The organism is Actinoplanes sp. NPDC020271 (assembly GCF_044388125.1).
In the GTDB taxonomy this organism is placed as follows: domain Bacteria; phylum Actinomycetota; class Actinomycetes; order Mycobacteriales; family Micromonosporaceae; genus Actinoplanes.
The window spans coordinates 111,984-169,654 of sequence record NZ_JBIRWQ010000015.1 but is presented as its reverse complement, the minus strand read 5'-3'; the positions used below and the strand labels follow the sequence as shown (position 1 = coordinate 169,654).

Below are 57,671 nucleotides of genomic sequence, written 5' to 3'. Positions count from 1 at the left end.
TGTCCGGCACCGGCGCCCGCGGCCGCACCTGGCACCTGCACCAGGTCCCGGTGCTGGTCGAGGCCGGATACCGGGTGGTCACGTTCGACACCCGGGGCATCGCGCCGTCGGACACACCGCCGGTGGTCACCATGCCCGACCTGGTCGCCGACGCGGCCGGGCTGATCGAGCGGCTGGGGCTCGGGCCGTGCCGGGTGGCCGGCTCGTCGATGGGCGCGCGGGTCGCCGCCGAACTGTGCCTGCGGCGCCCCGAACTGGTCGACCGGGCGGTGCTGATGGCGACGTTCGGGCGGCCCAGTGCGTTCCTGAGCGCGATGACCACGGGCGAGGACGCGTTGCGGGACGCCGGGACGAAGCTGCCGGCCGAGTACCTGGGCGCGGTGCGAGCGGCGCTGAACCTGTCGCCGCGGACGCTCGCCGACGACCGGGCGGCGCAGGACTGGCTGGACATCTTCCGGCTTCCGATGCCGGAGGAGGCGGACGGCGCGGCCAGCCGGCTCGACGCCGACGCGGACGTCGACCGCTTCACGGCGTACGCGCAAATCGCTGTGCCCTGTCTTGTTCTTGGTTTTGCGGATGACCTGATCGCGCCGGCTCGCGGCAATCGCGACGTCGCGGCGGTCATCCCGGGCGCGCGCTACGCGGAGATCCCGGACGCCGGTCACTACGGCTACCTGGAACAACCGTCGCTGGTCAACGCCGAGCTCATCGCATTTCTGTCGGAGGGACAATCATGATCACCACCCGTGAGGTCGAGCTGGTCTGGCACGACCTGACCCCCAGGCTGCTCGAGGTGATCCGCACCGAGGCGGTCAGCCCGCGCATGCTCCGCGTGACGTTCGGTGGTGAGCAGCTCGACGGATTCCGCTACGGCGCGCCGGACGACCACGTGAAGGTCTTCTTCCCCGAGCCGGGCGCCGGCCTTCCGGTGATGCCGACGCTCGGTGAGGAGGGTCTGGAACCGCCGCCGCCCGGCTCGCCGCTGCCGACCTTCCGCGACTACACCATCCGCTATCTGCGGCCGGAGCAGCGGGAACTCGACATCGACTTCGCGCTGCACGGGCACGGCCCGGGTGCGTCCTGGGCGGCGAAGGCGCAGCCCGGCGACAAGGTCGGCATCCTCGGGCCGCGCGGCTCCACCGTGGTGCCGCTGACCTTCGACTGGTACCTGCTCGGGGCCGACGAGACCGCGCTGCCGGCGCTCGGCGCGTGGCTGGAACAGCTCCCGGCCGACGCGACGGTGCTCGCCTTCGCCGAGGTGGCCGACGCCGCCGAGGAACAACCCCTGGCCCGGCCGGTGACCTGGCTGCACCGCGACCGCGGGCTGTCCCTGCCGGCGGCGGTGCTCTCCGCCGAGCTGCCGGAAGGTGACGGCTACGTGTGGATCGCGGGCGAGGCCACCGGGCTCAAGCCGATCCGCCGCCACCTGCGGGCCCGAGGCCTGAACCGGGACTGGACGGAGATCGACGGCTACTGGAGGCGCGGCGTCGTGAACCTGGACCACCACGAGGACGACCATGAGTGAACTTGCGAACGAATCATCGCCTTCAGCCGACAACTCATGGCGACGCCGCAGCGAAGCGGAGATGGCGCCATGAGCACGGCCCTGCCCGGCCTCGACCCGCACGTGGTGCTGGTCTTTCTCCTGCAGGCGTCCCTGCTCCTGGGCGTCGCGTTCGCGCTCGGGCGGCTCGCCGAACGACTCGGCCTGCCCGCGCTCGTCGGTGAGTTGCTGACCGGTGTGATCCTGGGCCCGTCGCTGCTGGGCACGCTCACCCCCGGACTGCTCTCCTTCGTACTGCCGGCCGACGCGGAACCGATCCACCTGATCGACGCGGTCGGGCAGTTCGGCGTGCTGCTGCTGGTCGGCGTGACCGGCATCCAGCTCGACGGGCGGCTGCTGCGCCGACGCGGCGCAACCGGACTCCGGGTCAGCCTGTCCGGCCCGCTGCTGCCGCTCGCGCTCGGCATCGGCGCCGGATTCCTGGTACCCGCCGTGCTGACCATCGCGACGTACCCGGTGGTCGTGCTGATCGCGGTGGTGACCGCGGTGACGGGGCCGCCGATCCTGCGACTGGCCATGTCCCGGCTGGAACAGACGCCGGACGAGGCGCAGCGGGAACTCGTACTCGCCGGAGGTGCCCGATGACCGTCGTCTCCACCGCCACCACCGGCGCCGCACTCCTCGCCGGATACCGGCCAGGGGTATCCTCGCTGTTCGCCTCGCCCCGGGGCACGCTGCTCGCCGAGGGCGTCTACTTCGCGGTGCCGCCGTCCGGGCGGGCCGACGGGCACGCCGACCTGCCCCGCCGGGTCGACGCCGTCCTCGGGGTGGCCGAAGCGGCCGGGCACGAGGTCCAGGCCGTGGTCGGGGCCGTCCCGTTCGCGCCGGGAGCCGACGCCCGCCTCATCGTTCCGCAACGCCTGCGCCGGGGCAGCGCGCCGGTAGCGACTCCGGGCCGGCCGTCGCCGTTCGGCCTGGGCGCGCTGCACCCGGTGCCGTCGCCGGACGGGTACCGCGACGCGGTGGCGCGGGCGGTCACCGAGATCCGCGACGGGCGGTACACGAAGGTGGTGCTCGCACGTTCGCTGCACGCCGAGGTGTCCGGTTTTGATCCGGCGCCCGTGGTGCGGGCGCTGGCCGGGCGGGACCCGGGTGGTTACACGTTCGCCGTCGACCTCGGGGCCGGGCGGACGCTGTTCGGGGCGAGCCCGGAACTGCTCGTCGCGCGGCACGGGCGCACCGTCACCGCCAACCCCCTGGCCGGGTCCGCGGCGCGCAGCGCCGATCCGGTGGAGGACCGCCGCCGGGCCGCGACGCTGCTGGCGTCGGCCAAGGACCGGCACGAGCACGCGTTCGTCAGCGAGCAGGTGGCGGGGGTGCTGCGGCGTTACTGCAGCTCGCTGGGCGTGCCGGCGGAGCCGTCGCTGGTCGCGACCGCCACCATGTGGCATCTGTCGACGGTCATCAGCGGGGAGATCGCCGACCCGGCGGTGTCGGCGCTGGAACTGGCGACCGCACTGCATCCGACGCCGGCCGTGTGCGGGACACCGACTCCGGCCGCGCGGGAGGCGATCGGGCGGCTGGAGGCGTTCGACCGGGGGTTCTACACCGGGATGGTCGGGTGGGTGGACGCGGCCGGGGACGGGGAGTGGGCGGTCACCATTCGCTGCGCCACCGCGGGGCCGACCGGGATCGACATCTATGCGGGGGCGGGGGTCGTGGCCGACTCCGATCCGGGGGCGGAACTTGCCGAGACGACGGCCAAGCTGGGCACGCTGCTCGGTGCGCTGGGAGTGGAGAACGCCGATGTGGCCTGACGACTTCGCCGAGCGGTACCGGAAGCTGGGCTACTGGACCGGCCAGACCCTCTTCGAGCTGCTGTCCGACTCGGATCGGATCGCCGTGGGCGGGCTCAGCTATCGGCAGCTCCGGGACCGGTCGCTGCGGCTCGCCGCCGGTCTGCACCGTCGCGGGGTACGGCGCGGGGACCGTGTCGTCGTCCAACTGCCGAACGTCACCGAGTACTTCGAGGTGATCTTCGCGCTGTTCCGGCTCGGGGCGCTGCCGGTGTTCGCCCTCCCGGCGCACCGCAGCTCGGAGATCGGTTACTTCTGCGCGCACACGTCGGCGGTGGCCTTCGTCACCGAGCACGCTGATCTTGCCTCGGCGGCGGGCGACGCCCGCGTGATCCTGATCGGTGAGCTGGCCGCGGTGGACGGCGACCCGTCCGGCCTGCCGCCCGGCCCGGAGTCGTCCGACGTTGCTTTTCTGCAACTGTCCGGGGGCAGCACCGGACTGCCGAAACTGATCCCGCGCACCCACGACGACTACCTCTACAGCGTCCGGGAGAGCGCCGGCATCTGCGGTCTCACCCCGGACAGCGTCTACCTGGCCGTGCTGCCGGTCGCGCACAACTTCACCATGTCGTCGCCCGGGGTCCTCGGCGTCTTCCACGCCGGTGGCCGGGTGGTGCTCGCCCCGCGGCCCGACCCGGCGACCGTGTTCCCGCTGATCGAGCGAGAACGGGTCACGATCACCGCGGTCGTCCCGCCGCTGGCCCACCTGTGGCTCGACGGTGCAAGCCTGGCCGGTGACCTGTCCAGCCTGGAGGTGCTGCAGGTCGGCGGGGCCAAACTCGCCGACGCCGTCGCCGGACGGGTGCGGCCGGTGCTGGGCTGTCAGTTGCAGCAGGTCTTCGGGATGGCGGAGGGCCTGGTCAACTACACGCGACTGGACGACCCGGACGACGTGGTGCTGCACACGCAGGGCCGGCCGATCTCTCCCGACGACGAGGTGCTGATCGTCGACGACGACGACCAGCCCGTGCCGGACGGGACGGTCGGGCATCTGCTGACCCGGGGGCCGTACACCATCCGCGGTTATTGGAACGCGGAGGAACACAACCGGGCCGCGTTCACCGGTGAAGGTTTTTACCGCACCGGTGACCTGGTGCGACGCCGGCCCGACGGCTACCTGGTCGTCGAGGGCCGGGCCAAGGACCAGATCAACCGCGGTGGCGAGAAGATCGCCGCCGAGGAGGTCGAGAACCACCTGCTCACCCACCCGGCCGTGCACGACGTCGCGGTCGTCGCGGTGCCCGACCCCTACCTCGGCGAACGCACCTGCGCGTTCGTCGTCGCCCGCGACGGGACGCCCGCCCCGAAGCTGTCCGAGGTACGCACCTACCTGCGCGAGCGCGGCCTGGCCGCCTACAAGATCCCGGACCGGATCCGGGTGCTCGACGCGTTCCCCGTCACCGGCGTCGGCAAGGTCAGCCGGCGTGCACTGCGCGCGGCGTTGCGTGCCACCGCGAGCTGAACCCATGGAGGCCACCAACATGCAGGACAACGACGTGTACGACCTGGTCGGCATCGGTTTCGGGCCCTCCAACCTGGCCCTGGCCATCGCGGTCGGCGAGCACAACAGCCGCTGCGCGCCCGGCGAGCGGCTGCGCGCGGTCTTCCTCGAGAAGCAGGACGAGTTCGGCTGGCACCGGGGCATGCTGTTCGAGGACGCCACCATGCAGGTGTCGTTCCTCAAGGACCTCGTCACCATGCGGAACCCGGCAAGCGACTTCAGCTTCGTGTCGTACCTGCACGCGCACGGGCGGCTCGCCGACTTCATCAACTACAAGAGCATGTATCCGCTGCGTGTGGAGTTCCACGACTACCTGCGGTGGGCTGCCGGGCGGATGAAGGACCACGTGCACTACGGCCATGCGGTGACCGACGTGGTGCCGGTCGAGGACGGGACTCTTCTCGACGTGACGGCGGGCGCGCGGACGTTCCGTACGCGCAATGTCTCGGTTGCCGTCGGCCTCGAGTCGAGCCTTCCACCCGGCGTCGAGCCCGCCGAACGGGTCTGGCACAACCTGGACATCCTGCACCGGGCGGCCTCGTTCGACGTCGCCGAGCCACGGCGTTTCATCGTCGTCGGGGCCGGGCAGAGCGCCGCCGAGTCGGTGTCGTTCCTGCACGAGCGGTACCCGAGCGCCGAGGTGTGCTCGGTCTTCTTCCGTTATGGCTACAGCCCCGCCGACGACAGCAACTTCGTCAACGGGATCTTCGACCCGGGCGCCGTGGACCTGTACTTCGACGCGCCCGACGACGTGAAGCGGATGCTGTTCGACTACCACCGCAGCACCAACTACTCCGTCGTCGACCGGGACCTCATCGAAGATCTGTACCGCCGGGCGTACCGGGAGAAGGTGCTCGGCCGCGAACGGCTCCGCATGCTCAACGCCTCACAGGTCACCGGCGTGCAGGCGCGACCCGACGGGGTCACCGCGATCGTCGAGCACCTGCCGACCGGCGAGCGGACGCCGCTCGAGGCCGACGCGATCGTCTACGCCACCGGGTACCGGCCGGTCGACGTCACGCGGCTGCTCGGCACCGCCGGCGCGCACTGCGAACGCGACGACCAGAACCTGCTGCGGGTCGAGCGGGACTACCGCGTGGTGACCGACCCTGATCTGCGGGCGGGCATCTATCTGCAGGGCGGGACCGAACACGCCCACGGGATCACGTCGACGCTGCTGTCGGCGGTGGCGGTCCGCTCCGGTGAGATCGTCGCCTCCCTCGCCGCGGTCCCGGCGCTGCGTCCACTGGCCATGATCGGCGACCGCTGACCCGGACGTAGGCTCGGCCGATGGCATCCGCGCGCACGCTCGCCGAGCGTCAGAAATGCAGGATTTGGACGTACGACGTGAGCACCGATGTCTCGACGCCGGTGCACACCAGCTCGTCCGTGCTGTTCGAGGCGCCGAACTGGTCCGCGGACGGTGACCTGATCGTCAACGGGGACGGGCTGCTGTGGCGGCTGCCCGTCCAGCCGGGCGCGGTGCCGGTCCGGATCCCGATCGACGGGGTGCCCGGGCTCAACAACGACCACGTGCTCGGCCCCGGTGACACGATCTTCGTGTCCGCGGACGACGGGCACCTCTACGAGGCGTCGCTGCACGGTGGAGTGGCACGGCGGGTGACGCACGAGGACCGGATGCACTTCCTGCACGGGGTGAGCCCGGACGGAGCGACGCTCGCCTACGTCGGGATCGAAGAACAGCGGTGGGACACCGGGAACCTGTGGACGATCGGGGCCGGGGGCGGGACGTCGACCCGGCTGACGTTCCCCGGCGGCCCCGACGACGGGCCGGAGTACACGCCGGACGGCTCGTGGATCTACTTCAACACGGAGCGCTTCACCTCCTCGGCGCAGATTGCCCGGATCCGTCCGGACGGCTCGAGCCTGGAGCAGCTGACCTTCGACGAGCGGGTCAACTGGTTCCCGCACTTCTCGCCGGACGGGCAGCTCGCCGTCTACCTCAGCTATCCGCCCGGCACCCAGGGACATCCGGCCGATCTGCCCGTCGAGCTGCGGCTCGTCACCGGTGGTGACTGGCAGGCGGCGCGGACCGTGGTGGCGCCGGCCGGCGGCCAGGGGACGATCAACGTCAACAGCTGGGCTCCCGATTCGCGCCGTTTCGCCTATGTCGACTATCCGTTCGAAACGGTGGCGTAGATCGGAGCGCGGCCGGAGAGAATCGGCTCGACATCGGTCTTTCACCGGGGAGTCGCAACGTGGAAATCACCGGCATCTTCACCGCGATCGTCATCGGCCTGATCATCGGCGCGCTCGGCCGGCTGGTCGTCCCCGGCAAACAGCGCATCCCGATCTGGCTGACCATCCTCATCGGCGTGGTCGCGGCCCTGATCGGCACGTTCATCGCCGCGGCCATCGGCGTCGACGACACCGACGGCATCGACTGGATCGAGCTGATCCTCCAGATCGGCCTCGCCGCCCTCGGCGTGGCCCTCGCCGCCGGCGCCCGAGCCCGTCGCTGATCCGGCGCCGAGCCCGACGCTGATCCGGCGCCCGGGCCCGTCGCTGACCCGGCGCCGAGCCCGACGCTGATCCGGCGCCGAGCCCGACGCTGATCCGGCGCCGCCCGGCGGCCCGGGCCGGAGCGGGCCTCGCGTCGAGTTTCGACGCGCTTCGAGAAGTGCCCTTCGAGGAAAAGCGCTCCGAGTAGAAGCGCGCCGGGTCGAGGCGCCGCCGAGCCGGAGGGCCGGAGCGCCGCTGGACCGTAGGGCCGCCGGACCGGAGCGCCGCCGGGTCGGGGCGGTCCGGTCCGGGGGCGCTGCCGGGGCGGCGCTGCTGATGGTCGGGTGCTGTCGGGGTCAGGCTCGGGCGGGCTGGCGCAGGGCTTCGGCGGGGGACTCCGAGGCCGGTGACGGCGTGGTGGACCGGGTGCGGTCGATGAAGAGGAGGACCAGCGCGCCGCCGACCGCGAAGATGACCGCGCCCAGGACGTAGCTGATCTTGTAGGCGTTCTCGGTCGGCAGCTCGATCGTTCCCACCCGGTGGGTCTGACCGGCGAGAATCGTGATGACCAGGGCGCTGCCGATGGTCCCGCCGATCGTGCGCATGATTGAGTTGATCGAGTTGGCGATGCCGGTGTCGTGCGGGTCGACGTGCTGGACCAGCAGGGCCGGCATCGACGCGTAGGCCATGGCGATCGCGCAGCTCGCGACCACGAACCCGGCGATCACCGCGCCCTTGCTGTCGTGCAGGAACGCCAGCGACGCGGTGGCGAGCGCGGCGATGCCGCAGGCCAGGGCGAGCACCGGGCGCGGGCCGATGCGGCCGACGAGCCGGCCGGCGATCGGGCCGACGACGATGCTGGCCGCCGCGCCCGGCAGCAGGTAGATCACGCTGGTCTGCAGGACCGTGGCGGTGAAGCCGAAGCCGGTGAACGCCCGCGGGCTCTGCACGAAGTAGCTGGTGGCGAGCTGCAGCGCGAACATCGCGAAGCCGACCGCCATCGCCGCCAGGTTGGTGACCAGGATCGGCCGGTGGCTGAGCAGCTGGACCGAGACGAGCGGCGCGGCCATCCGGCGTTCCAGCAGCAGGAAGCCGACCAGGATGAGCACGGCGGCGGCGAAGAGCGCGATCACGCGGGTCGAGGTCCAGCCCCAGGTGTGTCCCTGCGAGATGGGCAGCAGCAGGCTGACCAGGCCGACGGAGAGCACCACCGCGCCGATCAGGTCGACCTTGCCGCCGGCGCCGGCGCGCCGGGGCAGGGTCAGCGACAGCGCCAGAGCGATCGCGCTGACGGCCACGCACAGCCAGAACACCCGGCGGTAGTCGGCGTCGTGCTGGGTGAGCAGTCCGGCCGCGACCAGCGCGACACCGCCGCCGACGCCGAGCGTGGAGGCGACCACCGCCATGCTGTTGGTGAGCTTGGCGGCCGGCAGCTCATGGCGCAGCAGGCTGATGCCGAGCGGGAACAGGCCGAAGCTGGTGCCCTGCAGGATCCGGGCGGCGATGAGCCAGCCGATGTCGTGCACGGTCGCGGCCAGGATGCTGCCGAGCAGGGTGACGGCGAGGGTGGCGACGAAGACGGGCTTGATGCCGAGCACGTGCCCGAGCCGGCCGAGCAGCGGGGTGCAGGCCGAGGCGGCGAGCAGGGTCGCGGTGGTCACCCACCCGACGGTGGTGGCGTCGACGCCGAGCTGCTGCGCGATCTGCGGCAGGACCGGCACCGGCACGGACTGGATCAGGGAGAGCAGGAAGCTGCCGGCGGCGGCTGCGAGGAGCAGCAGAGCCGGACGTACGGGGCGTGTCACCTGCGACATGCTAGACACGAAAGTTGACGTACCGTCGATTTTTTCCGTCAAGCGTCGAGTATCACACCGGTAAGGTTGGGGATCATGGGGCAGACCAGGCGCAACGGGCCTTCGAAGGGTGATCTGCGCGAGGCCGCGATCTTGGAGGCGGCGCGGGGGTTGTTCGCCGAGAAGCCGTACGACGCGGTCACCATCGACGACCTGGCCCGGGTGGCCGGGCTGTCCCGGACCGGCTTCTACTTCTACTTCCGCACGAAGGATGCCGTGCTGACCGCGCTGATGAGCCGGTTCTGGGACGAGCTCGGCGACTCGCACGTCTGGTTCGACAGCACCGGCCCGTCCCCGGAGCTGCTGCGCGAGCAACTCCGGGCGTCGGCGCGGCTGTGGCGCGAGCACGCCGGCATCCTGGCCTGCGCGCCGACCACGGGGGAGCTGCGCGAGTTCACCGGCCGGGTGAAGGCGCGCTACGACCAGCGGGCCGCCGACAAGATCCACCGCGACCAGGAGCAGGGTTCGGCGACCACCACGCTGCCGGCCCACCGGCTGGCCGAGATGATCTCCGCCATCCGGGATGCCCGTTACGAGCAGCTGGCCGCTGCGACCGACGCGGACCTGGAGGAGGCCGTCGCCGACCTCGCCCAGGCCATCGAGCGTCTCGTCTACGCCTGACCGACGGTGAACGTGAACGTGTAGGGCTTCTGGATCGGCACCCCGTCGGAGACCGCGCTGGTCACCTGCGACACCGTCGCCGTGTAGGTGCCGGCGGCCAGCGGACTGGCCGGTGTCCAGACGAGCGTGCCCGGCGTCGTCTCGGCGACCGTGCCGGAGACGCCGTTCACCACGACCGATCCGCTGTAGTCGGCGCCGGTCGGCTGGATGTCGCGCTCGAACGTCACCGTGACCGCGTTCGCCGTCGCCGCCGTGGTCACCACCAGCGGATCGCGCCAGAACTCGATCGCCCGATGGATGTCCGGCCCGGTGGTGGCCGTGTCGTCGACCAGCATCGTGTGCGTGATGCCGCCGTCGACGGTGACGCCGCGGTTGTTGGTGCCGGTGATCGAGCCCCACTCCTCGACCGTGTCCCACGTGCCCCGGGTGTATTTGTACTGCAGATCCGTCCCGTCCAGGATCGACACCGTCGCTTCCCAGAGACCATTTCCGCGGTACGTCATGGGCTGCTTGCCCGGGTCCCACGGCCCGAGCTGCGCGATGCTCCCGGGCACGTAGAGTGTCGCGTCCGGTGGCGTGCCCGGCGGGGCGAGGACCCGGAACGTCACGTCGACCGGTTTCAGTGGCACGGTCAGTCCGGCCGGGGCCGACGCCGTGGTGCCGTCCGGATTGCGGTACCCGAACCGCACCGTCACCGGCTGCGTCCGGGGCGAGGCGCCGGCGGGCGTCGCGTCGTACGTGATCGTGAAGGTCTTCCCGGGAGCAAGAGCGGCTCTCGTCGTCGGCGTGCGCGCCGTGACCACCCACCCGGCGGGGGCGTCGACCGCGGCCGTGACCTGGGTGATCGTTCCCGGCCCGCGGTTGGTCACGGTGGACACGAGCGTGCTGGTCGCCCCGGACTGCAGCCCGTCGGGCGCGACGAAGCTCGCGTCCACGGCGGGCCGCTGCCCGATGGTCAGCGCCGTCCCGTCGTGCCCGACCGTGACCGGACGTCCCGACGGCGTGGCCGGCACCACCACGGTGAGCAGGTGTTTCGCGGCGTCGTAGGTGAACGGTGCCGCCTGCCCGCCGACCGTGACGTGGTGCGGACGGGACACCCCGGCGAACGCCACGGTGTATCGGCGCGTCGCCGGCGCTCCCGGATAGGAGCCCTCGACCGGTCCGACGGTCAGCCGGTTGCCGGTGAACTGGACCGGAATGCGCGCGGACTGCCCGCTGCGATACCCGAGCCCGTCCCCCGAGTCCTCGTAGACGGTGGTCGCGCCCGAAGCGTGCGGGTAGGCGGTCAGCGTCAGCTGATCCTTGGCCTGACCGGAAACGTTCACGTCACCGGCCCGCTGCGCGAGGACCCCACCGGCCCGCACGTAGACCGGCATGTGATCCGGCGTCGCCCCGACCGTCCGGGTCGCCGGTCCGCGGAACGTCTCGCCGGTGAAGAAATCCGTCCAGGTGCCGGGCGGGAACCAGACCGCCGCCGTGGTGCTCAGCCCCGGCGTCGTCACCGGGGCGACCAGCAACGAGTCGCCCAGCATGTACTCGGTGTCGTGCTGGTAGGCCTCGCCCTGCTCCGGCCAGCTCAGGTACAGCGCCCGCGCCATCGGCAGGCCGGTGTCGTAGTTCTGCCGGGCCGCCGTGTACAGGTAGGGCACCAGCGACTCACGGAGGCGAAGAAAATCCGCGGCGGGCTTGCCGACCACGTCGTCGTACTCCCACGGCAGCCGATCGCCGTGGTCGGAGTGCAGCCGCAGGACCGGTTGGAAAGCACCGAGCTGCACCCAGCGAAGGTAAAGATCGTCGCTGAGGTGCTTCCCGGCGAAACTGCCGATGTCGTGACTGACATAGGACTGCCCGATGCTCGCGCCCTCGGCCGGCGTCATCGCCGCGGCGAACGCCAGCGTCGCGAACGTCGCCTCGGTGTCACCGGTGAAATGCACGGTGCTCCGGTGCTCGCCCCAAGGACCGGAAGAGCCGATCTGCCCGTACGCCGGGAAAGCCGCCCCGATGCGCGCGAGCGAGAACCCCCGCAGCCCGCGCGCCTCCCCGTCCCGCCGGTACAGCTCGTTCACCCAGCTGTCGGGCGTGACCCCGGCCGTGGTCACGGTGCTGTCGTCGCAGCAGTAGTCGAGCCACCACTGCCGTACGCCCTGGTCCTCGAACTGCTGGTGCAACTGCGTGAACGCGGCGGCCTGGTCGGCGTCACCCCAGTCGAACCGGTAGGGGTTCGGCGCGAAACTGCTGGCGGCCGGCTGCAGCTTGCCCTTGGCGGTGGCCTGCGCCTGCGCGAACCGGGGGTCGTCGCCGCTGATCGCCGCGTGCACGTTCAGCGTCGTGTTGACGCCCTCCGACCTGAGGTGCGCGAGGAACGTGGCCGGGTCGGGGAAGAGACTGCTGTTCCAGTTCCACCCGGCCCACTGGTTCGGCGCCTTCCAGTCGGTGTCCACGACCAGCGAGTCGAGCGGCACCCGGTTGCTCTTGAACGCCGGCAGCAGCGAGTTCTCGTAGTCGGCGGTGCTGTACGCCTGGTACTTGGAGAACCACGTGCCGAACGTCCACTCCGGCGGCAGCACCGACGGCCCGGTCAGCGTACGCAGGTCGGCCAGCGCGCGCGGGTAGTCGTGGCCGTACCCGAAGAGGTATCCGTCCTGGTAGGCGCCGGTGTGCGCGGGCCGTGCGGCGATCCAGCCGTCCGCGGTGCGCACCGCCGTCGCGGTGTCGTCGAGCAGGTACCAGCCGCGCTTGTCGAGCAGCCCGGGGTGCAGGGCCAGCTGGTCGACCGGCCCGGCCTGCCCGGCGTAGTAGTCCAGGCCGCGGTACCACCCACCGAGCGGTTCCGTGGCCGGGCCGCCGAACTCCGGATGCACGCTGACGCGACGGCCGGCCACCGTGAGGTCGAGCGTCGTGGTGGCGGCGGTGACCGGGCCGCTGTCCAGCCGATAGTGCAGGGTCACCGCGCTCGTGCGCACCCGCAGCTCACCGCGCGTGGCGGTCGCCCGGAACCAGGTGCGGGCGGGGGAGCGGTCGACGGCGTTGAACGTCGCCCGGTCCTCGAACTTCCGGTCGGCCGCGTACTCCAGGCGCAACAGCGTCGGGCTCAGGACCTGGACCCGCAGGCCACCGGCGAGCACGGTCTCACCTCGTACGTCCAGAGGGGTCTGCGCGGCCAGCGCTGTCCCCGGAAGCGTGATCAGCGTCAGCAGCAACGCGAGGAACGCGGCCACCCTCGCGGTACGAAATTCGCGGCTCGGCATGACGCCCAGCGTTTGCCGCGTCACGCTGCGGTGTCAATAGCGCTGCGTCGATATCGTCTGTTCGGCCGGGCGGTTCCGGTCCGTCAGCGGGCGGGGTCGATCATGGTCATCCCGGCGACCGTCGCCCGGTCGAACGCGGGGAGCAGCGTCGCTGCCTCGGCCAGTCCGACGGTACGTTCGATCAGGCGCTGCGGCTCCAGCAACCCGTCCGCGATCAGGGCCATCATGGCCGGGTAGTCCGCCGCCGCCATCCCGTGGCTGCCCAGCACGTCCAGCTCCCAGCCGATCACCCGGGCCATCGGCACGCGCGGGTGCCCGTCGACTGGCGGCAACAGCCCGACCTGGACGTGGCGGCCCCGCCGGCGCAGGCTCAGGATCGCGTCGGCGCAGGTCTGCTCGCTGCCGACCGCGTCGACGGCGACGTGGCTGCCGCCGCCGGTCAGCTCGGTCACCGCGGCCGGGACGTCACCGTTGCCGGCCGGCACCACGTGCTCGGCGCCGACCGCGGACGCGACCGCCAGGGCCTGCGGATTCCGGTCGACGGCGATCACCCGGGCACCGAGCGCGCGGGCGATCATGACGGCGCTCAGGCCCACGCCGCCGGCGCCGACGACCGTCACCCACTCGCCCTCGGTGACGCGGGCCCGGCCGGCCAGGGCTCGGAACGCGGTGGCGAACCGGCACCCGAGACTCGCCGCGGTCGCGAAGTCCACCGGCTCGGGCAGCGCGACCAGGTTGGTGTCGGCGGCGTGCAGAGCGACCAGTCCGGCGAACGAACCCCAGTGGGTGAAGCCGGGCTGCTGCTGGTCGGGGCAGACCTGCCCGTTGCCGGCCCGGCACCACTCGCACCGGCCGCACGCGCACACGAACGGCACGGTCACCCGGTCGCCGATCCTCCAGTCCTGCACCCCGGCGCCGACCTCGGCCACCACCCCAGCCAGCTCGTGCCCGGGCACGTGCGGGAACACGATGTCGTCGTCGTGGCCGGCCCAGCCGTGCCAGTCGCTACGGCACAACCCGGTCGCCATCACCCGCACCACCACGCCGCCGGGCGGCGCGACCGGCTCCGGCACCTCCCGGACCTCGGGCTGGGCACGGACGGCATCGATCACCACGGCTCGCACGGCACCATCCTGCCAAACGCGGCATGATCGACTGGTGACGACGGTGACCGGCGGCGTGGAAGCGCTGCTCGAACAGGCCCGGGCCGGGATGCGGCGACTCGACCCGCACGAGACGTGGGCGGCGGTGACCGGCGGCGCGCTGCTGATCGACACCCGCACGGACCGGCAGCGGGCTCGGCAGGGCGACCTCCCGGGCGCGATCGTGATCGACCGGACCGTGCTGGAGTGGCGGCTCGACCCCGCCTCGGCGAGCCGGATCCCCGAGGCGAGCGGCTACGACGTGCAGGTCGTCGTCGTGTGCCGGCAGGGTTACTCGTCCAGCCTGGCCGCCGCGAGCCTGCGGGCGCTCGGACTGGACCGGGCGACGGACCTGGTCGGCGGCGTGGAGGCCTGGGTGGCGGCGGGGTTGCCGGTCACGGGCGGGCCGGCCGACGTACGCGAATGAGAATGCGACGTGGAGCGGCGCCCCGGGAGTGGTTCGACACTCGCGGGGCGCCGCTGTGGCCGTACCCGATGAGGCTTTTGATCCTTGGCCGTCAGTCGAAACTGATGTCGTCGAAGACTGCCTGGTCACCGACGCCGGCGGTGCTGCCGCTGGAGAAGGTGTAGCCGGTGATCGAGGTGACGCCGACGCCGTCGGTCTCCGGGATCGAGCCGATCAGCGTGCGCTGCCCGGACGCGTCCACGGTGTAGAGCGTGGCCCCGGTCGTCGACGCCACCACCTGGAACGTCGTCCACGCCGAGAGCGGGACGACGGCGCCGCCCAGGCCGGACCAGCCGCCGGCCGTGGTGTAGGCGGCCCAGCGCTGACCGTTGACGATGGCCAGGTGGTAGACCGGGCCGGTGGTGCCGTCACTGCGCACGCCGTTGACGTCGAACAACAGGCCGTTGGTGATCGACACCGGGTAGACGCCGGCCTGCAGCGTGCGCGCCGACGCGGCCGGCTGGCTGACCCCCGGGCCGGGATAGGTGAACCGGCCGATCGTGGTCTCGCCGTCGCAGTAGGTGGCGTTGCCGCCGTCGATCAGCCGGACCGCGTTGCCGCTGTCGTGCCCCGGGTCCCCGTTGGCCCAGACCGACGTCATCCGGGTGCAGGCCAGGTTGGACAGGCCACGCGGGATCGCGAACTCGTTCTCGAACGAGTTGACCGTCGAGTACAGCTCCAGCTCGTTGATCATGCTGCACTGCGCCGGGCCGCCGACCGCGGCGCAGCTGGCCGCCTCGGTGCGGATGCGCAGGTAGCCGGCGGTCGCGTCGAGCGGGTAGTAGCGCAGGGCGCGGTCACCGGTCGTGGAGATCGTGCCGGGACCGGCCGGGGTCCAGGTGACGCCGTCGGCCGACACCTCCAGCTGCGCCTTCGCCGCCGCTCCGGGGAGCAGCGCCAGACCGATTCTGGTCAGGTGATAGGACCGGTCGAGCTTCAGCTGGTACGTGCCGGTGCCGTCACCGCGGCTCGACAGCGCACCCGACCAGAACGCGGTACTCCCGTCGATCGCACCCTGCGCGCTCGACCAGTACGGCGTGCTGGTGGCGTCGGCCGCAGACGGGGCGCTGCCGTACGGCGTCGGCGGCGTGACCGCCCCGGCCGGCGGCACCCCGGTCAGGTCGGTGCTCACCGTGACCGTACCGTGCTTGATCTTCCCGAGCAGGTCGATCTTGCCGGTCCCCGGGGGCAGGACCGCCACCTGCCGGTCCACGATCTTGTAGGCCCGGCCTTTCTCGAAGTTCAGATTCGACGCGCAGCCGTTGACACCGCTGCCGTTCGGCGCCTGACAGTTGTCGGCGAACTGCAGCAGCCGGCTCCCACCGGTCGGCACCAGCGCGGTGTAACCGGACGAGCCGTACCACCACTGGCCGCCGTTCGTCGGGGCGTTCCAGTACGTCTGCTGCTCCTGCGTCCAGCTCGTACCCGACGCGTCGGTGGAGATCGCCAGCCAGTTGTCCGGGCGGCCGCTGCCCAGCACCAGCTGACCGGTCGGCAGCATCGCCAGCTGCGGATACACCCCGGTGACCGCACAACCGGCCTGATCGGCGAAGGCGACGCTGGTGCTCGCGCTCCAGGTGGCACCGATGTCGGTGGAAACCCGGTACGACAAGGTCGCCGGGCTGGTCTCCCGGCGGGTCACCGCGAGCAGAGCACCGTCCTGCCGCTCGATCACCGCGGTCTCGTTGAAACTCGTCGTCGGGTTCGACGTCACCGGACGCATCGTGAACTGCCACGGCGTCGCCGTGTTCACCGCGCCGTCAGCGGTGAAACCGGGCTTGGCCGTCAGCACCGCGGCGAACGTGATGTTCGTGGTCGCGGTCAGCGCCATCGCGAAATAGACCGGCAGCACGATCGCGCCGTTGGTCATCTGGATCGGGCGGCCGGCCATGCGCACGCCACGGATCGAGTTCACGTTCGGATTCGGCTGGTTCGACGGGATCTGCGCGTCGGTGAACACCGTCTGAGCGCTCACCGACGACCAGTTCCTGCCCTTGTCGGCCGAGATCGACAGCACCAGTGGCATGGTGACCTGGCCCGGCACCGTCGTCCGGTCCAGCGCGCCGTTGATGATGAACTGCCCGCCGAGCAGCCGGCCGTCGAGCAACTGGCCGACCTCGCCCAGCTTCCACGCCGGCACCGACGACGGCGCCGCGCTGAACGTAGCCCCCGAATCCGACGACACGCGGGCCCCGCCGTCGGTGGGATCAGGCGCGTTCGACACGTCCGTGGTCCGCGTGTAAGCGACCGTGATCTGCTTCGACAGACTGCCGTCGGCGCTCACGACGTCGGCGCCGAACGCGCGCGGCGACCAGGCGATGCCGGTGTCCGCCGGATCCGACACGGTGCCGGTGTTGCCGGTCACCACCGTCGTCTGGTCGGCGCGCGGCGCGACCCCGCTGGTCGGGATCGTGATCGGTGCCGTGCAGGCGGCCTGCGCGGCGCCGGGTGTCGTCACCACGGCCAGGGCTGGAACGACGCAGACGGCGGCGCTTGCGGCCGTCCACAGTCGAATGCGAGATGTCAAAGGTCCCCCTCCCTTTCGCGGCCCCGACCGTAACAGCAAAGATCGTCGATGGAGCGCGCTGGGGTGACCCGGGATCGGGGTCAGCGCCGGGGGCCGGCCGTGGTGTTCTCGGGTCGACGGCGGCAGTGCTTTTCTTCGACTGGCCGGGGCAGGTTCGGCTTTTCTTCGACTGGCCGGGGCAGGTTCGGTTGGGGCGGCGTGGTCGGGGTACCTCCCAGGCCGTGGAAACCGTGGTGATCACCGGGGCATCCAGCGGGGTCGGGCGAGCGGCGGCGCTCGCTTTCGCGCGGGCGGGGGCACGATTGGTGCTTTCCTCCCGCTCGGCGCCGGCGTTGGAGCAAGTTGCCGCCGAGTGCCGGGCACTCAGGGCAGAAGCTCACGCGAGGGCAGAAGCAGCGACGGGGAACGCGGCGCAAGCCGCGGCACAGGGACGGGCCGAGGCAGGGGCAGGCGTCAAGGCCGGGGGACCGGCTGGATCGCGGGTCGAGGGCGGGGCCCGGGCTCAGGGTGAAAATGCGGGCGGGGTGACCGTGGTGGTTGCGGACGTGACCGCGCCGGAGACCGTGGAGGCGGTGGCTGCTGCGGCCGGGGACCGCATCGACGTGTGGGTGCATACCGCGGCGGTGATGGCGTACGGGCGGTTCGAGGACGTACCCGCTGAGGTGTTCGACCAGGTCGTGGCCACTGACCTGCTCGGTGCGGCCACCGTGGCTCGGGTGGCGTTGAAGCGCTTCCGGCGTCAGGGACCGAAACGGGGACGTGGGGTGCTGATCTTCGGTGGGTCGCTGCTGGGGACGGTGGTGACGCCCTACACGAGTTCGTATGTCACCAGCAAATGGGGGCTGCGGGCGCTCGTCCGGGCGTTGCGGCTGGAGACCCGTGACGCTCCGGCGATTCACGTGTGCCTGGTCTCGCCGGGGGCCGTGGATACGCCGATCTATCGCAACGCGGCGAACTTCGCGGGGCGGATCGGGCGGCCGCCACCACCGATCGACCGCGCGGAGAAGGTGGCCGCCGCGATCGTCCGGTGTGCTCGCCGGCCGCGGGGAACGGTGACGGTCGGCGCCGCCAACAAGCTCATCCTGTTCGGTTTTCTGGCCACTCCGCCGCTGTACGACTTCCTGGTCGGCCCGTTGATGAGGCTTGCCGGTCTGTCCCGGGAGAAAGTCGCCCCGCATCCGGGAAACGTCTTCGCTCCGCCCCCGCCGAGCGCCGAGTCCGTCCGAGGAGGCCGTCGCCGTCGCTGACCCCGCCGTCGCCGTCGCTGACCCTGCCGTCGCCGTCGCTGACCCTGCCGTCGCCGTCGCTGACCCTGCCGTCGCCGTCGCCTGACCCTGCCGTCGCCGTCACCGAGGAGCAGGGCCCCGGCACATACCCGCGCGCCGGGCAATCATGACGGCGGCGCCAGAACCGCGGTGACCGCGGCGCGCACCTGGTCGCGCAACCAGGCGTGCGCCGGGTCGGTCTCGTAGCGCTGATGCCACCCGCAGACGATCGGCGTGCCCTCCATCGCGAGCGGCAATGCCACGCTGACCAGGCCGAACGCGGTCTTCAACGGCCGGCTGGTCAGGTCCGGCGCGACCAGCACGGAGTCGCTGCCGGCGAGGACGGCCACCGCGACGGCCGCGGTCCCGACGGAGGCGAGCACCCGCCGCCGCAACCCGTGAGCCTCCAGAATCGCATCGACGGGATCGGTCAGCCGCCCGCGCCGCGAGATCCGCACCTGGGGCTGCGCCGCGAACTCCGCAAGATCAAGCCCCTGCGCGTACGGGTGATCCCGGCGCATCACCACGACGAACTGATCGTGCCCGACGGTCTCGTGCCGGATCTCCGGCAGCGCGGGAACGGCGGCCCCGATCTCCAGGTCGACCCGGCCGTGCCGCAGCTCGTCGGTGTCCACGGCCGCCTCCGGCAGGAACCGCAGCCGGACGCCCGGTGCCTGCGCGGCCACGGCGGCCAGCAGCGGCGGGGCGAGCGCGGTGGCCAGCATGTCGTGGCACTGCAGGGTGAACACGCGATCGAGCCCGGCGAGGTCCAGCTCCCGGCTCGGGGCGAGCACGTCCTGCGCCTGACGCAGCAGGTCACCCACCCTCTCGCGGACTGCTACGGCGTACGGCGTCGGGGTCATGCCCCGCCCGGTCCGCACCAGGATGTCGTCGCCGGTAAGCCGGCGCAGGCGGCCGAGGCTGCGACTGATCGCGGGCGAGGAGAGCCGCAACCGCTGTGCCGCCCCGGCCACGCTGCCCTCCTCGAGGAGCGCGTCGAGCACCGTCAGCAGGTTCAAATCCAATTGCATGACGGTAAATCCTAGGGTAACGACATTGCACTGGACTTAACAGTGCCCCGGATCGATGCTTGATCCATGAACTTGCTGAGTGTGGTGACAGAAGCGGTACGCGAGGCTGCGACCCTGGTCAGGCGGCCCGCGAGCACGCCGGTGACGCGGGCCGAGCTCCTCGCGGCGCTCGCCGCGAACGACGACGCCGTCTCCGCCTCGCTGCGACCGGCGCTGACCGGGGCGCTGCCGGGTTCGCGGTGGACGTCCGACGAGCACGGGTCCGGGCCGATGCCGGCCGGGGAGTGGTGGGTCGTCGACCCGGTCGGCGGCAACCTGAACGCGGTGCAGGGCATGCCGGACTGGAACATCGGCGTCAGCCTGGTGCGCGACGGCTCGCCGGTGCTGGCCGTGCTGTACGCGCCGGTGGCGGACGAGATGTTCACCGCGGTCGGCGGCGAGGGCGCCGCGCTCGGCGGCGCACCGATCCGGGTGTCGTCGAAGACCGAACTGGGGCTGGCGCTGACCGGAACTGGTCAGGCCCAGCCACGCCACGATCAGGAGCATGCCGGACGGGTGGGCGCCGCTGTCACCGCGATGATGCAAAAAGCCTTGTACGTACGGGCGTCGGTGCCCGTCGGGCAGCAGCTCGCGCAGGTGGCAGCCGGGCGGATGGACCTGCACTGGCAGTTCGAGAACCTGCGGTCGCACATCGCGCCGGTGCTGCTCGTGCGGGAAGCGGGCGGGATCGTGACCGATCTCGACGGCAAGCCGTGGGATGTCACCAGCGACGGGTACCTGGCGGCGGCGCCGGGGGTGCACGGGGCTGGGCTCGACGTGCTGCGGGCGGTGCGGTGACCGTGGAGATCACCGTGCTGGGCGCGTCCGGCGCCACGGGCCGCGAACTGATCCGGCAGGCCCTCGGGCGGGGGCACGCGGTGGTGGCGATTGCTCGTACGCCGGAAAGGTTGTCCGAATTCGACTCTCCGTTGCTCACCCGGGTGGCCGCTGACGTGCGCGACCCGGACGGCATTGCCGCGGCTCTGACCGGGCGTGACGTGGTGGTCTCGGGGCTCGGCATCGCCCGCGGGGACAAGCCGGGGGCGCTGGTCGCCGGGGCCCGGGCGCTGGCCGGGGTGCCGCGAGTGGTGTGGCTCGGCGCGTTCGGGACCGGGCCCTCCGCCCGGGTCGCCGGGCCGGTGACCCGCACGCTGCTGAGGATGCTCGGTGATCAGCTCGCCGACAAGGTGGCCGCGGACGCGATGGTGATGGAGGCGGACGGGACCGTGTTCCACGCCGGGCCGCTGTCGAACGGGCCGCTGAGTGCCACCCGCCGGACCGCTGGACTGGCCGATGCGCCGAAACGCCTGTTCCCGGCCATGGTCAGCCGTGCGACGGTGGCGGCCGCGATGCTCGACGAGGCGGAGGATCCGGCGTACGCGGGTAGGGTTGCTCTTCCGCTGGAGCGGTGAGGCGGGGTGCGCCGCGTGGTCTCCGCGAGCGCCCCGACCGGCATTTCTTCGGCGAGCTCTGCGGCCGGAGTCTTTCGGCCCGGGCCAGCGCTTTTGGGCTCGGGTCGGCGCTTTTGGGCTCGTGCCGGCCGCCTTCGGGCTCGTGCCGGCCGCCGTCGGGCTCGCGCCGGCCGCCGTCGGGCTCGGGCCAGCGCTTTTGAGCTCGCGCCGGCGCCTTTGGGCTCGCGCCGCGCCCGGTGCGGCGCCCCGTTGTCTGAGCGCCGCACCGGGTTCACGTCAGCCGCCGATCTTGGAGAGGATGAAGTCCTGGGCGACGCTGTTGTACTTCCGCGTGTAGCTCAGGTGCACCGCGACGCTCGCCCCGCTGGCGCAGAACGTGTCACCGGTGTCGCAGAAGGACTGGGTGCGGGCCGCGAAGGCGTCCAGCGAGGCGTCGTTCCCGCGGGGGAACAGGCCGCGCGTGCGGGAGGTGCCGGCGTTGAACGACTTGCCCGGGACGAACCGCGGGTCGCCCATCAGCACCACCGCGACCACCTTGTCGGACACGTCGGCAGAGATCGCCGCGCTCTGCGTGAACCCGGCGACGCGCCCGGTGCCCGCGAGGACGTCACCGATCACGTGCGCGCCCTGCGAGTAGCCCATCACCACGATCTTGGTGTCCGGGCAGTTCGTGACCTCGTCGGTGAGTTGCTTGGTCAGGGCCTTGGTGCCGGCCGCGACGCTCGGCGGGTACGGGTTGAGCAGCGCCGGGTAGTCCGTCGCCTCGACCGTGATCTTCTGCTTGCTGGCCCGGGTGACGCCGGTCGCCAGCGAGCCGATGATGCCGGTGCCGGGGGCCTCGGTCGAGGCCCGGGTGACGACGATGTGCGCGTCCGGGCAATTCCCGGCCTGGTCGCCGGTGGTGGCGGCGCGGGTGCTGCCGCCGAGCCCGGAGAACCGGAGCCCGCTGCCGGCCGCGCCGAACCCGTTGCGTGCCGCGGTGCCGGACCCGGCTGCGGTGCCGGACCTGGCTGCAGTACCGGACCCGGACCCGGATCCGGTGCTGGCGCCGGAGCCGGTGGTCGCGCCCGTCCCGGTCTGGGCGCTCTGGCGGGATGCGCCCAGCCCGGGGATGGTCGCGGCGAAGCTGTTCTGGACCACGAGCAGCGCGCCGACGGTCACGGCCGCCACGGCGCCGCCCAGCGCGACGCGCTTGCGCATCGATCGCGGGCCACTACGGTTGCTGGACCTCCTGGGAGACATCGATACCCCTCTCGGTCTGTTTGCACTTGCTGTGCAAATACCTGCCCGGAGATACGGTCCCTCGGCCGAAAAGGTTGAACCCTTTCTCGATCGAGTGACCGTGACCTGCGGATACATCGACGCCTATGAGATCTGGCGGACCGGAGTCCGGCCGAGGAGGCTGATGAGCATCGACGACGCGGTGGACACGTTCGCAGGATTGCCGGTGGTGGATTCCGACGTCGGCACCGACAGCGACCCGCGGACCGTCGCCTGGCGAATCACCAACTACTACGCGACCGAGCACTTTCCGGACCTCGTCGAAGAGCTGATGGATCGGACCGGCCCGGGCGGCCCGGTCGCGCTGATCGTCCGGGACTGGGGCGCCGCTCATCACGACCCGTTCCCGGTGGACGTGCTGGCCGCCAACGCCTACCGGCTCGTCGACCTCCGCGCGTTGTTCATCGGTGAGATGTCCAGCGAGGAGTGCGAGATCTCCTGGATCCGGCACGGCGACATCACCCCGCTCCTGGCCGCCTTCCCCGGCCTGGAGCGTCTCTGGGTGCGCGGCTCCGAGGGGCTGCGGCTGATCCCGGTCCGGCACGAGAAGCTCCGTGAGCTGGTGTTCCAGTCCGGCAGGCTCCCGGCCTCGGTGGTCCGGGCGATCGGCGCATGTGACCTGCCCGCGCTGGAGGAACTGGAACTGTGGCTGGGCGTCGCGCGTTACGGCGGGGACACCACCGTCGCCGACCTGGCGCTGATCCTTGCCGGCCGGTCGCTGCCCGCGCTCACGTGGCTCGGCCTGCGCAACGCCGAGATCGCCGACGACCTCGCCGCGGCGCTGGCCGCGTCGCCCGTCGTCGCCCGGCTCCGGGTCCTCGACCTGTCGATGGGCACGCTCGGTGATCGTGGTGCCGAGTCGCTGCTGGCCGGTCAGCCGCTGACGCACCTGGAAACTCTCGACCTCAGTCATCACTTCATGTCGCCGGAACTCGTGCAGCGCCTGACCGACGAGCTGCCGGGGGTGACCCTCCATCTCGGGGACGAGCAGGCCGAGGAGGAGTGGGGTCGCTACACGGCGGTGTCGGAGTGACACCGCCGGGCACCGGATCCCGTGGCCTGGAGGCGCTGCCCGCTGTGTTCGCGATGAGCAGTGTCCCGGCCGGTCGCCACTTCGCGACGAGCTCGGTCCGGGCGTTCGGTCGAGGAGCACTCGGCGATTCATGGGCCCGAAGCTACGCCGAGGCCGGTGTCAGCCCGGTGTCAGCCGACGACACCGGGCTGACACCGGCGGTCCGGAAGGATGAGCTTCGATCGCCGTGGGCGGCTCCGACCTCACGTTAGCGTTCACAAAGCTGCCTATTGACAATGCCGGAACAGCCACGAAAATCGATGTTAACTTTCACATCTGTGGATCCCCAGGCGTTCGCCGTCCACCGCGGCCACCGCCCCACACGCACGCGAAAGGTTCCCCCATGTCGCTCTCCCTGCGTGCCCGATGGCGCGCCCTTCTCGCGGCCGGCGCGTCCGCGGTCGTCGTCGCGGCGGCCCTGGTCGCCGGCGCCGGCGCCGCGAACGCCGCGGCCACCCTGCCCTGTGACATCTATGCCGGCGGCGGCACGCCCTGCGTCGCCGCGCACAGCACCACCCGGGCCCTGTTCGGCGCCTACAGTGGCTCGCTCTACCAGGTCAAGCGCTGGTCCGACGGGGCCACCAGCAACATCGGCACGCTCGCCGCCGGTGGGTATGCGAACGCCGCCGCGCAGGACTCGTTCTGCTCCGGCACCTACTGCACGATCGTGAAGATCTACGACCAGACGTCGAAGCACAACGACCTGACGATCGCTCCCGGCGGCGGCGCCAACCCCACCGCCGACCAGGGCGCCAACGCGGCGGCGCTGCCGGTCACGGCCGGCGGCCACAAGGTCTACGGCGTCTACATCTCGGCCGGCAACGGATACCGGAACAACGCGACCAGCGGGATCGCCACCGGCAGCCGGCCCGAGGGCATGTACATGGTCACCGAGGGCACGCACGTCAACGACCGCTGCTGCTTCGACTACGGCAACGCCGAGACGAACAACAACGACACCGGCAACGGTGACATGGACGCCATCTACTTCGGCAACCTGTGCTGGTTCTCGCCCTGCGCCACCGGTCCGCGGGTCGCCGCCGACCTGGAGAACGGCCTGTTCGCCGGCGGCAACGGCTCGAACACCGCCAACACCGGCCGCAACAGCGCCTTCGTCACCGCCGTGCTGAAGAACAACGGCACGACGACGTACGCGATCAAGGACGGGAATGCGCAGTCCGGCGGCCTGGCCACACGGTACAACGGGTCGCTGCCGACGCAGTCGGGCTACATGCCGATGACCAAGCAGGGCGCGATCATCCTGGGCATCGGCGGCGACAACAGCAACGGCTCGGTCGGCTCGTTCTTCGAGGGCGTCATGACCAGCGGCTACCCGTCCGACGCGACGGAGAACTCGGTCCAGGCGAACATCGTCTCGGTCGGCTACAGCAAGAGCGTCACGTTCCCGGTCAGCGGCACCACCTACCGGCTGACCAACGTGCAGAGCGGCAAGGTGCTCGACGCGGTCAACTGCGGAACCGCCAACGGCACCGCGATCGACCAGTGGCAGGCGCTCGGCAACACCTGCCAGCAGTGGAAGTTCACCAGCGTCGGCGCGAACAAGTGGACGCTGACCAACGTCAACGCCGGGAAGGTCCTCGACGCGGTGAACTGCGGGCTGGCGCTGGGCACGGCGGTCAACCTGTGGCAGTCGCTGGGCAACACGTGCCAGCAGTGGGCGGTCATCCCGGCCGGCAACGGGAAGTACGAACTCGTCGTCGAGAACAGTGGCATGGTCCTCGACGACCAGGACTGCGGCACCGCCAACGGCACACCGGCCCGCCTCTGGATGTGGCTGAACAACCCGTGCCAGCTCTGGACCATCGCGCCGTAACACCGGCGCACGACGGACCGAGCTGCCGGACCCGGCGACGAAGCAGGGTCGCCGGGTTCGGTGGCGACGTGCGGGGCTGCCGGGTTCGGTGGCGACGAGCGGGGCTGCCGGGTTCGGTGGCGACGAGCGGGGCTGCCGGGTTCGGTGGCGACGAAGCAGGGTCGCCGGGTTCGGTGGCGACGTGCGGGGCTGCCGGGTTCGGCGGCCCCGCACGCGTGCTCGCAACGCGATCCGGAACAGCCGCGCTCGCCGGGGCCGAGGTCGCAGCGGGCGCGGCTCGCGCGTGTCTCCGAGGCAGTGAGGCTCCGCTGGGCCCGGCCGTCCACGCTCGGCGGGGCGCTGACCAGGGCGGGCTCGGCGGGGCAGGCGGGAGTGGGCCGGCGGCGCTGCCACCGGCTCGGCGGTGGCGGGTAGAGACGAAAAAGACCGGCCACCGCCGTACGGCGGCCGGTCTTTTTTGGTTTTGAATCAGCGGACCTGGATGCGGACCGTGTCGAACGCCGGGGTCTGGTTGGCCCGCTCCATCATCGGGATGCGGTGTGAACCGTCGCCCGCCCACGAAGCGCACTGCGCGGTTCCGGCCTGCGGCAGTCCCGGCACCTGGATGGTCACCGAGTCGGGCGTCCTGCCACCCTTGCTGTCCTCGGTCGCCACGAAGAACGCGGGGACCGGGTCCGGCGCGGGCGCCGTGTTCGTGTTGGCCAGCATGCGGCACGCGGTGTGGAAGTGGCCGCGGACGATGCCGTTCTTCAGGACGCTGGACTCCACGTAGTACCCGCCCTGCCCGGCCGCCAGGAAGCGGTCGCGGATCAGGTTCCGGGTGCTGACCGTCAGCGTGAACGCCTGGTTGCGGTTCACCTGCCGCGGTGCCTGCGTGATCAGCAGCGAGGCATCGTTGGCCGCGGAGGCGACCTCACCGAACTCGGTGCTCACACAGCGGTCGCCTTTCTGGAAACCGTCGTGCGCGGCCAGCTTGCTGGTTTTGCAGCTGTTGGTCAGGATCCCGAGGTTCGCGCCGGGCACGGCACCGCCCGCGGCTGTGGTCGGCGCCGCGGTGGCGCCGCCGCCGTTGCCGTTCTGGTTGAGCGTGCAGGCCGACAGGCCTGCGGCGTTCAGGTTCGGCTTCGGCGCGTTGCGGCCGATCGCGGTCTCGATCCGGTTGATCGTCGAGAACCGCTTGTCCTTCAGCGGCCCGAGGATCGCGTTCTGGATGAAGTTCGCGCCGCCCTGACCCTGGGTCGAGACGATCCGCTTGTTGGCTTCGTCGATCTGCGTCTTGAGCAGGGCGAGGTTCTGGTTGACCTCGTTCTGCGCCTGTGCCGGGACCGACACGTTGATCTTGACGTCGGGACAGTTGACGGTCGGAATCGCCTTCTGTTCCGCCGCCGACGCCACCCCGAGTCCGATTCCGGCCAGGGTCACGGCGACCCCGACCACCGCGACGATCTGCCAGCGTCGCGACTTGTTGATCTTTGACCGATACATTGGCCTGTGCCTTTCCCCATGGCATAGACATGCCTTCGGCCATCGATACGGGATCGCTCCCACAGCGGATCAACGATGTCGTGGCTGTTTTCAAACTTAAGATCAACTTCATTTTGCGCGTACGTCGTGAGTCCGTCCGTCTCGGGGAAAATGCCCTGGATGCGTCGGTTGTGGCATCCGGTGACCGGGGCACCGTCCGCGATGGCGTGAAGAGGCGTCATGACCGAGGAGAATGTGCACAGTCTGTTCGCGACGAGTGCGCGCCTGCGCGCCGACGCCGCCGAACTCTGCGAGCGGGCGGCCGCAGCCGTCTCCGCCGAGTTCCGTCAGCGCAGGTCACGTCGCCGCTCCCACCCCGGCCCACCGCTCGCCGGCGTGCCCGCCCGGGTCGACTGACCGGGCCCGTCCGGCCGGGCCCGGGGACTGGGCTGGGGGACTGGGCTGGGGGACTGGGTCGGGCGGACCGGGCAGGCAGACCGGGCACGGCGGACGGCGGACGGCGGACGGCGGACTGAATGCGGCGGACCGTGCACGGCGGATCGGGTGCGGCGGACCGGGCACGGCAGCTCCGAGCGGTGCGGGGGCTGGCACCGGTGCGCCCCGCTCGGCGGCCGGGGCGACTACAGTGGCGGGAGTCGTTTTTCCGACCACTGCGAGGTGCCGCGATGCCCCCGGAGCCCGACATCAGCGGCCTCAACACGTCGCGCCGCTACAACCAGTGGCTGGGTGGGAAGGACAACTACTCCGCCGAGCGCGAGTCGACCGCCACGATCGTCAGCGTGCTGCCGAACATGATGGCCGCCGCCCGCGAGGGCCGGGCCGTCGTCATCCGCGTGGTGCGCCACCTGGTCGCCGATCGGGGGATCAGTCAGATTCTCGACATCGGCGCCGGTCGTCCCCTGTCGCCCAATGTGCACGAGGTCGCGCAGGAGGCGAACCCGGAAAGCCGGATCGTGTATGTCGACAACGATCCCCTGGTCGGCGTCCAGCACCGGGGCGTGACCTTGAGCGGGCCGCGGGGCGTCACCGAGTTCGTCGACGGCGATCTGCTGGACGTGGAGCGGCTTCTCGCCGACGACCAGTTGCGCCAGGTGATCGACTTCGGGCAGCCCGTTGCCGTACTGCTGGCAAGTGTTCTGCATCTGATCGACGACGACGGGCGCGCGCACGAGGCGGTGCGCACGCTGATCGCGGCCCTCGCCCCGGGCAGCTATGTGGTGATCGTGCACGGCACGTTCGACACGCTGCCGGCCGAGGTGCAGGCCAGGGTGCAGGGCTTGATCGACAGCGGCGAGCACGGCGTCTACCGGGCGCGCGGGCGGGACGAGGTCGCCGCGTTCCTCGACGGCCTCGAGGTGATCGAGCCCGGCATCGTCTCCAGCGTCGAGTGGCACCCGGCCGAGGGGACGACCACGACCGTGGCCGACGCGATGTGCTGGGTCGCGGTCGCCCGCGTCCCGTGACCGCGGTGCGGCCGGAGCGGCAGCTGGGAGTGTCGATCGCCCGGAGCCCGGGCGCAACGGCTCACTTCGCATTCCTCGTCGACGGCGAAGCCGCCTGTCACGGCACCCCGACGAGCCTGCTGCCCCGGAGATCGGTGCGTTGCCGGGCGGCCTCGATGTCGCGGCCCGCGGGTCTCGGTGCGGAAAGCCGTCAGGACGACGACTCGCGGATGACCAGGCGGCAGCCGACCGTCTCCACCCCGCCGGCGAGTGTGCCGTCGATCGCCGCGAACAGGCGTTGCGCGGCCAGCCGGCCCAGCTGCTCCAGGTTCATGTCGACGGTCGACAACGGTGGCCGCGCGTTCGCCGCGAGAATGTTCCAGTTGTCGAAACCGATCACCGCGACCTGGCCCGGCACGTCCAGATTCTCCTGGTGGAGCACGTCGAGCACGCCCCGGGCGATCTCGTCCGAGCCGGCGAAGATCGCGTCGACGCCGGGCGTGCGCTGCAGGACCATCCGCGTCGCGCCCCGCCCCCACGCCTCCGACCAGGAGCCGAACCACACCTGATCGCCGGCGAGTTCCAGTCCTTCCTCGCCGAGCCGTTCCAGGGCTCCGCGGGCCCGGTCCTGGGCGGCGCCGTACGTCTCGTCGCCGGTGATGTGAGCAATTTTCCGCCGCCCGTGCCGGATCAGGTGGTCGACGGCGAGCCGTCCGCCGCCGACGTTGTCGGTGACCAGCGACAGGTCGCCCGGGTCGTCCGAGGGTGAGTAGGCGTAGATCACCGGCACCGGCAGGTCACGCCCGAGCGACGCGCGCGCGTCCGGGCGCGCTCCCACCACGATCAGCCCGTCCACCTTCCGCGACAGCAGCGCGCGCAGGTGGTGCTTCTCCCGGACCGTGTCGCCGCGCGCGTCGCAGAGGAAGACCGACGTCTGGTCCGAGCCGAACGCGTCCTCGGCGCCCATCAGGATCGGGATGGAGAAACGACCCTCCAGGTCGGAGGTCAGCAACCCCACCGTGCCGCTGCGTTGCGTGATCAGACCCTGGGCGAGCGTGTTCGGCGAGAACGACAGCTGCTCGGCCGCCCGGATCACCCGCGCCCGCGTTTCTGCCCGGACCTGCGGCTGGTTGTTGAGGGCCTTCGACGCCGTCGCGATCGAGACGCCGGCCAGCTTCGCCACGTCACGGAGGGTGACGGCACGGTTGGCGCTCTGCGCCGGTTCGGGCTCCATCGAAGCTCTTGACAACGGTTTTTCCTCCGTATTACGTTCACGAAAACGTTTTCGGCTGGTCGGTTCACTCTCCGGCCCGCGCAATTCTCGCTGTTCACCGCCTCCTGCTTCAAGAGGGAGGCTAATCGAAACATACCATCACCGAAAACCCCGAAAACTCCTGACTGGGAGGCTGTTTTGCGTACCCGGAGAATCCGGCGCGTTGTCGCCGGTGTCGCCGCGATCGGGCTGGCGGTGGCGATGGCCGCGTGCGGAGGCACCGACACCAAGGCCGAGGCGCCGACCGCCGCGGGCGTCGACGGTGTCGACGACGGCGCCGCGTTGACGCTGTGGACCAGGGCGCCGCTCGAACTGCAGGCGAAAGCGCTGGTCGAGGCGTACAACAAGGCGCACAAGAACCAGGTGAAACTAACCATCGTCCCGAACGACGACTACGTCGCCAAGGTCGGCGCCGCGGCCGGCAGCAGCCAGCTGCCCGACCTGTTCGCGGAGGACATCGTCTACGTGCCGAACTGGACGAAGGCGGGGCTTTTCGCCGACCTGACCGACAGCATCGGCAAACTTCCCTACGCCGACAAGATCAACCAGGGACATCTGCGGGCCGGCACGTACCAGGGCAAGAAGTACGTGATGCCGTTCGTGCTCGACCTGTCGGTCATCTTCTGGAACAAGAAGCTCTACAAGGAGGCCGGCCTCGACCCCGAGAAGGGCCCCACCACCCTCGACGAGTTCAAGTCGCAGGCCCTGGCCGTGCAGAAACTGAACAAGAAGGACGTCTACGGCACCTACTTCGGCGGCAACTGCGGCGGCTGCAACGTCTTCACCTGGTTCCCGATGATCTGGGCCTCCGGCGAGGAGGTGATGAACCCGGAGGGCACCCGGTCGCTGCTCGACGGGACCGCCGCGCAGAAGGTCTACAGCACCTGGCGTGACCTGCAGGCGGCCGGCGCCGTCGCCCCCGGCTCCAAGGACGAGACCGGCGCCACCTGGGTCGCCGCGTTCCAGGAGGGCAAGGTCGGCGTGATGCCGTACCCGGCGACGTTGCTCTCCACCGCGGCGAAGACCGTCGACGTCGGTGTCACCGCGATCCCCGGCGTCAGCGGCGGCGGTGCCACCTTCGTCGGCGGTGACGGCGTCGGCATCTCCAAGGACTCCAAGAAAACCCAGCAGGCCTGGAACTTTCTTTCGTGGCTGATGTCCGACAAGGCTCAGGTGGACGTGCTCGCCGCGAACAACAGCAGCGTCTCGCGCACCGACCTCGCTGACAACCAGTACGCGGCCAAGGACCCGCGCCTGGTGACGATCAACAAGGTCGCCGCCGACCCGCACAGCAACACGCCCGTGTCGGTCAACTTCCAGCAGGCCTACAACGCTCCCGGCAGTCCCTGGGTCACGCTGCTGCGCAATCAGGTGTACGGCGACGCCGGCGCCCTGGGCAAGGACAACCAGGCGCTGACGCAGGTGCTCGGACAGTGACGACGCTGCCGAGCCGGGCCGAGCCGGCGACGCTTTCCCGGGTACGACGCCGGCGCCCCTCCCGCCAGGGCTGGGCCTACGCCGCTCCGACCGCGGTGTTCGTGGTGATCTTCTTCGTCATCCCGATCGGGATCGTGGCCCGGATGTCGGTCTCCGACTGGGGACTGTTCGCGGGTTACCAGGGCATCAACGCGCCGGAGAACTTCTCCGACGTGCTCGGCGACCGGCTGTTCTGGCCCGCGGTCGGGTTCACGGTCAAGTACACCGTGGTGACGACCGTGATCCTGCTCGCGCTCGCCCTCGGCCTGGCTCTGCTGGTCCAGGAATCACACCGATGGACCGGATTTCTCCGTACGTCGTTCCTGGTCCCGTCCGCACTCGGCCTGGCCTCGGCGTCGTTGCTGTTCTACGCGCTCTACTCCCCGCAGAGCAGCCCGTTCGGTGCCGTGTCGTTCCTGGGCACGCCGACCTCGGCGCTCTGGTCCACGGTGGCGTTGATCGTCTGGCGCTACGCCGGCTTCTACATGCTGCTGCTGCTGGTCGGGCTGCAGGGCATCCCCGGTGACGTCTACGAGGCGGCCCGCCTCGACGGCGCCGGCCGGTTCCCGACGTTCTGGCACGTCACCGTGCCGCTGATCCGCTCGTCGCTGGCGCTGTGCACGATCCTCTGCGTCACCGGCTCGCTGCTGGCGTTCGACCAGTTCTTCATCCTCACCAAGGGCGGCCCGGACAACAGCACCATCACCATCGTCCAGCTCATCTACAACATGGCCTTCCAGGGGCAGAACAACCTGGGGCGGGCCGCGGCGCTGTCGATCCTGGTGCTCCTCGGACTGCTGGTCCTCAACATCGCCCAGTTCCGTGGCCTGCGGGGCAAGGAGGAGAGCTGATGGCGCGTACGCCGAAATTCGTCCTGACCGGCGGGCTCGCCCTGCTCTTCCTGTTCCCGTTGGCCTGGGCGTCGGTCGCCTCGGTCAGCCCTCAGGCCGGCACCAACCAGGTCCACGGCTGGGGCTTCGGGAACTACACGACGCTGGCGCACTACCAGGCCGGCGTCGGGCAGTACCTGCTGAACTCGGCGGCGGTGTCGCTGATGACGGTGCTTTTCACCCTGGTCGTGTCGCTGCTCGGCGGGTACGCCTTCGCCACCTTCGCGTTCCCCGGCAAGAACATTCTCTTCCTGGTCACCCTGGCGATCCTGATGGTGCCCTACGCGACGCTGCTGATCCCGCTCTACGTGCTGCTCAACCAGCTCGGCCTGCAGAACTCGCTGGTCGGCCTGTCGCTGGTGCTCACCATGTTCCAGCTGCCGTTCGCGACGTTCCTCATGCGCATCTCGTTCGAGGCGGTGCCGCCGGACCTCGCCGAGTCCGCGCAGGTCGACGGCTGCGGAAGTTTCCGCACCCTGCGGCACATCCTGGTGCCGGCGGTGAAACCCGGCCTGATCACGGTGGGCCTGTTCGCGTTCCTGGCCGCCTGGAACGACTTCATCACGCCGCTGGTGCTGATCAGCGACTCCACCAAACTGCCCCTCCCGCTGGCCGTCGCGAACATGCGCCAGCAGGTGATGGGGATCGTCGACTACGGCGCCACCGAAGCCGGCGTGGTCGTGCTCGCGCTTCCCTGCATCGTCCTGTTCCTCGCACTGCAGCGGCACTACGTCCGCGGCTTCATGTCCGGCGCACTCAAGGGCTGACACACGTGACCATTGAAGAAGCACTGACCTCCGCGGCCTCCCGGACCTGGATCGAACGTGGCGGCACCCCGGCCGCACCCGGCACCGGGCGGCTCCGGCCGCTCGGCCTGCGCGAGGTGACCCTGCGCGACGGTTTCTGGCGGCAACGCCAGCAGACCAACCGGCACCGGTCCTTCGCGCACATCGAACACTGGCTGGAGAAAGCCGGCTGGCTGAAGAACTTCTCCGCCCCTCCGGAGGAACGCCGCGGGCGGGAGTTCTCCGACACCGAGGTCTACAAGTTCCTCGAGGCGATGGCGTGGGAGTACGGCCGCACCGGCGACCCCGGGGTGAAGCAGCGCCACCAGGCGATCGTCGCCCGGGTCGTCGTCGCCCAGCAGCCCGACGGTTACCTCAACACCAACTTCGGCCGGCCCGGGCAGCAACCCCGCTACAGCGACCTGGAATGGGGCCACGAGCTCTACTCCTTCGGCCACCTCATCCAGGCCGGCGTCGCCGCGGCGCGCACCTTCGGCGAGAACGACCTGGTGGCCGCCGTGATCCGGGCCGCCGACCACGTCTGCGACGTCTTCGGGCCGGGCGGCATCGCCTCGGTCTGCGGGCACGCCGAGATCGAACCGGCCCTCGCCGAGCTGTACCGGGTCACCGGCAACCGCCGTTACCTGGAGCAGGCGAAACTCTTCATCGAGCGGCGCGGGCACCGGACGCTCGCCGACATCGAGTTCGGCCGGTCCTACTTCCAGGACGACGTGCCGCTGCGCGAGGCGGAATCGCTGCGCGGGCACGCCGTCCGCGCGGTCTACCTCGCCTCCGGGGCGGTCGACGTCGCTGTCGAGACCGGGGACGCCGACCTGCTGGCCGCGGTCGCCCGGCAGTGGCGGCACGCCGTCGCCCGGCGCACCTACCTCACCGGCGGCGTCGGGTCCCGGCACCAGGACGAGGCGTTCGGCGAGGACTTCTTCCTTCCACCGGACCGGGCCTACTCGGAGACCTGCGCCGGCGTCGGCTCGATCATGCTGGCCTGGCGGTTGCTGCTCGCCCAGGGCGACCCCCGGTACGCCGACCTCATCGAACGGGTCCTGTTCAACGTCATCGCCACCTCACCGGCCGACGACGGCACCCGCTTCTTCTACGCCAACACTCTCCACCAGCGGGTTCTCGGCACCGAACCGTCCACCGACACCCAGGTGCCACGGGCCACGTCGACGCTGCGGGCCTCCTGGTTCGAGGTTTCCTGCTGCCCGACCAACCTGGCAAGAACCTTCGCGAGCCTCGCCGCCTACGTCGCCACCACCGACGACGTCGGGGTGCAGATCCACCAGTACACCGCCTGCGGCATCGACACCACGCTGCCCGACGGCCGCACCATCGGCCTGGAGATCGACACCGACTACCCGGTCAGCGGGCGGATCAGCATCCGGATCACCCGCAGCCCGGACACGCCGTGGACGCTCTCGCTGCGCGTACCCGACTGGGCCACCGGAGCCACCCTCGACGGCCTCGCGATCACCCGCGGTCTCGTCCAGACCCGCCGCCGTTTCACGGCGGGGGAGACGCTGATGCTCGAGCTCCCGGTCCGCCCACGGTTCGTCGCGGCCGACGAAAGAATTGACGCGGTACGAGGCCAGGCCGCGCTCGTCCGTGGCCCGGTCGTGTACTGCCTGGAGTCCGTCGACATCCCCCGTGACGTGCCGCTGGAAGACCTGCGACTGGATCCGCGCACCGAGCCGGCCGACCGCGACGGGCACGTGCTCGCCGCGTTCCGGGCCACCCGGCCCGCCGCCCCGGACTGGCCCTACCAGCCACTTACCGGCCCGCCCGAGACCGGTCCGCCGATGCGGATCCCGCTGCGGCCCTACCACCGCTGGGCCCGCCGCGGCCCGTCCACCATGCGTGTCTGGATGCCCCTGACGTCCGAAAGGTGATCCCCGGACGACGACCGACAACTCGCTGGGCCGCATCAACCGTGTCCTCCCCGGCGGCCGCTCCGTCCCACCGTGCGTCAACAGCCTGCCCGGTCCCGTCCTCCGGGCGGGCCGGGCGGGGAAGTGGACGCCGGGGCCGGTCGGCCGGACACCAACGGCCTCCGGCTCAGGTCGGTGACGAATTCTCCGATAAGAGGACTGGCGTCCCGAAACCGAAAGGAGCTCAGCGATGGCACAGCCGCCTGCTGCCGAGCCGCGTCGCGCCGGCGTCCTCAGCTTCTTCAGCGACCTCCGGGTGGGCCTGAAGATAAGCTTCGCCATCGTCGTGGCGCTGCTCGCCGGGGTCGCCGTCGCGGTCGCCGGGCTGATCGGCCTGCGAGCGGCGGACCAGCACGCCACCGCGATCTACGAAGAAAACCTCCAGCCGTCGCAGACGCTCGCGGTGGCCCAGGGCGCGTTCGACGACGAGTTGCTCGACCTGGCCCGGATGAACATCGCGGTGTCGGACGCGGAGACGGAAAGTTTCCGCCAGGCGGCGCTCACCGCCCACGACCGTACCGTCCAGGGCGTGCGGTCCTACGCGGATCTCGGCGTCACCGCCGAGCAGCAGACCGCGGTCACCGCGATCACCGACGGGCTGGCGAAACTCGCCGACATCCGCGACACCCAGCTCGTCGCCGCCGCTAAGGCCAGCAACAACGCGATCTACGCGGCCGCCTACGACAAGAACGCCGACCCGGTCGCCGACGCGATCAACGCCGGGTTCGACACGCTGAGCGCGTTCGAGGCCGACAGCGCCGGTGCGGCGGCCCGCGCGAACACGGACTCCTACCACCACAGCCGTACCGTCATGTTCCTGATCCTGGCCCTGGGTTTCGTGGTCGCGGGGCTGCTCGGATGGGCGACGGTCCGCCGGATCACGCGCCCGCTCGCGGCCGTCAACGACACGCTCACCCAGGTCGCCGGCGGTGACCTGACCGGCATCGTCACCGTGCGCTCCCGCGACGAGGTCGGCGCCATGGCCGTCGCGCTGAACCGCGCCACCGCGAACATGCGCGGCACCGTCGAGGCCCTCGGCACCGCCGCCCAGTCGCTGGCCTCCGCCGCGGAGCAACTCTCCACCACCAGCGGCCAGATCGCCGAGAACGCCGCGCAGGCCAGCACCCAGGCCGGCGCGGTCGCCATGGCGGCCGAGGACGTCCGCCGCAACGTCGACACCGTCTCGGCCGGCTCGGAGGAGATGGGCGCGTCGATCCGCGAGATCGCGCAGAACGCCAACCAGGCGGCGGAAGTCGCCGGCCAGGCCGTCATGATGGCCGAGACCACCAACCAGCGGGTCACCCGGCTCGGGGTCTCCTCGGCCGAGATCGGCGACGTGATCCGGCTGATCACCTCGATCGCCGAACAGACCAACCTGCTCGCCCTGAACGCCACTATCGAGGCAGCGCGGGCCGGTGACATGGGGAAAGGTTTCGCCGTGGTGGCGAGCGAGGTGAAAGATCTCGCCCAGGAGACCGCCAAGGCGACCGAGGACATCGGCTCCCGGGTCGCCGCGATCCAGGCCGACACCGGGACGGCGATCACCGCCATCGCGGAGATCAGCGAGATCATCTCCCGGATCAGCGACTACCAGACGACGATCGCCGCGGCGGTGGAGGAGCAGACGGCGACCACCGGCGAGATGAATCGTGGTGTGAGCGAGGCGGCCGGTGGCGTCAGCGAGATCGCCGACGGCATCGAGACCCTGGCCACGGCCACCCGGCTCACCAACGAGAACGTCGCCGACGCCCAGCGCGCCGCCGCCGAGCTGGCACAGATGTCCGGTGACCTGCGCGCCATGGTCGGAACTTTTCGCGTCTGACGACCCGGTAAGGTCTCCGCCGGGCGCCGCCTGCCCCGCCCCTACCTCGTTTCGAGCGGTCATCATGCGCTGGGTGGCGAGCGCGTCCAGGTGACTGCGCCGGAACCCGGCGACGTCCACGCCCGGACGGCCGATGGCGATCGACACCTCCGGATCGATCGTCGCGGAGCCCGGTTGCCCGGGCACCCGGTCCTGATCGTCGCCGACGGGGATGCCGGGGTCTTGGCTTGCGGGCCGCTGCTTCCGGTGCTCGCCGCTGAGCGATCCCTCGTGCAGGCCTTCGAGCCAGTCGTCGGGTGGGTCGAGCGCGGCCTGGGCGCCCCGGCGGAACAGCTCGGCGATGCGCGAGGGGACCGCCGGCCACTCCAGCGATGCCGACGCCGCCGAGGAGAGCGGGCCCGCGGCATTATGCACCATGAATCTCATCATGATGGTGCGTTTCGCGCTGGCGCAACGACGGCACGGCAACCGATCCTGGACTGCGTGGAGCACATGGACGTCCTGATCGTCGGCGCCGGGATCTCCGGCATCGGTGCCGCGCGTTACCTGAAGACCGAGTTGCCGGCGAAGACCTTCGCCGTCCTCGAGGCGCGCGGGGCCTCCGGGGGAACCTGGGACCTGTTCCGCTATCCCGGCATCCGCTCCGACTCCGACCTGCACACCTTCGGGTACGAGTTCAAACCCTGGCGCGACGAGGATGCGATCGCGGACGCGCCGCGGATCCTGGACTACCTGCGGGAGACCGTGACCGAGAACGATCTCGACCGGCACATCCGGTACCACCACCGGGTGGTCGCCGCGTCCTGGTCGAGCGCCGACGCCCGCTGGAACGTCGACGTCGAACGCGCCGACACCGGTGAACGCCTCACCCTGACCTGCGGCTGGATCTTCTCCGCGAGCGGCTACTACCGCTACGACGAGGGCTTCACCCCGTCCTTCGCCGGGCGCGAGGACTTCACCGGAAGAGTTGTTCATCCGCAGCACTGGCCGGAGGGCCTGGACTACGCCGGCAAACGCGTCGTCGTGATCGGCAGCGGCGCCACCGCGGTCACCATCGTCCCCGCGATGGCCGGCGAGGCGGCGCACGTGACGATGCTGCAGCGCACCCCGACGTACATCATGCCAGTCTCGAAGAAGGACCCGATCGCGAACGCCCTGAAGAAACACCTCGGGCCGGACCGCGGTTACGCCTGGACCCGCCGCAAGAACATCGCCCAGCAGAAGGCCGTCTGGTCCTTCTGCCGGCGCTTCCCGAAGGCGGCCCGCAAGATCATCCGATGGGTCAATGCCCGCCGGCTACCCGCCGGCTTCCCGGTCGACGAGCATTTCCATCCGCCGTACGACCCGTGGGACCAGCGGTTGTGTGCCGTCCCCGACGGCGACCTCTTCCGGGCCATCCGCCACGGTCAGGCCTCCGTGGTGACCGACCGGATCGCCGCCTTCACCGCGACCGGCATCCGGCTGGCGTCGGGCCGGCACCTCGACGCGGACATCGTCGTGACCGCCACCGGCCTGAACGTGCAGGCGTTCGGCGGTGTCCCGGTCACCGTCGACGGCGAACCGGTCCGGCTCTCCGGCACGGTCGCCTACAAGGGGATGATGCTCTCCGGGGTGCCCAATTTCGCGTATGCCATCGGTTACACCAACTCCTCGTGGACGTTGAAGATCGGCCTGCTCTGCGAACACTTCTGCCGGCTGTTGAAACACATGGACCTCCGGGGGTACGCCGTGTGCCGCCCCCAGGTCGCCGACCCGGCGATGCCGACCCGCCCGTTCCTCGACTTCGGCGCCGGTTACATCCAGCGGGCCGTCGGCCAACTGCCCCGCCAGGGCGACCGCATGCCGTGGCTGACCTCGATGGACTACCAGTCCGACGTGAAGCTGCTGCGCGCCGACGACGTGACCGACCCGGAGCTGCACTTCTCCTGAACGAAACATCTTCCGACCGGTGGCCGGGACGGTCACCGAACGCAGCGGCCGTGGAGTGCGGCGCCGCCGCCGCGTCCGAGAAGGCCCGCGCCCGGCCGCTGCTGCTCGCGTCGAGGGCGGCGCCACCCTCGGTGCCGTGGTCAACCCTGCGGCTGCCGGGCGGCCTTGCGGGCGCGGTACTCCCTGGCCTTGACGCGGTTGCCGCACTCGGCCATGCCGCACCAGTTGCGCGTGCCGGCGCGCGACCGGTCGATGAAGACGCGGGTGCACTCGGGGCGTTCACATTCCCGTACCCGCGGAGGGGTTGATTGTTGCCACTCGTCGAGGAGCGCGATGGCGGCGCGGGCAACCTCGGCGGTGACGGCGCCGAGCGGGCCGGTGCGGTGGGCGCCGCCCGCGGCCAGGGCCAGCATGGGTAGCGGCCGATTCGCCGCGGCGTTGAGTTCGCGCAGGTCAGGACCGGGCCATGCGGTTCGGTTCCGGGCCGCTTCGACCAGACGATAGATCGATTCGCGTACGGCGATGAGCTGCTCGAACTCGGACCCGTCCGGTGACGGTGGCTGGGTGAGCACGCCGGCCGCGAGCGCCCAGCGTGCCGCGTCGCCGGGAGTCGTCAGGCCCTCCTCGGGGTGGGTGCGACGCCACTTGAGGGTTCCGAGCAGGTCCAGCGCGAGGTTGCCGCTGACGAAGACGAAGTCCACGTCACCACCTTGACAGGTGACGGTGCGATTCGGCAAGGTCGCTGCGTCACCTGCTGAGGGGGTGACGGAATGGAGGACGCACCCGTGATCGGCAAGGACGACTACCTGTACTTCGCCGGGCGAGCGCTCGACGGCATGGCCGGGATCGTGGCCGGGCTCGGTGACGAGCTGGCCAACGAGCGGCCCGCGCTGCCCGGCGCGAATTCGCCGTATGCGCTGCTCACCCACTGCGTGGGCGTGATCGATTACTGGTCGGGGACGCTCGTCGCGGGTCGCCCGGTGCAGCGCGACCGGGAGGCGGAGTTCACCGCGGCCGGCCCGGTGGCGCCGCTGCTCGCCGAGGTGGCGGCCGCGCGGCAACGGCTCGCATCGGACGTGGGCGCGGCGCAGTGCGACGCGCCGCTGCAGGCCGAGCCGGATCGGTCGTTCCAGGGCCCGGTCCGGAATCTGGACCAGGGCGGTGCGCTGCTGCACGTCTACGAGGAACTGGCCCAGCACCATGGTCAGATGCAGATCCTCGGCGACCTCATCCGTGCCGGGGCGGCGTCGTGACCGCCGCCTTCGACGCGCGGGTCGACCTCGGGCGGCTGCGGTCCGGTCACGGCGTGAAATGGGGTGCTCTGCCGCCGGGAACGCTCGGCGCCTGGGTCGCCGACATGGATTTCCCGGTCGCCCCGGTGATCCTGGAACGCCTGCGCGAGGTGACCGATTTCGGCTATCCGCACTGGCCCGGCGGCGACCCGGTGGCCGCCGCCTTCGAGGAGCGCATGGCGCGGCGTTTCGGCTGGCTCCCGGCCGCCGGGCGGACGAGGGTCTTCACCGACCTCATCCAGGTGCTTCAGGTGATGATCGAGGCGGCCACGGCGCCCGGCGACGCGATCGCGGTGCACGTGCCGAACTATCCGCCGTTCCTGGCGAGCATTCGCCGGGCCGGCCGGCGAACGGTCCCGCTGGATCCCGACGCCTTCGACCCGGACGCCCTCCGCGGCTGCGCCCTGTTGGTGCTGGTCAACCCGCACAACCCGACCGGCCGAGTTTTCCGCCGGGAGGAGCTTTCCGCCATGGCCGAGGCGGCGCGAGACCATGACGTGACGGTGCTCTCCGACGAGATCCACGCCGATCTCGTCTACCCCGGGCACCGGCACCTTCCGTTCGCGGCGATCAGTTCCGACGCCGCGGCCCGCACCGTCACCACCACGTCGGCGACGAAAAGCTTCAACATCGCCGGGCTGCGTTGCGCGGTCGCCCACGTCGGTCCGGACCGGATCCGCACCGCCCTGGACCGGATGCCGCTGGACTACTTCGGTCAGCCCAGCACCCTGGGCCGGATCGCCACAGTTGCCGCTTGGCGTGAGGCGGACGACTGGCTGGACGGGTTGCTGACCGTCCTTTCCGCCAACCGTGCGCAGATCTCCCGCTGGGCCGCCACGCTGCCGTGGGACACCGGGTACCGCGCGCCGGAGGGCACGTACCTGGCTTGGCTGAACTGCGCCGGCGGGCCGTTCGGCTCCGATCCCGCCACCTACCTGGAGGAAGTCGCCGGAGTCCGGCTCGGCCGCGGTGCCGAGTTCGCCGCCGAGCCGGAAGGTGGTGCCGGGACCGCCGCCTCGCACGTCCGGATCAACTTCGCCACCAGCCCGGAGGTGCTCACCGAGATCCTGGACCGGATCACTGCCGCATTGACATGATTCTCTGCCTGGCCGGATAGTGGGAGCGCTCCCACCCCTCACCCCGTGGAGATCCCCATGCATGTCCCGCTCCATCGGCGGACCTACCCGAGCATCGTCCTGCTCGCGCTGGTCACCGCCGTCGCCGGCGCCCCACCGGCGGCCGGCGCCACCACCACCGGCACCCGCTCCGACGTTCTCGCCCGAGCCGCCGTCGCGGCCGACGTCCGAGCCGCCGTCGCGGCCGACGTCCGAGTCGACGTCGACGCGCGCGCCGGGCTGGCCACCGCGGGGTCCACCGCCCTCGGTGTCAACCACGCCATCTGGGACTCGCAGCTCGGCACGCCCGCCGTCACCGACCTGCTCAAGGACGCCGGCGTGCAGATGGTCCGCTACCCCGGCGGGTCCTACGCCGACATCTACCACTGGAAGGACCACACCGCACCGGGCGGCTACGTCGCCCCGGACACCGACTTCGACACGTTCATGGCCGGCGCCCAGCGGACCGGGGCGTCACCGATGATCATCGCGAACTACGGCACCGGAACCGCGCAGGAGGCGGCCGACTGGGTGCGCTATGCCAACGTGACGAAGAACTATCACGCCACCTACTGGACCGTCGGTAACGAGAACTACGGCAACGGGCACTACGGCGCCGCGTGGGAGGCCGACGACCACGCCGACAAGAGCCCGAAGGAATATGCCGACACCGTCGTGGCGTACGCGAAAGCGATGAAGGCCGTCGACCCGGGCGTCAAGGTCGGCGCGGTGCTGACCATGCCGGGGAACTGGCCGGACGGCATCGTCGCGGCCGGCGACGCCGGCACCTGGAACCAGGAGGTGCTCACCCGCGCCGGGGCGGCGATCGACTTCGTCGACGTGCACTGGTACCCCGGCGGCGGCAGCGCGGCCGAGACCCTCGCCCGGACCGGCCAGATCCAGGACGCGGTCTACCTGCTGCGACGGCAGATCACGCAGTACGGCGGGGACAACGCCGCCCGGATCGGCATCAGCCTCACCGAGACCAACGTCGACATCGGCCGCAACACCCAGCCCGGCGCGCTGTTCCTCGCCGACGCCTACAGTCAACTGCTCGCCCAGGGCGTCTTCACCGTCCAATGGTGGAACGTGCACAACGGCCCGGACAAGGCCACCACCGTCGCCGGCCAGACCGACTACAACGACTACGGGCTGCTCTCCAGCGGCACCTGCACCGCCGGCAACGCGGCGTGCGAACCGCCGCTGAACACGCCGTTCGCGCCGTACCACGCGCTGTCGCTGATGGGTGACTTCGCGCGCACCGGCGACCGGTTCGTCGGCACGGGCAGTGACAATGCGCTGGTCAGTGCCCACGCCGTACACCGGGACAACGGCGACCTCGCGGTGCTGCTGATCAACAAGGACCCGGACGCGGCGCACACCGTGGGGCTGCACTACAACGGGTTCACGCCGGGCACCGCCGCACCGGTGGTGGAAACCTTCACCAACGGCGCCGGGGGAGTGACCACCGCACCGGCCGGGTCGGCGGCGGCGCAGACGCTCGCGCCGTACTCGATCGCACTGGTCACCCTGCACCCCGATCAGGTCGTCACGGGCGCTCCGGCGGCACCGGGGCAACCCACGGCGACGGTCACCGACCGTACGGCGAAAATCTCCTTCCCCTCGGCCGGAAGCGGGCTGAAGTACGAGGTGTACCGGCAGAACGGCGGGATCGGCGAGCAACTCGGCGAGACCACCGGGTCGTCGCTGACGGTGAACAACCTGACGCCGGGACAGCGGTACACGATCAACGTGCTGGCCCGCGACGGCGCCGGACGGGTGTCACCGCCGTCGCCCCCGCTGACCTTCACCACCGGGACACCGGCCGGCGCCGGCTGCACCGTCAAGTTCCGCGACACCAACGACTGGGGCAGCGGATACGTCGGCTCCGTCGACGTCACCAACAACGGTTCCGCCCCGGTGAACGGCTGGACCCTCACGTTCACCTGGCCGACCGGGTGGCAGAGCGTGAGCAGCGGCTGGAACGCGACCTGGGAGCAGAGCGGCCGCACGGTGCGCGTCACCAGCGACACCGGCCTGGCCGCCGGCGCGTCGACGAACGTCGGCTTCGTCGGCGCCTACAGCGGTCCCAACGTCCCGCCGGAGGCGTTCACCCTCAACGGCACGGTCTGCGGCACCGCCTGACCCCGGCCGCGGATCACCCGGGGCTCGCCCGCAGGACACCCGATCCGGCGTGCGCAGCCCCGGGCCGCGGCCCCGGCCGGCCTGCCGGCACGCGTCGCGCGCAACGTGACCCCAGGACGGCTGTGCGACCGGTCACCCGCCTCGCCCGAGGCGGGTGAAGGACACCGCGAAGACGGTCGAGGCGACCCAGCCGAGGATCGTGCAGAAGTTGAGCACCCACGCCAGCAGCACGCCGTCGCCTTCGGCCACCGGGTACCAGGTGGACCGCTGATGCAGGTCGATCAGCGGCACGACGGTGTCGACGGCGTAGAAGAACGGGCTCAAGCACCGCACCCGGCCGTCCCCGCACGCACCCGGCGGGTTCTGCTCACCCGGCAGCGGCCGAGCCCCGGCCGGGCTGAAGACCAGGGCGTTCTGGTCGGTGGCCCGCATCTGCCCCTGCACGGCGGGCAGGCTCAGCCCGGCGGTCACCGCGGCGATCAGGGCCAGCAGCAGATACAGGGCGCGTTGTGGCCGGAACCCGTACCGGACCGTGACGTCCTGCAGGAGATCAAAGACCTTTCGCGGTACGGTCCTGAGCCGCCGAGCCCGTCGCCGCTGCGCGATCAGCACCTCCTCGGCGCCGTCCTGGTCGCCGGAGGCGCGCAGCACCGCCGCCAGTTGCTCCCAGACCCCCGGCTCCTGGTCACGCATCCGGGCCAGCCAGGCGATCCGGGCGCGGGCGTCCCAGACCGGCCCCTCGAACCGGTCGTAGGTGAAACCGCCGAGGTACGAGTCGACCGGCCAGTCCCGGTCGGGACGGTCAGCGAGATACGAGGTCGTCGTCCCGGTGAGGTCGATCGCTCCGGACTCCACCCGCCAGCCCAGGTCGATCCCGCCGCGGATGGTCGCGAAGACCGCCTCCACGGCGGCGCCGCGCCGGTTCGTCTGGCCCGGCGGGTCGAGGGGTTCGACGGGCGCGGCCCAGCTCAGCGTGGCGCCGTCGGCGCGCAGCCGGCCATCGATGACGGCCCGGTTCAGCAGGACGATGCCGACGGACCGGAACCGTCCGCACAGGCGGACGTTGCCGGTCACCCGCGCCATGTAGAGGCTGATCGTGGTGTCGCCCGGGTTGGCGAGGTAGGCGTCCTCGGCGTTGAGGATCCCGGCGACGGACGCCAGGCGGAAGTCGAGTTTGCCGCCGACCGCGGCCAGCTCCCACATCCGCACGTCGCCGGCGACGGTGACGTCGACGGCGGACAGGCAGATCCGGTCGCGGGGCCTGGTGAACGTGGCGTACGCCAGGCGGACCGGGCCGTCGATGCGGGCGCTGTCGATGCGGACCGTTCCCTCGATCGAGACGCTCGGCGCGTCGAGACCGCCACCGAGCGTGGCCTGGGTCAGATCGACGGCGGTGTCGTCCGGATTCCAGACGGCGCCCTGCAGGACGGCGCCCCCGTCGAGCTGAGCGCCGGGCAGCAGGATGCCGCCGTGCACCACGGTGTCGCCTTCGACGCGCAGCAGACCGCGTACGGTCAGCCGGGGCGCCAGCAGGGCGATGCGGTCGGCGCTCGGCGTGATGTCGTAGCTGTGCGTGCCGTCCCCGGCGGGCGGGGCGATCAGGTCGGCGTTCCGGAGGAACAGTTCGCCCTGCACGGTGGTGTGGCCCAGCTCGACCCGGCCGCGCACCCGGCACCGCGCGCCGTCGTCCCGCGAGTCGAGCAGATAGACGCTGCCGCCGACGGTGCCGGCCCACAGGTCGAGAGCTCGTCCGTCGGCCGGGACGAGTTCCGCCCCGGTCAGGTCGATCGAACCGGTCAGGCGCATGCCCATGGACCGGATCTCCCCGGTGGCCCGGAACCCGTTGGTGAACCGGATGTTCCCGCCGAGCCGGATCCGGTCGGCGTTCACCGCGCGCCCCACCTCCGGCAGGATCCGAGTGCCATGGGCGATGATGCTGCCGGAGATGTCGGCCTCGGTGAGCCAGACACTTGCCGGAAGATGGCTGTCGTCGCGCGAGAACACGTCACCGGTGATCGTCATCCCGGACAGCACCAGGTCCCGCGCGATGCGCACCCCGTCGGCGACCAGCCCGGGCAGCCGGCGCTCCCGGTCGGCGGTGATCTCCAGCTGGTACAGCTCCGCGTCCGACACCCGGACCCGATCGGTGAACTCGCAGTTGTGCAGCCGCAGCGGCATGTTCACCCGGCAGGCCCGTAGATCGAGCACCCCGGTCACCCGCGCGTCACTGAGCCGCAGCCCGAACGGGTCAGCTCCATCGGCGTCCAGGCAGGCCGCCCGCAACTCGGCAGCGTCCACCCGCGCGCCCCGGCAGTCCAGGACCCGCCGGTCACGCGAGGCCGCCAGCAGCTGCGCCCCCGGACTCTCATCCGCTCGCAGTACCATCGATCCAGCCCGATCCACGGGTACACGGTAGTGGCCCGGCGGCTCTTCACCGGACCGGTGTCCGGGCCGACCTGCGCCTCCCGGCCATGCCGCCGGTGCGTGCCCGGTTGTGCGGACGCCGGCCGCGAGCGCCTACTGCGGGCGCGGGCTGAGATCGACGATGATGGTCGCCTGCACCGGACCGGTGACGAGACCCCGCTGCTGTCCTACCGCTCGGAAGGCTCGATCCTGAGTCTGTGGGCGAACGGGTCGATCCTGTCGATCGGCTCGTCCGGTTCCGTCCTCTCGATCGGATCGGCCGGGTCCTTCGGGTCGGCCGGCTCGCTGGGTTCGTCCCTGAGCGCGGGCTCGATCCTGTCCGCGGTCTCGGTCGGCTCGGTGCTGGCCTGGCGCGCCCGGGGCCGCATCCTCAACCGCCGGCGCGGGTGACCTTCCGGCGGGCCATCGCCAGCCCCTGTTCGCGGTTGGAGTGCCGGATCGACGTGACGGCGGCCCGGGCGGCCCCGGCGAGCTGGTCGACGTCGTCGGGTGTGGTGTCGAACGAGGTCATCCAGCGGGCCGGCCCGGTCGGCCAGTCGTAGAAGGCGAACCGCCCGTGCAGCTCGGCCAGGGCGGCCTCGGGCAGCCGGACGAACACCGCGTTGGCCTGCACCGGATGGCTGATCTCGACGCCCGGCAGGTCCCGCATCCGGTCGGCCAGCCGGGTGGCCATCGCGTTGGCGTGCCCGGCGTTGCGCAGCCACAGGTCGCCGTCGAGCAGCGCGAGGAACTGCGCCGACACGAACCGCATCTTCGACACCAGCTGCATCGACGACTTACGCAGGCGGTCCAGGCCCCGGTCGAGTTCCGGGTCGAGCACGACCACCGCCTCGCCGAGGAGCATCCCGTTCTTGGTCCCGCCGAACGACAGGATGTCCACTCCGGCGTCGGTGGTGAACGCGCGCAGCGGCTCACCCAGGTGCGCGGCCGCGTTGGCCAGCCGGGCCCCGTCGAGGTGCACGCGCATCCCGTGGCCGTGGGCGACGTCGGCGATCGCCCGGATCTCGGCCGCGGTGTAGACCGTGCCCAGCTCGGTGGACTGGGACAGCGACACCACCTGCGGCCGGGCCCGGTGCTCGTCGTCGAACCCCCACGCCTCCCGGGCGATGTCGTCCACGGTCAACTTGCCGTGAGTGGTCGGGACCGGCAGCAGTTTGAGCCCGGCCACCTTCTCCGGGGCTCCGCCCTCGTCCACGGTGATGTGCGCGGTGCCGGCGCAGATCACCGCGCCCCACCGGTCGGTGGCGGCCTGCAGGGCGATGACGTTCGCCCCGGTCCCGTTGATCACCGGGTAGGCGCGCGCGGTGTCACCGAAGTGCGCCCGGAAGACGCCCTGCAGCCGCTCGGTGTACTCGTCGCGGCCGTAGCTGACCTGGTGGCCGACGTTGGCCGCGGCGATGGCGGCGAGGATCTCCGGTGCCGCCCCGGAGTAGTTGTCACTGGCGAAAGAGCTCACACCGCCCAGTCTGGCCGTCGCGGCGAGCCCGCCGAAACCGGTGTCTCGGAGCGCTGAGCATAGGATTTCCCGATGCTCGGCACTCACCGTCTGCGCCTGCTCGTCGCCCTGGCCGACACCGGCTCGATCGCCGGCGCGGCCCAGGCCACCGGCGGCAGCGCGGCCGCCGCCTCCCAGCAGCTGGCCCGGCTGGAGCGGGAGAGCCGGGCCCAACTGCTGGAACGCTCGGCCCGCAGTGTCCGGCTGACCGCGGCCGGAGAGCTTCTCGTCGGTCGTGCCCGGCGGATCCTGGCCGACCTGGAGGCGGCCGAGCAGGACGTGGCCGCGGCCGGGTCGGCAGGCGGTGGCCGGTTGCGGGTCGGCTCGTTCGCCACCGCCGCGCACCGGTTCGTCGTGCCGGTGCTCGGCACGCTGCGCCGCCGCCACCCGGCCCTGCGGCTGTCCTTCGCCGAGCTGGAGCCGGAGGACGCGCTGCCCGCGGTCCGGGCCGGCGAGCTGGACGTGGCGGTGACCCACCGATACCACCCGCTGGCCGCGCCGGAGACCGGCGGGCTGCGGCGGGTGTCGCTCTACACCGATCCGATGCTGCTGGCCGTGCCGGCCGGGACCGCCGACGGGCCGGCCGACCTGGGCGGGTTCCGCGGGGTGGACTGGGTGGCGACGTACCCGGACCGCGGTTTTCAGGCGGTCACCGAGATGACCGCCCGGCTCGCCGGGTTCGAGCCGCGGATCGTCGGCCGCGCGGCCGGTTACCCGGTGCTGCTCGACCTGGTGGCGGCCGGTCTCGGCGTCGGGCTGGTGCCCCGCTCGGCGGCCACGCCGCGGGCCGGGATCACCCTGCTGGAGATCACCGCGCCGGCCGGGCTGCACCGGGTCGTCGAGCTGGCCACCCGGGCCGCCGACGGTTCTCCGGCGATCGCCGAGTTCCGGCGGGAACTGCGCAGCCGGGTCGCCCGCGCCCGGCGGTGACCAGGACCGCGACCGCCACGGCGGGCGGCTGGGTTCTGTCCCGCGAATCACGCGGGGCTGCGGCGTGATCCGCGGGACAGAACCTGAACAGGCCCTTCGCAGATCCGGCGCACGCCACGACGGAACATCTCGTCGGGGCCCTGCGGCGGCCTGGCGAACAGCATCGGGAACCGGGCCGCCAGAGCGGCGGGGTCGACGTCCGTGGGCGGGGCGGTCTCCGGTTCGGCCTGCTCCTGCAGCACGAAACCGGTGACGTAACTCAGGACCACGTCGGCCAGAACCACGCGGTCCTCCTCGGGCACACCGCCGTCGCGCAGGGTGGCCAGCAGCCGTTCCATCAGCGCGAGGGCCTGCGGACTCAGCATGGCCGGGCTGCCCGCCAGCAGCAGTGGACCACCGGCGTGCTTGCGCAGGGTGTGGCGCAGCGCGCTCGCCTGCGCCTCGACGCGGTCGATCCAGCCCGCCGCCGACGGGAGCTCGGTCAGCGCCTTCTCGCCGGCTTCGAAGGCCTGGCTGGCCAGCCGGTCGGCGAGCAGGGCAAGAAGAGCCTCTTTATTGCGTACGTGGTAGTAGAGCGACCCGGCGTGAACGTCGAGCCGTTCCGCGACCTGGCGCATCGACAGTCCGGCGTATCCGTGCTCGGCGAACGTGATCATGCCCGCCTCGACGATCCGCTCCTTGGTCAACTTCACGCATGGAGCATACCTGCTTTCAAACGGTGTTCAAAAAGTGCTAGGTTGATTCAAACAGCGTTCAAATCGATGGGGGAGACGATGAACGTGCTGGTCTACAACCTGGTCACGGCGGCTTTGTTGGTGCTGGCGGTCAAGGCCGCGGAGCGGCTCGCACCCCGGCGGCGCTTCCCGATGCTCGCCGTCGTCCTCACCACGCTGGTCATCGGCGGCCTGATCCTGCAGGCGAGCTGGCCGGGGGCGATGCCGGCACTCGACAGCGATCCGTCCCGCAGCGGCTGGTGGCGACCGCTGACCTCGGTGATCATGCAGAACGGCGGCGTCCTGGGCGATGCGTGGAACGTCGTGACGATCGCCCTCGTCGCGGCCTACGCCGAGTGGTACTGGGGGCGGCCCGCGGCCGCCGGGCTCTTCCTGGCGGCGGCCCTGGTGCCCCGCTGGCTGGATGCGCTCGTGGGGGCCGCGCAGGTAAGTAACGAGCCCCGCAACTGGGCGGGCAGCTCGGGCGTGACCTACCTGGTCGCGGCCACGCTCGCCGGGGCGCTGGTGATCCGGGCGCTGCACACCCGGCGGGTCAGGGACGGCCTGCTCGCGGTGTCCGGGCCGGTCCTCGGGCTGGCGACGTGGTTCGCGCAGGACAACGCGCACGGCCTCATGATCGTCGAGGGGTTCGTCGCCGGCGCTGTGCTCGGTGCGCTCTTCACCGAACGCTCGCGCACGGCAGGCCGCGCCGGGTCGTCGGGCCGCCGCACCGGTTCCGGGGAAAGCTCCGCGGCGGCATCCGGCGAATTCCCGCCCGGAACTCGGCTGCTTCCGCCGTCTCCGGAGGACGCCGAGCCGGAAGGTCCCGGCCCGGCGAAGCCCCGGCAGAGGGTGGGCAGCACCGACTTGCCGAACGGGACGATGCCGGTGTGACAGTCCGGGAAGAACTGACCGACCCGGTTGCGAGCAACCGGGTCGGCACCGTGCCGGAATGGGCTACCGTCAGGACCGCTCGCAGGCTGTCCCGTTGAGGGTGATCAGCTCCGGCGCCGGGTTCGGTCCACCTGGTGTAGTGGCGTTGAAGCCGAAGTACACCGTCGCCCCGGGCTGAATGCGCTGGTTCGTGCTGGTGGGCCGGGCGGTCACCGTCGCGCCGGACTGTGTCGTTTCGGCCGACCAGGCCTCGCGGAGGTGCTGACCGCCGAGGAAGGCGAAGCGTACCGTCCAGCCGTCGATGGTCGTGGTGCCGGTGTTGGTCACCGCCAGTTGCGCGGTGAACCCGGCCTTGTCCGCCCATTCGCCGTAGTCGGTGTAACCGGCGCGGCAGGAAGCCGCCGGGGCCGGCTGGCTCTTCTCCTGATCGGCCAGGAAGGACGCCACCCAGGCCAGGGCGGAGTTCCAGTTGATGGCGATCTCGTTGGTCGCGTACGACTCGATGTCGTCGACGTAGCAGAACATCGGCTTGCAACCGGTGAGCAGAGCTTTCGCGTACGGGTCGTCCAGCCCGGCGTTGGCGCCGCCGGCCAGCGATCCGGCCGGCGGGTGGGGCAGTGCGGCATCCTTCTCGTGCGCGTAGATCCGAGTGTGCTGGTTCTGTGACGCCTTCTCGCCCCAGCCGGTGACATATGACTGGTTCAGCGCGTTGCGGCCGAAGATGTAGTCGACGCCCTGCACCGCTCCGTCGCGGTACTTGGCCGCGCCGGTCAGGTCGAACGCGGTCGCCAGCACCTGGACGTTGTTCAGGATGTTGCTGTTGGCGCCCCAGAAGTAGCTGCCCGCGTTGCCGGGCATCGGCAACCCGTACGCCTGGGCCTCGAGGGTCGCGAGGTAGTTGTCGGCGGCGGTCGTCACCGACTGGCGGATCCGCTTCCGGTCGGTGGCCGGCAGTGCGCTGGGTACCGTGGCCAGGTCGAGCCGGCCCAGCGCCGCGGTGCTGCCCCAGCCGAAGCCGGTGGCGGCGAAGACGTCGCCGGTGTGGTGCTCGGAGGCGGTGACGTCGGTCAGGAACGCCGCTTCGCCGGTGGTCAGGTACAGCTCGGCCGCGGCCCAGTAGAACTCGTCGGAGACGTCGTCGTCGCCGTACCCGCCACCGCCGCCGCCCAGGTCCTGCGCGGGCTTGGCCGGGTTGGCCTTGGCCGCGGCGTACGCGGTGCGGGCGGCGGTGAGGCACTTGGCCGAGAACGCGGCGTCGTACGGCGCGAACAGTCGCGCGCACTGCGCCGCGGTGGCCGCCAGGTTCAGCGTGGCCGCTGTCGACGGCGGCTGCAGCTCACGCTGCTCGGGGTCGTTCTGGGGCTGCATCGGAAGGCCGGTCCAGTTGGCGTCGTGGATCTTGTGGTGGGCCATCCCGGCGAGCGGCCGGCCGGCCGGAACCTGCATGCGCATCAGGAACTCGAGCTCCCAGCGGGCCTCGTCGAGGATGTCGGGAACCTGGTTGCCCCGCTCGGGCACCCGCAGCGTGCTGTCGGCCAGGCCGGCGCCGTGCGCGGCGGTGACCGCGGTCTTGGTGCGTTCGAAGCTGCTCATCAGCTGCTGCACCGCGATACCGCCGTTGACCACGTACTTGCCTTGGTCGCCGGCGTCGTACCAGCCGCCGCGCACGTCCAGCCGGTAGTCGCAGGAGCCGGCCCGGCACGGCACGTCGGTGTCGCCCTTGTTCGGAGCCACGCCCAGGTGGCCGGCGGGCCGGGCGTACTGGTCGCCGACCAGGTTGCCGTCGATCGCGATACCACTGCGCTGAATGTAGAAGAACTGCAGCGCATCCGACCGTAGTTGCTGATAGAGGGTGCTGGAGATGTCGAACGGGTGGCTGGTCTGTCCGTCGGCGACGAGCGTATAGCCGGTTCCCGCTGTTCGGTAGGCGGAGAAGTCGATGGTGTGGACGTTCTGGCCGGAGGCGGCGTCCACCCCGCGCGGTTCGGTCCGGCCCGACGCGGCCACGTCGCCGGCGGCGGTCTTGAGCTGCCAGTCGAGTGCTCCGGTGGTTTCGGTGACCAAAGTAGCGTTCTTCGGTCCGCCCGGCAGGTAACCCACCTGGTTGACCCGGACCCGGGGCCCGGTCTCCGGCACGTACGGGGGTTCCGCCTCGCCGCCGATCAACGACACGTTGTCCAGGCACAGCCGGTACTCCGCGGCCGCGCCGCCGACCTGGAAGGCGACCTGGCCCGCGGTGGTGTCCTCGGGTGCGGTGAACGAGTACTCCAGGTGTTGCCGGGTGGCGGTCAGCGCGATGTCGCGGCTCAGATATGACGTGTACGGATCGGCGCCGAGCTGAACGGCGGCCCGCACGGTGGCGCCCGGGGTCGCCGTGGCATCGAAGGACAGCGTGTAGGAGGCTCCGGCCGTCAACGCGACGTTGTTCTGCCCGATGCCGGCATCCCAGGGGTTCGCCAGTCCGGCGGGCACGGTGGCGCACAGCCGTCCGTCGTCGGCGCCGGTCGCGGTGGTGCCGTAGGAGTACCAGCCCGCGGTGCCGTCGGCGAAGTCGCCGTTCTTCACCTGCTCCGGGCCGGCCGGCGGGGTGGCGGCGTCACTGGTCAGAGAGACGTCGTCCAGGCAGAAGCGGAACGCGCCGGCACTCCCGCCGAGCTGGAACGTCAGCGTGCCGTCGGCCGAGTCCAGGCTGGAGGTGAAGGTGTACTCGAAGGTCTGCGCCTGCGTGGTCAGCGCCACCGCCCGGGACAGCGCCGTGGTGTACGGCGCCTCGTTGAGCTGAACGTTGGCCCGGACGGTCACCGGCACGCTGGCGTGGGCCCGGAAGCTCAGTTCGTAGGCGGCGCCCTTCACCAGCGGGATGCCGTTGTGGCCGAGGCTGACGTCCCAGGCGTTGGTGGTGCCACCGGCGACGTCGGCGCAGAGTTCCCCACCGGTGGCGGACAGGGGCGCGTTGTCGGTGGACCACCAGCCGGTCGTTCCCGTCGTGAAGTCGCCGCCGGGGATGTGCTGGGTCGGTTCGGCCGAGGCGGGCTGGGCCGTCAAGGAGGTCAGTGCCAGCACGGCCGCCGCAGCGGCCGCGGTCAGCGCGGTGACCCGCCCACGCAGGTATGAAGTCACGCAGTTTCCTTCCAACGCCGCAGTACCGGAAGCCCTCGTTGGGAGCGCTCCCAAGAGAGTCATTGTTACCACCGCATTTCAGCGAGTCAATCGACTGGCGTGGATGACTGGCCCGATGATCCTCCGGTTCGCGGCCGGAAAACTGTTATATGAGCGGCTCGCACATGCTCGAAGACGTTCCGTATTGACTGTGCTCAATCACAGAAATAACGTATGACGTCTGATGATCTCGTAGTAGCGGGCCGTGGGCACCCCAACCCCGGCCCGAGCAGACCCCCCTCTGCACCACTGCACGAAGTGGAGATCCCCGTGGCTCGTGCCGGATTCCTTTCCCGGTGGAAAGGGACGTTCCTCGCTACCCTCCTGATCGCTGTTCTGGGGGTGACCGTGACGCCGGAGGCGTCAGCCGGCGCGCCGCCCCCGTCCACCAGGACCCTCGCGGCCACCGCCGGTTGCGGCAGGAGTCCCACCCTGACCAGCGGCTCGCGCACGATGCAGAGCGGCGGCAAGAACCGCACGTTCATCCTGCGCCTCCCGGATGGCTACGACAGCAACCGCCCGTACCGTCTGATCTTCGGCTTTCACTGGAACGGCGGCACCGCCAACGATGTGGACGGCGGTGGCACCAGCGGATACCCCTGGTCCTACTACGGGCTCCGGGCGCTGGCCGGCAACAGTGCGATCTTCGTGGCGCCGCAGGGCCTCAACAACGGGTGGGCCAACTCCGGCGGTGAGGACCTGGCCTTCGTCGACGCCATGGTCAACCTGCTCGAGAGCGGGCTGTGTGTGGACACGTCCCAGCTGTTCTCGCTCGGTTTCAGCTACGGCGGCGGCATGAGTTACGCCATCGCCTGCGCCCGGGCAACCGTCTTCCGAGCGGTCGCGGTCTACTCGGGCGGCCAGCTCAGCGGCTGCAGCGGGGGCACGCAGCCGATCGCGTACCTCGGGCTGCACGGCCTGCGCGATCCGGTGCTGAACATCTCCAACGGCCGCTCGTTGCGGGACCGGTTCGTCCGCAACAACGGGTGCACCGCGCAGAACCCGCCCGAACCGGCGCAGGGCAGCCTCACCCACACCATCACCTACTACCAGGGCTGCCGGGCCGGCTACCCGGTGGCGTGGGCGGCGTTCGACGCCGGCCACACCCCCGGCCCGGTGGACGGGTCGGCGGGTGACTACAACCCCGGGGAGCGGTCGTGGACCCGGCCGCTGGTGTGGAGCTTCTTCAGCCAGTTCGGGTCGGCCGGCCCGGTCACCTCGCGGATCGTCGGCGCGCAGTCCGGCCGGTGCGTCGACCTGGTGGGTGGCACCACCGCCAACGGCGCCGCGACCCAGTTGTGGGACTGCACCGGCGCCGGCACACAGAGCTGGACCTACACGGCGGGGCGGCAGCTGACCGGGTCCGGGGGCGCGAAGTGCCTGGATGCGAGCGGGCAGGGGGCCGCCAACGGCACCGCCGTCATCGTCTGGGACTGCAACGGCCAGGCCAACCAGCAGTGGAACGTCAACGCCGACGGGACGATCACCGGTGTCCAGTCCGGGCTGTGCCTGGACGCCACCGGTGCGGCCACCGCGAACGGGACCAGGCTCGACCTGTGGTCCTGCAACGGGGGCGCCAACCAGCAATGGTCCGTGCGATGACGATCCCCGCAGGACGGGGCCACGTGAACCGCCGACGCCTGTTCGGTCTCGCCGCTGTCCTGACGCTGCTGTTCACCGCCGGAGTCGTCGGCGCCGGCGGGGACGTCGCGGCCGCCGCCACCGTCGGGACACCCACCCGGGTCGTCGGCAGCCAGTCCGGCCGCTGCCTCGACGTCCCCGGCGCCGCGACCACGAACGGCCTGCAGGCCCAGCTGTACGACTGCTCGGGCGGCGCCGGGCAGGCCTGGACCTGGACGACCACGAGACAACTCACGGTGTACGGCACCAAGTGTCTCGACGCCACCGGGCAGGGCACCGCCAACGGCACCGCCGTCGTCATCTGGGACTGCAACGGCCAGGCGAACCAGCAGTGGAACGTCAACGCCGACGGGACGATCACCGGTGCGCAGTCCGGGTTGTGCCTGGACGCCAACGCCGCAGGCACGGTCAACGGCACCAGGATCATCCTGTGGGCCTGCAACGGTCAGGCGAACCAGCAGTGGGCCCAGGCCACGCCGGGCGGTACCGGAGGCGGCCCGTGTGATCTCTACGCCGCCGGCGGCACCCCGTGCGTGGCCGCCCACAGCACCGTACGGGCGCTCTACGGCTCCTATCGCGGCAACCTCTACCAGGTCCGGCGCAGCTCCGACAACGCCACCCGTGACATCGCCGCCCTTTCCGGCGGCACCGCTGACGCCGCCGCCCAGGACTCCTTCTGCGCCGGGGTCACCTGTGTGATCACCGTCGTCTACGACCAGTCCGGGCGCGGCAACGAACTCTGGTATCAGGGATCGCCGGCGGTGCCGGGCTCGCCGCAGAGCCGGCCCGCGGTCGCCACCACCGAGTCGCTGAGCATCGGCGGCGCGAAGGCGTACTCGCTCTACATCAATCCCGGCAACAGCTACTGGCGCGACGGGCATCTGACCGGTGTCCCGGCCGGCAGCGCACCCGAGGGCATGTACATGGTCACCAGCGGCACCCACGTCAACAGCGGCTGTTGCTTCGACTACGGCAACAGCGAGACCACCAGGAAGGCCGACGCCGCCGGCGCCATGGACGCGATCTACTTCGGCACGAGCTGCTGGTTCGGCGGTTGCTCGGGCACCGGACCGTGGGTCCAGGCCGACCTCGAATGGGGACTGTTCCCCGGTGGCAGCAGCTCGTGGAACCCCAATCAGCGCGCGTTCACCAGCAAGTTCGTGACCGCGACGCTGAAGAACAACGGGACCTCCCGGTTCGCGATCAAGGGCAGCAACGCCCAGAGCGGGAGCCTCTCCACCTTGTGGGACGGCGCGTTGCCCTCCGGCTACGGTCCGATGCGCAAGCAGGGGGCGATCGTGCTCGGCAGCGGCGGTGACTGCTGCAAACCGGACGGCGGTGCGAACCAGAGCGCGGGCACGTTCTACGAGGGCGCGATGGTTGCCGGTTATCCGTCGGACGCGACCGAGAATGCGGTGCAGGCCAACATTGCTGCGGCCGGCTATCGATAGGAATTCCGCGTACTGAAAGCCGCGCTGCGCATTCAGCAGCGATATGTATGGACAGCGTCAACGACCGCGCGGAGATTTTGCTGACACCCCGCCGGGCCGGTTGGCGCTGGTCCGTGCCCCTCGACGAGGGCTGTCCCGGCGGTGGCTCTCGTCGTCGTTCTCCATGACCGGCTGCCCGCGAATTGTTATGCGGGCGCCGTGTGGACGACATTAAACATTGGTGTGAATCGCTTGATGTGCCGGAAACAATCTGGCAACCTGAGGGCATCGCTGGGAGCGCTTCCACAAATCTTCCGCCATTCGATCCAGCTCTGCTTGGAGGGACAGCCATGCCCGAGGTGACACGGAGACGCCTGCTCGTCGGGGGCGCGGCCGGGGCGGCGCTCCTGCCATGGGGCTGGACGGCGGCCGCCCGGGCCGGCTCGGTCGCGCCCCCCGAGGTGCGTGTGGCCGGCGACCTCGCGCTGTGGTACGACGAGCCGTCCGGCACCGACTGGCTGCGAGCCCTGCCGATCGGCAACGGACGCCTCGGCGCGATGGTGTTCGGCAACGTCGACACCGAACGGCTCCAGCTGAACGAGGACACCGTCTGGGCCGGTGGACCCTACGACTCCAGCAACTCCCGCGGAGCGGCGGCCCTGCCCGAGATCCGGCGCCGGGTCTTCGCCGACCAGTGGACGTCGGCGCAGGATCTGATCAACCAGACCATGATGGGAACGCCCGGTGGGCAGTTGGCGTACCAGACCGTCGGTGACCTCCGGCTGGCCCTCGGTTCCGCCTCCGGCGCGACGCAGTACCGCCGGACGCTCGACCTGACGACCGCGGTCGCCACCACGACGTACGTGCTGAACGGGGTGCGTCATCAGCGTGAGGTGTTCGCCAGCGCGCCGGACCAGGTGATCGTCGTGCGGTTGACGGCCGACCGGGCCGGCGCGATCTCGTTCAGCGGCACCTTCGCCAGCCCGCAGCGCACCACGACGTCCAGCCCGGGTGGCGCGACGATCGCCCTCGACGGGATCTCCGGCAGCATGGAGGGCGTCACCGGAAGCGTCCGCTTCCTCGCCCTGGCCGAGGCCGTCGTCACCGGCGGGTCGGTCGCCAGTTCCGGCGGCACGCTACGGGTCTCCGGGGCCACCAGCGTGACGCTGCTGGTGTCGATCGGCTCGAGCTACGTCGACTACCGCACCGTCAACGGTGACTACCAGGGCATCGCCCGCAGTCGGCTGGCGGCCGCGCGCGCCTTCGCCTACGACCAGCTGCGTAGCCGGCACATCGCCGACTATCAGGCGTTGTTCGGCCGGGTGACGATCGACCTGGGGCGCACCGCCGCCGCCGACCAGCCGACCGACGTGCGAATCGCGCAGCACGCCGGCGTCGACGACCCGCAGTTCTCCGCGCTGCTGTTCCAGTTCGGCCGGTACCTGCTGATCTCCTCGTCGCGGCCGGGCACCCAGCCGGCCAACCTGCAGGGCATCTGGAACGACTCGATCAGTCCCCAGTGGGACTCCAAGTACACCCTCAACGCGAACCTGCCGATGAATTACTGGCCGGCCGACTCCACCAACCTGGCGGAGTGCTACCAGCCGGTCTTCGCCATGATCAAGGAGCTGGCGGTGAGCGGCGCCCGGACCGCGCAGGCGCAGTACGGCGCCGGCGGCTGGGTGACCCACCACAACACCGACGCCTGGCGGGGCACCTCGGTGGTCGACGGCGCCCTGTGGGGCATGTGGCAGACCGGCGGCGCGTGGCTCGCCACCCTGATCTGGGATCACTACCGGTTCACCGGTGACCCCGGCTTCCTGCGCGACCACTACCCGGCCATGAAGGGTGCCGCGCAGTTCTTCCTGGACACGCTGGTCACCGACCCGGTGCGCGGCTACCTGGTCACCAATCCGTCGAACTCGCCGGAGCTGCCACACCACGCGAACGCCAGCGTGTGCGCCGGTCCCACGATGGACAACCAGATCCTGCGCGACCTGTTCGACGGGGTCGACCGGGCCGCTGAAGTCCTCGGCGTCGACCAGGACTTCCGAACCCGCGTCCGAGCGACAAGGGATCGGCTTCCTCCGATGCGCGTCGGCTCCCGCGGGAACATCCAGGAGTGGCTGGCCGACTGGGTGGAGACCGAGCCGAATCACCGGCACGTCTCCCACCTGTACGGCCTGCACCCCAGCAACCAGATCACCAAGCGCGGCACTCCTCAGCTCCATCAGGCCGCGCGCCGGACCCTGGAGTTGCGCGGCGACGAC

At 71.0% G+C, this 57,671-nt stretch carries 45 protein-coding genes (2 of these 45 cut by a window edge); 32 read left to right on the top strand and 13 right to left on the bottom strand.

Going from position 1 to position 57,671, the window contains the following annotated elements:
* From ACH442_RS29675 to ACH442_RS29640, 8 genes are all read left to right on the top strand, one after another.
* A protein-coding gene (locus ACH442_RS29675; protein ID WP_396341400.1) for an alpha/beta fold hydrolase crosses the window boundary here: on the top strand, positions 1 to 737 show its 3' portion. Its footprint begins 73 nt before the window's first position; the window shows 737 of its 810 coding nt (coding positions 74-810); the start codon falls outside the window, past its left edge; the stop codon is at positions 735 to 737.
* Positions 734 to 1,525 (top strand): siderophore-interacting protein, encoded by a 792-nt coding sequence (locus ACH442_RS29670; RefSeq protein ID WP_396341399.1) that lies wholly within the window; start codon positions 734 to 736, stop codon positions 1,523 to 1,525. The genes ACH442_RS29675 and ACH442_RS29670 overlap by 4 nt, the downstream gene beginning before the upstream one ends.
* 69 nt (positions 1,526 to 1,594) lie before the next feature.
* On the top strand, positions 1,595 to 2,149 hold the full coding sequence (locus tag ACH442_RS29665) for a cation:proton antiporter (protein ID WP_396341398.1): 555 nt from the start codon (positions 1,595 to 1,597) through the stop codon (positions 2,147 to 2,149).
* A complete protein-coding gene (locus ACH442_RS29660; RefSeq protein WP_396341397.1) occupies positions 2,146 to 3,321 on the top strand; it encodes an isochorismate synthase in 1,176 nt (391 codons plus the stop codon). Before ACH442_RS29665 ends, ACH442_RS29660 begins: the two co-directional genes overlap by 4 nt.
* Positions 3,311 to 4,822 (top strand): (2,3-dihydroxybenzoyl)adenylate synthase, encoded by a 1,512-nt coding sequence (locus ACH442_RS29655; RefSeq protein ID WP_396341396.1) that lies wholly within the window; start codon positions 3,311 to 3,313, stop codon positions 4,820 to 4,822. Before ACH442_RS29660 ends, ACH442_RS29655 begins: the two co-directional genes overlap by 11 nt.
* Positions 4,823 to 4,826: 4 nt before the next feature.
* A complete protein-coding gene (locus tag ACH442_RS29650) occupies positions 4,827 to 6,131 on the top strand; it encodes a lysine N(6)-hydroxylase/L-ornithine N(5)-oxygenase family protein (protein WP_396341395.1) in 1,305 nt (434 codons plus the stop codon).
* 20 nt (positions 6,132 to 6,151) lie between these two features.
* Positions 6,152 to 7,021, top strand: coding sequence for a TolB family protein (locus tag ACH442_RS29645; protein ID WP_396341394.1), 870 nt, complete (start codon positions 6,152 to 6,154; stop codon positions 7,019 to 7,021).
* 59 nt (positions 7,022 to 7,080) lie between these two features.
* Positions 7,081 to 7,344: a GlsB/YeaQ/YmgE family stress response membrane protein gene (locus ACH442_RS29640; RefSeq protein WP_396341393.1), complete on the top strand. Its 264-nt coding sequence runs from the start codon at positions 7,081 to 7,083 to the stop codon at positions 7,342 to 7,344.
* Between the two features lie 336 nt (positions 7,345 to 7,680).
* Here ACH442_RS29640 and ACH442_RS29635 read toward each other — a convergent pair whose 3' ends face one another.
* Positions 7,681 to 9,129 carry an MFS transporter gene (locus ACH442_RS29635; protein ID WP_396341392.1) on the bottom strand — a complete coding sequence of 483 codons (1,449 nt, stop codon included), beginning with the start codon at positions 9,127 to 9,129 and terminating at the stop codon, positions 7,681 to 7,683.
* Positions 9,130 to 9,213: 84 nt separating this feature from the next.
* On the opposite strand from ACH442_RS29635, the gene ACH442_RS29630 reads away from it, so the two are divergent.
* Complete coding sequence (locus ACH442_RS29630; protein WP_396341391.1) at positions 9,214 to 9,798, top strand: TetR/AcrR family transcriptional regulator; 585 nt, start codon at positions 9,214 to 9,216, stop codon at positions 9,796 to 9,798.
* On the opposite strand, the gene ACH442_RS29625 is transcribed toward ACH442_RS29630, so the two are convergent.
* Both ACH442_RS29625 and ACH442_RS29620 read right to left on the bottom strand, forming a co-directional pair.
* Positions 9,789 to 13,046, bottom strand: a complete 3,258-nt coding sequence (locus tag ACH442_RS29625) for a TIM-barrel domain-containing protein (RefSeq protein WP_396341390.1) — start codon at positions 13,044 to 13,046, stop codon at positions 9,789 to 9,791. The two genes, ACH442_RS29630 and ACH442_RS29625, sit on opposite strands and share 10 nt — an antisense overlap.
* 83 nt (positions 13,047 to 13,129) lie before the next feature.
* Positions 13,130 to 14,170: a zinc-dependent alcohol dehydrogenase family protein gene (locus ACH442_RS29620; RefSeq protein WP_396341389.1), complete on the bottom strand. Its 1,041-nt coding sequence runs from the start codon at positions 14,168 to 14,170 to the stop codon at positions 13,130 to 13,132.
* A gap of 88 nt (positions 14,171 to 14,258) precedes the next feature.
* On the opposite strand from ACH442_RS29620, the gene ACH442_RS29615 reads away from it, so the two are divergent.
* The gene (locus ACH442_RS29615) at positions 14,259 to 14,615 is read left to right on the top strand and encodes a rhodanese-like domain-containing protein (RefSeq protein WP_396341430.1); all 357 of its coding nucleotides are present in this window, start codon (positions 14,259 to 14,261) and stop codon (positions 14,613 to 14,615) included.
* Between the two features lie 91 nt (positions 14,616 to 14,706).
* Here the strand turns inward: ACH442_RS29615 and ACH442_RS29610 are convergent, their stop codons facing one another.
* A complete protein-coding gene (locus ACH442_RS29610; RefSeq protein ID WP_396341388.1) occupies positions 14,707 to 17,181 on the bottom strand; it encodes a discoidin domain-containing protein in 2,475 nt (824 codons plus the stop codon).
* Between ACH442_RS29610 and ACH442_RS29605 the strand changes: the two genes are divergently transcribed.
* On the top strand, positions 17,175 to 18,428 hold the full coding sequence (locus ACH442_RS29605; protein WP_396341387.1) for an SDR family NAD(P)-dependent oxidoreductase: 1,254 nt from the start codon (positions 17,175 to 17,177) through the stop codon (positions 18,426 to 18,428). The genes ACH442_RS29610 and ACH442_RS29605 overlap by 7 nt on opposite strands.
* A 143-nt stretch (positions 18,429 to 18,571) precedes the next feature.
* On the opposite strand, the gene ACH442_RS29600 is transcribed toward ACH442_RS29605, so the two are convergent.
* A complete protein-coding gene (locus ACH442_RS29600; RefSeq protein WP_396341386.1) occupies positions 18,572 to 19,477 on the bottom strand; it encodes a LysR family transcriptional regulator in 906 nt (301 codons plus the stop codon).
* 66 nt (positions 19,478 to 19,543) lie between these two features.
* On the opposite strand from ACH442_RS29600, the gene ACH442_RS29595 reads away from it, so the two are divergent.
* A complete protein-coding gene (locus tag ACH442_RS29595) occupies positions 19,544 to 20,314 on the top strand; it encodes an inositol monophosphatase family protein (RefSeq protein WP_396341385.1) in 771 nt (256 codons plus the stop codon).
* Positions 20,311 to 20,928, top strand: coding sequence for an NAD(P)-dependent oxidoreductase (locus ACH442_RS29590; RefSeq protein ID WP_396341384.1), 618 nt, complete (start codon positions 20,311 to 20,313; stop codon positions 20,926 to 20,928). The genes ACH442_RS29595 and ACH442_RS29590 overlap by 4 nt, the downstream gene beginning before the upstream one ends.
* Positions 20,929 to 21,204: 276 nt before the next feature.
* On the opposite strand, the gene ACH442_RS29585 is transcribed toward ACH442_RS29590, so the two are convergent.
* The gene (locus ACH442_RS29585; protein WP_396341383.1) at positions 21,205 to 22,128 is read right to left on the bottom strand and encodes a cutinase family protein; all 924 of its coding nucleotides are present in this window, start codon (positions 22,126 to 22,128) and stop codon (positions 21,205 to 21,207) included.
* Positions 22,129 to 22,333: 205 nt separating this feature from the next.
* Here ACH442_RS29585 and ACH442_RS29580 point away from each other — a divergent pair, with 205 nt between their 5' ends.
* Both ACH442_RS29580 and ACH442_RS29575 read left to right on the top strand, forming a co-directional pair.
* Positions 22,334 to 23,242 carry an STM4015 family protein gene (locus ACH442_RS29580; protein ID WP_396341381.1) on the top strand — a complete coding sequence of 303 codons (909 nt, stop codon included), beginning with the start codon at positions 22,334 to 22,336 and terminating at the stop codon, positions 23,240 to 23,242.
* A gap of 382 nt (positions 23,243 to 23,624) precedes the next feature.
* On the top strand, positions 23,625 to 25,115 hold the full coding sequence (locus ACH442_RS29575; protein WP_396341380.1) for an arabinofuranosidase catalytic domain-containing protein: 1,491 nt from the start codon (positions 23,625 to 23,627) through the stop codon (positions 25,113 to 25,115).
* 468 nt (positions 25,116 to 25,583) lie between these two features.
* Here ACH442_RS29575 and ACH442_RS29570 read toward each other — a convergent pair whose 3' ends face one another.
* Positions 25,584 to 26,600, bottom strand: coding sequence for a hypothetical protein (locus tag ACH442_RS29570; protein ID WP_396341379.1), 1,017 nt, complete (start codon positions 26,598 to 26,600; stop codon positions 25,584 to 25,586).
* Positions 26,601 to 26,819: 219 nt separating this feature from the next.
* Here ACH442_RS29570 and ACH442_RS29565 point away from each other — a divergent pair, with 219 nt between their 5' ends.
* Both ACH442_RS29565 and ACH442_RS29560 read left to right on the top strand, forming a co-directional pair.
* The gene (locus ACH442_RS29565) at positions 26,820 to 26,996 is read left to right on the top strand and encodes a hypothetical protein (RefSeq protein WP_396341378.1); all 177 of its coding nucleotides are present in this window, start codon (positions 26,820 to 26,822) and stop codon (positions 26,994 to 26,996) included.
* 269 nt (positions 26,997 to 27,265) lie between these two features.
* Complete coding sequence (locus ACH442_RS29560) at positions 27,266 to 28,063, top strand: SAM-dependent methyltransferase (protein WP_396341377.1); 798 nt, start codon at positions 27,266 to 27,268, stop codon at positions 28,061 to 28,063.
* 190 nt (positions 28,064 to 28,253) lie between these two features.
* Here the strand turns inward: ACH442_RS29560 and ACH442_RS29555 are convergent, their stop codons facing one another.
* Complete coding sequence (locus ACH442_RS29555) at positions 28,254 to 29,276, bottom strand: LacI family DNA-binding transcriptional regulator (protein WP_396341376.1); 1,023 nt, start codon at positions 29,274 to 29,276, stop codon at positions 28,254 to 28,256.
* A 177-nt stretch (positions 29,277 to 29,453) separates the two neighbouring features.
* On the opposite strand from ACH442_RS29555, the gene ACH442_RS29550 reads away from it, so the two are divergent.
* From ACH442_RS29550 to ACH442_RS29525, 6 genes are all read left to right on the top strand, one after another.
* Positions 29,454 to 30,752, top strand: a complete 1,299-nt coding sequence (locus ACH442_RS29550; RefSeq protein WP_396341375.1) for an ABC transporter substrate-binding protein — start codon at positions 29,454 to 29,456, stop codon at positions 30,750 to 30,752.
* On the top strand, positions 30,749 to 31,642 hold the full coding sequence (locus ACH442_RS29545) for a carbohydrate ABC transporter permease (RefSeq protein WP_396341374.1): 894 nt from the start codon (positions 30,749 to 30,751) through the stop codon (positions 31,640 to 31,642). Before ACH442_RS29550 ends, ACH442_RS29545 begins: the two co-directional genes overlap by 4 nt.
* Positions 31,642 to 32,448 carry a carbohydrate ABC transporter permease gene (locus ACH442_RS29540; RefSeq protein WP_396341373.1) on the top strand — a complete coding sequence of 269 codons (807 nt, stop codon included), beginning with the start codon at positions 31,642 to 31,644 and terminating at the stop codon, positions 32,446 to 32,448. The genes ACH442_RS29545 and ACH442_RS29540 overlap by 1 nt, the downstream gene beginning before the upstream one ends.
* A 5-nt stretch (positions 32,449 to 32,453) precedes the next feature.
* Complete coding sequence (locus tag ACH442_RS29535; RefSeq protein WP_396341372.1) at positions 32,454 to 34,373, top strand: glycoside hydrolase family 127 protein; 1,920 nt, start codon at positions 32,454 to 32,456, stop codon at positions 34,371 to 34,373.
* Between the two features lie 229 nt (positions 34,374 to 34,602).
* Entirely contained in the window at positions 34,603 to 36,234 is a 1,632-nt protein-coding gene (locus tag ACH442_RS29530; RefSeq protein WP_396341371.1) for a methyl-accepting chemotaxis protein, read from the top strand.
* Positions 36,235 to 36,708: 474 nt separating this feature from the next.
* Entirely contained in the window at positions 36,709 to 38,163 is a 1,455-nt protein-coding gene (locus ACH442_RS29525; protein ID WP_396341429.1) for a flavin-containing monooxygenase, read from the top strand.
* Between the two features lie 140 nt (positions 38,164 to 38,303).
* Here the strand turns inward: ACH442_RS29525 and ACH442_RS29520 are convergent, their stop codons facing one another.
* Positions 38,304 to 38,864: a CGNR zinc finger domain-containing protein gene (locus ACH442_RS29520; RefSeq protein WP_396341370.1), complete on the bottom strand. Its 561-nt coding sequence runs from the start codon at positions 38,862 to 38,864 to the stop codon at positions 38,304 to 38,306.
* Between the two features lie 69 nt (positions 38,865 to 38,933).
* Here ACH442_RS29520 and ACH442_RS29515 point away from each other — a divergent pair, with 69 nt between their 5' ends.
* The 3 genes from ACH442_RS29515 to ACH442_RS29505 are packed head-to-tail and all read left to right on the top strand — an operon-like array spanning position 38,934 to position 42,715.
* Entirely contained in the window at positions 38,934 to 39,416 is a 483-nt protein-coding gene (locus ACH442_RS29515; protein WP_396341369.1) for a DUF664 domain-containing protein, read from the top strand.
* Positions 39,413 to 40,552 (top strand): MalY/PatB family protein, encoded by a 1,140-nt coding sequence (locus tag ACH442_RS29510; RefSeq protein ID WP_396341368.1) that lies wholly within the window; start codon positions 39,413 to 39,415, stop codon positions 40,550 to 40,552. Before ACH442_RS29515 ends, ACH442_RS29510 begins: the two co-directional genes overlap by 4 nt.
* Positions 40,553 to 40,609: 57 nt before the next feature.
* Positions 40,610 to 42,715 carry a cellulose binding domain-containing protein gene (locus tag ACH442_RS29505; protein WP_396341367.1) on the top strand — a complete coding sequence of 702 codons (2,106 nt, stop codon included), beginning with the start codon at positions 40,610 to 40,612 and terminating at the stop codon, positions 42,713 to 42,715.
* A 132-nt stretch (positions 42,716 to 42,847) separates the two neighbouring features.
* Here the strand turns inward: ACH442_RS29505 and ACH442_RS29500 are convergent, their stop codons facing one another.
* Positions 42,848 to 45,118 carry a hypothetical protein gene (locus ACH442_RS29500; protein ID WP_396341366.1) on the bottom strand — a complete coding sequence of 757 codons (2,271 nt, stop codon included), beginning with the start codon at positions 45,116 to 45,118 and terminating at the stop codon, positions 42,848 to 42,850.
* Between the two features lie 81 nt (positions 45,119 to 45,199).
* Between ACH442_RS29500 and ACH442_RS29495 the strand changes: the two genes are divergently transcribed.
* Positions 45,200 to 45,529: a hypothetical protein gene (locus ACH442_RS29495; protein WP_396341365.1), complete on the top strand. Its 330-nt coding sequence runs from the start codon at positions 45,200 to 45,202 to the stop codon at positions 45,527 to 45,529.
* Here the strand turns inward: ACH442_RS29495 and ACH442_RS29490 are convergent.
* Positions 45,510 to 46,595 carry a threonine aldolase family protein gene (locus ACH442_RS29490; RefSeq protein WP_396341364.1) on the bottom strand — a complete coding sequence of 362 codons (1,086 nt, stop codon included), beginning with the start codon at positions 46,593 to 46,595 and terminating at the stop codon, positions 45,510 to 45,512. The two genes, ACH442_RS29495 and ACH442_RS29490, sit on opposite strands and share 20 nt — an antisense overlap.
* A gap of 72 nt (positions 46,596 to 46,667) precedes the next feature.
* On the opposite strand from ACH442_RS29490, the gene ACH442_RS29485 reads away from it, so the two are divergent.
* Positions 46,668 to 47,564, top strand: coding sequence for a LysR substrate-binding domain-containing protein (locus ACH442_RS29485; protein WP_396341363.1), 897 nt, complete (start codon positions 46,668 to 46,670; stop codon positions 47,562 to 47,564).
* 47 nt (positions 47,565 to 47,611) lie between these two features.
* On the opposite strand, the gene ACH442_RS29480 is transcribed toward ACH442_RS29485, so the two are convergent.
* On the bottom strand, positions 47,612 to 48,256 hold the full coding sequence (locus ACH442_RS29480; RefSeq protein ID WP_396341362.1) for a TetR/AcrR family transcriptional regulator: 645 nt from the start codon (positions 48,254 to 48,256) through the stop codon (positions 47,612 to 47,614).
* 69 nt (positions 48,257 to 48,325) lie between these two features.
* On the opposite strand from ACH442_RS29480, the gene ACH442_RS29475 reads away from it, so the two are divergent.
* Positions 48,326 to 49,171 (top strand): hypothetical protein, encoded by an 846-nt coding sequence (locus tag ACH442_RS29475; protein ID WP_396341361.1) that lies wholly within the window; start codon positions 48,326 to 48,328, stop codon positions 49,169 to 49,171.
* Positions 49,172 to 49,240: 69 nt separating this feature from the next.
* On the opposite strand, the gene ACH442_RS29470 is transcribed toward ACH442_RS29475, so the two are convergent.
* Positions 49,241 to 52,291, bottom strand: coding sequence for a glycoside hydrolase family 9 protein (locus tag ACH442_RS29470; protein WP_396341360.1), 3,051 nt, complete (start codon positions 52,289 to 52,291; stop codon positions 49,241 to 49,243).
* Positions 52,292 to 52,600: 309 nt separating this feature from the next.
* Between ACH442_RS29470 and ACH442_RS29465 the strand changes: the two genes are divergently transcribed.
* From ACH442_RS29465 to ACH442_RS29455, 3 genes are all read left to right on the top strand, one after another.
* Complete coding sequence (locus ACH442_RS29465) at positions 52,601 to 53,932, top strand: ricin-type beta-trefoil lectin domain protein (protein WP_396341359.1); 1,332 nt, start codon at positions 52,601 to 52,603, stop codon at positions 53,930 to 53,932.
* Positions 53,929 to 55,422: an arabinofuranosidase catalytic domain-containing protein gene (locus ACH442_RS29460; protein ID WP_396341358.1), complete on the top strand. Its 1,494-nt coding sequence runs from the start codon at positions 53,929 to 53,931 to the stop codon at positions 55,420 to 55,422. Before ACH442_RS29465 ends, ACH442_RS29460 begins: the two co-directional genes overlap by 4 nt.
* 329 nt (positions 55,423 to 55,751) lie before the next feature.
* Positions 55,752 to 57,671, top strand: the 5' portion of a protein-coding gene (locus tag ACH442_RS29455) for a glycosyl hydrolase family 95 catalytic domain-containing protein (RefSeq protein ID WP_396341357.1). Its footprint extends 843 nt past the window's final position; 1,920 of the gene's 2,763 nt are visible here — the first part of the coding sequence; the start codon lies at positions 55,752 to 55,754; its stop codon lies beyond the right edge, outside the window.

Coding starts and splice junctions, on each gene's coding strand:
- ACH442_RS29605 (WP_396341387.1), top strand. CDS start 17,175: ATGTCAAAGGTCCCCCTCCCTTTCGCGGCCCCGACCGTAACAGCAAAG.
- ACH442_RS29585 (WP_396341383.1), bottom strand. CDS start 22,128: ATGCGCAAGCGCGTCGCGCTGGGCGGCGCCGTGGCGGCCGTGACCGTC.
- ACH442_RS29655 (WP_396341396.1), top strand. CDS start 3,311: ATGTGGCCTGACGACTTCGCCGAGCGGTACCGGAAGCTGGGCTACTGG.
- ACH442_RS29600 (WP_396341386.1), bottom strand. CDS start 19,477: ATGCAATTGGATTTGAACCTGCTGACGGTGCTCGACGCGCTCCTCGAG.
- ACH442_RS29540 (WP_396341373.1), top strand. CDS start 31,642: ATGGCGCGTACGCCGAAATTCGTCCTGACCGGCGGGCTCGCCCTGCTC.
- ACH442_RS29580 (WP_396341381.1), top strand. CDS start 22,334: ATGAGCATCGACGACGCGGTGGACACGTTCGCAGGATTGCCGGTGGTG.
- ACH442_RS29530 (WP_396341371.1), top strand. CDS start 34,603: ATGGCACAGCCGCCTGCTGCCGAGCCGCGTCGCGCCGGCGTCCTCAGC.
- ACH442_RS29595 (WP_396341385.1), top strand. CDS start 19,544: ATGAACTTGCTGAGTGTGGTGACAGAAGCGGTACGCGAGGCTGCGACC.
- ACH442_RS29560 (WP_396341377.1), top strand. CDS start 27,266: ATGCCCCCGGAGCCCGACATCAGCGGCCTCAACACGTCGCGCCGCTAC.
- ACH442_RS29660 (WP_396341397.1), top strand. CDS start 2,146: ATGACCGTCGTCTCCACCGCCACCACCGGCGCCGCACTCCTCGCCGGA.
- ACH442_RS29575 (WP_396341380.1), top strand. CDS start 23,625: ATGTCGCTCTCCCTGCGTGCCCGATGGCGCGCCCTTCTCGCGGCCGGC.
- ACH442_RS29625 (WP_396341390.1), bottom strand. CDS start 13,046: ATGCCGAGCCGCGAATTTCGTACCGCGAGGGTGGCCGCGTTCCTCGCG.
- ACH442_RS29645 (WP_396341394.1), top strand. CDS start 6,152: ATGGCATCCGCGCGCACGCTCGCCGAGCGTCAGAAATGCAGGATTTGG.
- ACH442_RS29630 (WP_396341391.1), top strand. CDS start 9,214: ATGGGGCAGACCAGGCGCAACGGGCCTTCGAAGGGTGATCTGCGCGAG.
- ACH442_RS29460 (WP_396341358.1), top strand. CDS start 53,929: ATGACGATCCCCGCAGGACGGGGCCACGTGAACCGCCGACGCCTGTTC.
- ACH442_RS29565 (WP_396341378.1), top strand. CDS start 26,820: ATGACCGAGGAGAATGTGCACAGTCTGTTCGCGACGAGTGCGCGCCTG.
- ACH442_RS29505 (WP_396341367.1), top strand. CDS start 40,610: ATGCATGTCCCGCTCCATCGGCGGACCTACCCGAGCATCGTCCTGCTC.
- ACH442_RS29515 (WP_396341369.1), top strand. CDS start 38,934: ATGGAGGACGCACCCGTGATCGGCAAGGACGACTACCTGTACTTCGCC.
- ACH442_RS29670 (WP_396341399.1), top strand. CDS start 734: ATGATCACCACCCGTGAGGTCGAGCTGGTCTGGCACGACCTGACCCCC.
- ACH442_RS29555 (WP_396341376.1), bottom strand. CDS start 29,276: ATGGAGCCCGAACCGGCGCAGAGCGCCAACCGTGCCGTCACCCTCCGT.
- ACH442_RS29475 (WP_396341361.1), top strand. CDS start 48,326: ATGGGGGAGACGATGAACGTGCTGGTCTACAACCTGGTCACGGCGGCT.
- ACH442_RS29650 (WP_396341395.1), top strand. CDS start 4,827: ATGGAGGCCACCAACATGCAGGACAACGACGTGTACGACCTGGTCGGC.
- ACH442_RS29615 (WP_396341430.1), top strand. CDS start 14,259: ATGCGGCGACTCGACCCGCACGAGACGTGGGCGGCGGTGACCGGCGGC.
- ACH442_RS29665 (WP_396341398.1), top strand. CDS start 1,595: ATGAGCACGGCCCTGCCCGGCCTCGACCCGCACGTGGTGCTGGTCTTT.
- ACH442_RS29485 (WP_396341363.1), top strand. CDS start 46,668: ATGCTCGGCACTCACCGTCTGCGCCTGCTCGTCGCCCTGGCCGACACC.
- ACH442_RS29570 (WP_396341379.1), bottom strand. CDS start 26,600: ATGTATCGGTCAAAGATCAACAAGTCGCGACGCTGGCAGATCGTCGCG.